The following is a 48263-nucleotide window of genomic DNA, read 5'->3' as shown; positions in this document are numbered from 1 at the left end:
ATCAACTCACGATGGGACAACTCGTCACAGGCCTTCGACAGGATGGCGATCTGCTCGCCCATCCCCGCCAACGCCTCCGACACCACCTCCACACATCGAACACTAGTTCGGACCACCGACACCTCCGACCGCCAGTGTGACCAGAGAAACCCAAGTGACAGAAGAAAATCCAGTGACTCACACCGGTGCGACAAACCAGCGTTCGAGCAGTCTTTCCAGCGCACGTACATCACCGGCATCGCCTGCCGCGGCGAGGTATCCGTCCGGCCGGACAAGCAGCCAGCCGCCGCCACGGTCAGCACGTGTCGACACCACGCCGTCCCACCGTCGCGCCACGTCGAGGGCGGCGCCGTCGTCGGTGAACAGTGTCAGCGCACTCAGGTCCAGTGCGTCATACAAACCGTCCACATCCGGCACACGATCACCCGCACCGAACTCGCCACCTCTATAGTCGGCCGACAACTGACCGAACATCGAGGCCGCCGTGTTCTGAATCCGATTCCTCCCGAGGGCCTTTGGCGCGATGCGAATCCGGATCGCGTGCACCAGAACGTTCGTCGAGTTGAAGATCCGCGTACCGATCTCGGTGAAGCGAATGAGCTTGCGGATCACCGGTAGACGTTCTGACGAATATGTATCTAGGAGTTCAGGTTTCGCCCGACCGTCGAGTACCATGGCCAGCTTCCAGGTGAGGTTGATCATGTCCTGGATACCGAGATTCATCCCCTGGCCACCCGCCGGACTGTGCACGTGGGCGGCATCGCCACCGAAGAACACCCGCCCCGATCGCAGCGTCTTCATGTGCCTGCTGTTGATCCGGAAGCGCGAACTCCAGTTCATCGAGTGCAAGCGCGCGGGGATATGCGCAACGCGGTCGTAGAGCAGCTGGATGTGCTCCACCGTTGGCTCGCCCATCTGCCCGGCGACCTCGTCCGGGTCGGTCGCCATCACCCGGAAGCGACCCTCACCCATCGGGAACAGCGCGATGAATCCGTTGCGCGCCAGGAAGATCGACACTTGATCCTGTGCGATGTCCCCGTCCACGTGCAGATCGGCGAGCACGTAGTTGTGGGGGAGCGTTCGGCCCGGGAATTGCAGGCCCAAACTCTTGCGCAACGTGCTGTGCGGACCGTCGGCGGCGATGACGTAGGCCGCGCGCACCGATTCCTCGGAGCCCCCGGAGCTGCGCAGCGTCACCTCCGCGTGATCCGCCAGCCCACGCACTGCGGTGACCTCGACGCCGCGTTCGACCTTCACGCCTTGGCACTCAATCCGCTCGGCGAGCAACCGTTCCGTCTCCGATTGCGCAAGCATCAGGATGTAGTTGAAGTCGCTTGCCATCCTGTGCAATTCGATGGGAGCAAGCTTTCGACCCCCGGCGTAGAGCGCGGCGGCGCCGGCTTTGTTGCCGAGCGGGAGCATCTCCGTGCCGACACCTCGCACGCGCAGGAGTTCCAGTGTGCGGGCCTGTACCGCGAGGGCGCGCGACTCGGGCGACGCGGCGGCTGCGCGGTCGACGATGCGCACCGGTACGCCGAGCCGGGACAACTCCAGCGCTGCGGTCAGGCCTGTCGGTCCGGCACCGACGACCAGGACGGGTATCTCAGCCGGCGCGTTCATAGCCGCTCCTCCACTAAGTCAACAATTGGTGACTCAAACGATAGACCGATGAGACCGGAAGTCAACAGTTGGTGACTTATGCAACGCCGAAGCGACGCGCGTCGACCCAGCGCTCGTCATCCGCTACTTCGGAAGCGAACAGCGGTTGTTCGCCACCGCAGCAGAGTTCACGCTGCACCTGCCGGACCTCCGCGGCATGGCGCCCGACGGCATGGCCACGCCGCGCTACGCGCTGGAAGTCCCCGCCGCCAGATCGCTCGGCCACGACGAACTCGCCCGGTGGGCACGGCCGCTCATTCGCAGGCTCCTCGTCGGACCACCCCAGGAGTGACACGAAAGTTGACGCGTGTTCTAGTCGAGGGGTGCTGGACTACACCCACGTCGACGGATTGAGTGCCGAGGACATCGAGCGGCTACGAGCCGTCTACGAACCGCTGACCGGTTCGGTGCGCGAGCTGATCGACGCGACGATCCGGACCGAGGTCGACGCCGACGTCGTCGCCACAGCCAAGGCCGAGATCGAATCCGCGACCGCTCGGCTCCGCGGCGTGCAGCGCGACGGCGCGTTCGGGATCCAGTTCGGCGCGGAGGGCGAGTCGATGCCGTGGGGCAACGCGGTGATCGGCGTGCGCAACCCCACCGCGCCGCCGCTGGTCATCCACAAAGAACCTGACGGATCCGCCTGGAGCGACTTCTATCTCGGCGCGGCCTTCGAGGGCCCGCCAGGACACGTGCACGGCGGGGTGTCGGCCAAGATTCTCGACCACGTGCTCGGCGACGCTGCGAGCAAACCGGGCGTGCATCGGCTCACCGGAACGATCACCGTCCGCTATCGCCGGCTAACCCCGCTGGGCCGGTTGCACTCCGAAGCACGCATCACCCACACGGACGGTTTCAAGACCTACGCGACGGGCCACATCGCCGACGACACCGGCATCACCGTGGAGGCTGAGGCTGTCTTCATCGAGCCGCGGTGGGCGAGGGGCTGACGGAGATCCCCGACAGACTGCGGGTGATCGCGGCGACCTCGGCGACGAGTACGCGGGTCGGACCGTCGTCGGAGCCGTGCCGCGGCATGGCCTCACGCAAGCGCTGCTCGGCGGCCCCCAATTCCGCCGCGTCGACGGTCCACGGCGACGCGGCTGTCGGTGGATCGCCACACAGCGCTTCGACGTATTCGTCGACGGTGAGCACGAACTCGCGCTCGGCCGTCGCCGGACGGGCCGGCAGGTGCGCCTCCAGCGTCGTGCACGAACTGGTGACCGCGTTCAGCGCGGTGCGGTAGGAGCGAAGCCAGTGGCGTAGGTCGCGGGACTCCAGCCGCATCGCACCGGTGGTCGCCTCGAACGCCGCCCTCGCCCGGTAGGCCCGCTGCCACGCCGAGGTCACCTCGTCGGCCGGACTGTCGAGTTCGTGCACGTAGCCCTTGATCACCGTTGCGGCATAATCGATTTCGGTCTTGAGCAGTTCACCGGCACGCTGGGCAAGCCGCGTCAGCTCGTCGTCGGGCAGCACGACGTGGGCGATCACGGCCAACCCGCCGCCCACGAGGGCGGCCAGCAGGGGATCGCTCATCGCCGGCGGCACATCGGCGCGGCCCGCGTCGAGGAGGAAAACCGCCGATGTGGTTACCGCCGCCGATACCGCGACGTAGCCGAACCCGGAAACGACATAGGTGATACCGATGACGACAACGGCGAGCACTGTCGATACCGCGACAGAGAAGTCGACGACGAACAACAGGGTAGAGGCGATGACGATCCCGGCGACGGCGCCGGCAAGCCGTCCGACACAACGGGTGTAGGTGTGCGCGGTCTCCGGACGCAGCACCATCAGCACCGTCAGCGCTATCCAGAAGCCGTACGGACCGCCGGCGTAACGGTCGATACCGCACGCGAGCGCCACCGCCACCGACAGCCGCACGGCGTGCCGAAGAACGGGCGAGTGCCACATCAGATGACTGCGCACACCGCGAATCGCCGAGCGGACCGAGGTCGGCAGCTCGGGGCGCCGCAACCGCACGGCGTCAGGTGTCGACGGCACGAAGTCACCGAGCCTCATCGCCACAACCTCGTGTAGGAGTGCCGAGAGCCGTTGCACCACACCCGATTCAGAACCCGTCGCATCCTTGGCGACACTGTCGAAACGACCGATGGCCACGTCGGTGCCGACACGCCCCGAGCGGCCGGTGTCGGCCACCGCCGTCATCGTGTCCGCAGCTTCCTGCAGCACGCGGGACAGCGCCTCCGACCGCGGGACGCCGGCCGCGTCGGTCAACGTTGCGGCGATGCGCTCCGGCAGCGCATACCAACCGCGGTACACCGCGGGACGCCGCCGGTTGGCGCCGTCGCCGGTCGTGAAGGCTTCGCGCAGCGCCACGAGCGGCTCGGGGTCTACCGTCCACCCGTCACCCGCGCTGCCCTCACCGAGCTTTCGGGCGTCGGCCGCCAGCGACCGGTATGCGGCCACGAGCGCGTCGCGCTGCGTACGCCAGCGCTGGGGCGGCCAGACCGCGATCACCAGCGCCTGGATCAACCCACCCGTGACCGCCAGGACTGTCGTGACAACTGTCGTCGCCGGCGTCGGCGCCACCGGTGGTGCCACCACCAGCAGTGCTGCTGACGCCGCGCCGATCAAGCCGGCGTTGGGTCCGTGCGCCCACAGCATCGCGGCACCGAAACACCACAGTGCGACCACGGCGACGAACAGCACGGAGTACGCGGCCGTCAACGCGCCGAGCAGCACCGCGATTCCTGACAGTGCCGACACCAGATAGACCAGGGGCACCCGTGAGCGCGGACTGTCCTGGAACGCCGTCGCGGCTGCGAACGCCGCCGTGCCCACGACCGCGGGCACCGACCCCGGCGGCCCCCACAGCACCGCGACCGCGGCGACGACTGCCACGCCTGCCAGACTGCGAGCGAGCGCAGCGAGGTCCGGCAGCAGCGGTCGTAGCGCCAGACCTGTGATCATGACTCCATTCTGACCCGGCTATGTTCGGCGAGTGGAGAAAGTCATCATCGCCCTGCGGGGCGCGCCCGGCGACGACGCCTGGTGCACCCGGCTGCGCACCGAGACTGCGGAAGCTCTGCTCGGCGCCGGTGTCCCCGGGTTGAGCGTGAACGTGCGCGATGCGGCCGTCACCGATTCCCTGATGACCCTGACGACCCTCGAACCCCCGGTGATCGCTTTGGTCAGCGTGTGGACCTCGCAGTACTACGGCGATCAGATCCGCACCGCGACAAGAGTGTTGAGCGACGCGTGCGAACAGGTGGCGGCATACCTGGTCACCGAGTCGGTGCCGCTGGCAGCACCGCCCACCGAGCCCGGGCAGCGCACCCCCGGTTTCGCAAATGTCGCCTTGCTGCGCAGGCCCGACGGGCTCGACGAGCGGACGTGGCTTCACCGCTGGCACCACGATCACACCCAGGTCGCGATCGACACCCAGTCGACCTTCGGCTACACACAGAACACCGTGGTGCGGGCGCTGACAGAGGACGCGCCCCGGGTGGATGCGATCGTGGAGGAATTGTTCCCGATCGAGGCGGTCTCCGATCTGCACGCGTTCTTCGGCGCCGCCGATGACGCAGATCTCAGCGACCGAATGACGAAGATGGTCGCCAGCACAACAGCATTCGGCGCCAACCAGAACGTCGACACCGTGCCCACGAGCCGCTACGTATTGCGTGACCCGTTCGCCGCGCAGGATACGCTGCGGCCGTGACTCTGCAGATCAGCGACGACAACCGGGTCCGCACCCTGGTCCTCAACCGTCCGGAGGCGCTCAACGCCTTCAATCAGGAGCTCTATCTGGCCACCGCGACGGCGATTCGCGAGGCCGCCGACGACCCCGAGGTCGCGGTCGTGCTCATCACCGGAGCGGGCCGGGCATTCAGCGCGGGCAACGACCTCAAGGAGATGCAGGCGGGCATCGCCGACGGATCACTGACCTCCGAAGGCAGCCACTTCACCACCATGATCGACGCGCTCACCGAGCTGCCGAAACCACTGATCTGCGCGGTCAACGGCGTCGGCCTCGGTATCGGCACCACGATCCTGGGTTACGCCGACCTGGTGTTCATGTCGACGGCAGCCCGGTTGAAGTGCCCGTTCACCAGCCTGGGCGTGGCGCCCGAAGCAGCCTCGTCCTATTTGTTGCCACAGCTGGTCGGCAGGCAGAACGCGGCATGGCTGCTGCTGTCGTCGGAGTGGGTTGACGCCGAGGAAGCGCAGCGCATGGGCATCGCGTGGAAGGTCTGCGAACCCGACGATCTGTTGCCGGAAGCCCGTAGGCACGCCGAAATCCTTGCGGCGCGCTCGATTCCGAGCCTCGTGGCGGTGAAGAAGACGATCGTCGCGCCGTATCGCGCCGAGATCGCCGCGGCTACCCAGCGGGAGAATGCACACTTCCAGGAACTGCTCGGCGGGGTCGCGAACGCGGCCGCGCTGGCCGAGTTCACCGGGAAGAGCTGACGGTCACCGACGGGGTGGTCAGCGCACGCTCTCGCGCTGTTGATCGACGACCTTGAAGTGGGCCTCGATCATCGCCCGCAGCGTGCGCCTGCAACGTCCGCAATCGCCGCCGGCGCCGCAGGCCTCGGCGATCTCGCGAGAGGTCCGCGCTCCTTTGGCCACGACCTCGTTGACCACGTGACTCGTGGTGCCGGTGCACAAGCAGACGAACACTGCTAATCACCCCCGCCGACGCTCATGAGGTGCGCGAACCGGCCGACGAAGCGCGTCGGGTAGGCACCCATCCCCGCATTGGTCATCCACTCCGCGGCAGCGTCCGGATGTTCGATCCACTGCCGCGCGCTGGTCTCGTCGGCGATCTCCTGCAGGATCAGCACCTCGTGACCGTCGTCGAGGGCACGGTAGACCCAGATCTTGCGCACGCCGCCGCGCTTGAATCGCTCGAGACCGTCGTGGACCTTCTCCATCAGCGTCGCGACGTCCTCGACAGACGACATCACCCCGACGACGACCCGCCCGACGTGACCCTCGGGGCTGTTGCCGTAGAGGTCGATCTTCTCGACGACCTCGCCGCCGAAAATCGGGGGGATATCGTCCGCGCCGGAAATATTGAACCATTCGAAAATCGCCGGCGAACGCAGGACATCCCGAATGGAGCGCGCCTGCCGAATACCGATTGTGACGAGTACACGCCGGGGTTCCCAAATCGATTCATACAGAACAACATGGTGGGCGCCGATCGAAGAAAGGCCGTCGCGATGCTTGTTCAGCCATTCCCACATGACATCGAGATCGTCGACGCGGAAATCGCAGGCAAGGATGAATGAGTGGAGGTCGTACTCACCCATTGGTTACCCTTACCTATAAATGCGGCCTAACGGTTAGCGCAGTCTAACCTTACTTAGCGTAGCCAGTCCAGAGTGGGGGCCTGATCTGGGCGTCACGGCCGGCAAACTTCCGCAAAACCCATGCTCGACAGGCCTGAGGACGAGCTCGGAACCCCGTTTATGGACTAGATTGAAAGTGCTTGTACGCAGCCCGTGCAGATAGCGCACGCCATCAGCCAACGATGTTCTTAGGAGCAAGTCATGCAAGGCGATCCCGAAGTTCTGAAATTGCTTAACGAGCAATTGACGAGCGAATTGACGGCGATCAACCAGTATTTTCTGCATTCCAAAATGCAGGACAATTGGGGCTTCACCGAATTGGCTGAACACACCCGCAAGGAATCATTCGAAGAAATGGTTCACGCGGAGAAGATCACGGATCGAATCCTTCTTCTCGACGGCCTCCCGAACTATCAGCGACTCTTCTCGCTGCGTGTGGGCCAGACCGTCCGCGAGCAGTTCGAGGCGGACCTGGCGATCGAGTACGAGGTGGTCGGGAGGTTGAAGCCCGGTGTCATCATGTGCCGCGAAAAGGGCGACGCCACGTCGGCGAACCTGTTCGAGGAGATCCTTGCCGACGAGGAACTGCACATCGACTACCTCGAAACGCAGCTGGAGTTGATGAACAAGCTCGGGGAGGAGCTCTACCTCGCCCAGTGCGTTTCCCGGCCCCCGCACTGACGCCGAGAGAGGTTCGGGTCCCGCACCCGCGGGAATCTCCTGCCTGAGTACCGTAACTTCCATAGGCCATCTAACGATGTTCTAGGGGAGTCACGGTTCACCAGGAAGGCAGGTATGACAGCGACGCCGGCAGCAGGTCCTGATACCAGCACACCCTCAGCCCGTTCCGAGCCCGCGCCCGTCAGCACCCACCGCAGAAACGTCATCTTCGTCGCGGTGGTGCTCGGCATGCTGCTGGCGGCGCTGGACCAGACCATCGTGGCGACGGCGCTGCCGACCGTCGTCGCCGATCTGGGCGGTGCCGGCCATCAGTCGTGGGTCGTGACGAGCTATCTACTCGCATCCACGATCGCGACCGCGATCGTGGGCAAGCTCGGTGACCTGTTCGGACGCAAGGTCATCTTCGCCGTCGCGGTGCTGTTCTTCCTCGTCGGCTCCGTTCTGTGCGGAATCGCGTCGTCGATGGAGATGCTGGTCGCCGCGCGCGCCCTGCAGGGCATCGGCGGCGGCGCTCTGATGGTCACGGCGACCGCGCTCATCGGCGAGGTCATCCCGTTGCGGGACCGCGGCCGCTACCAGGGCGCCCTCGGCGCCGTCTTCGGCGTCACCACGGTCATCGGGCCGCTGCTGGGCGGATACTTCACCGATCACCTGACCTGGCGATGGGCGTTCTGGATCAACGTCCCGATCGGCATCGTCGTGCTCATCGTGGCGCTGGCCACGATCCCGGCGCTGAGCCGGCGCGGCAAGCCCGTCATCGACTACGCAGGCATCGTGCTCATCGGCCTCGGCGCCTCGGGCCTGACACTGGCCACCAGTTGGGGCGGCAGCACCTATGCCTGGTCGTCGCCGATGATCATGGGACTGTTCGTCGGCTCGGCCGTCGCCCTGGCCGCCTTCGTGCGCGTCGAGTTGCGTGCCGAGGAGCCGGTGCTGCCGATCCGGTTGTTCGCCAGCCCCGTGTTCACCGTCTGCTGCGTGCTGTCGTTCATCGTCGGTTTCGCGATGCTCGGGGCGTTGACATTCCTGCCGACCTTTATGCAGTTCGTCGACGGCGTCTCGGCGACCGAATCGGGCTTGCGCACACTCCCCATGGTCGGAGGGCTGCTGCTCACCTCAATGGGCAGCGGTGTGCTGGTGAGCCGGACCGGCCGCTACAAGATCTTCCCGGTCGTCGGCACCGCGGTGATGACACTCGGCTTCGTGCTGCTGTCGCAGATGGATGCCACCACCCCGGTGCTGCAGCAGAGCCTGTACCTGTTCGTCCTCGGCACCGGAATCGGCATGTGCATGCAGGTTCTGGTCCTGATCGTGCAGAGCACCGCGAGCTTCTCCGACCTCGGTGTCGCGACTTCGGGCGTCACCTTCTTCCGCACCATCGGAAGTTCCTTCGGCGCAGCCATCTTCGGTTCCCTGTTCGCGAACTTCCTCGACAGCCGAATCGCGGGTGCGCTGGCCGCCGGTGGCGCGCCGCCGGAGGCGGCCCAGTCCCCGCAGGTGCTGCACCGGCTTCCCGACGCGGTAGCGGCACCCATCGTCGAGGCGTATTCCGACTCGCTGGGCCTGGTGTTCCTCTGCGCGGCGCCGGTCGCGGTGATCGGCTTCATCGTCGCGCTCACCCTCAAGCAGGTGCCGCTGCGGGACATCGAGACCACCGCCGCGCTGGACATGGGGGAGGGCTTCGGAATGCCCTCCTCGGATGACCCGGAGAAGCTTCTGGAGACGGCTGTCGGCCGCCTCGTCCGGCACTCACCGGAGATCAAGCTTCGCAGCATCGCAGGGACCCACGGCTGCGAATCCGACATCGCGCTGCTCTGGGCGCTGATCCAGACCTACCGTCAGAGCCAGGTCTTCGGCTCGGCTCGGCTGACCGAGATGGCTGAACGACTGCGGGTACCACCCGAAGTGCTTGCGCCGACATTCGACAGGCTCGTCGAGTGCGGCCACGCGCTGCGCGCAGGCGACCAGATCTGGTTGACGCAGTCGGGTGCCCAGCAGGTGGCGTGCGCGACCTCGGCTCTGGTGGGCAGGATCGTCGAGAAGCTGGAGACGTCGCCGACCTTCGAGGGGAGGCCCGACCGCAACGAGGTGGAAGCGGCACTGGAGCGCATTGCGCAGCGACTCCTGGTGCAGCGCGACTGGAACGACGACCGCGCGGAACTCGCCACGGCCGGAAAGTGAAACACGTTACAATTTTTGCCCATGAGCCGCATTGGAGATTTCGCCGACGACGACGTGACCGCATTCGCGGTGAAGTCACCTGAACTCGGCACGGCCATGGCCCAGTTCACGAACGCGGTGTACACGAAGAGTCGCCTTCCGATGCGGACCAGGGAAGCAGCGCGCATCGTCATCGCCTACGCCAACGAGTGTGTGGTGTGCCAGAACACCCGCGACTCCGAAGGCGAGGCCAATGGCATCAGCGAGGAGTTCTACGACTACGCCACCCAATGGCGGACATGGCCGGGCTACAGCGACGCGGAGCGCATCGCGATGGAGTTCGCCCACCGCTTTGCCACCGACCACACCGCGCTGCGCGAGGACGAGGACTTCTGGGAGCGCGCCGCCGTGCACTTCGACGACGAATTGCTGACCGACCTCGCGATCTCGTGTGCCATGTGGGTCGGCATGGGCCGAATGCTGCGCACCCTCGACATCGGGCAGACCTGCAAGATCACGCTGTAAGTCGAGTCGGTCGGCGGCACAATGGCTGACATGGCCGCCAAACCTCTCGCCGCTGCTGCCATCGCCCAACTCGAAGCAGACGGTGTCGCCACCCTGATCGGTACGGTGGTGAACCCCGCAGGGCTGACCCATGCCAAGACCGTTCCGCTGCGCCGGATGGGCTCGTTCGCCGATCCCGGACTCGGGGCCAGCCCGGTGTGGCACGTGTTCACCATCGACCAGACGGGCATCGTCTTCGGCGATTCGACCGGCGTGGTCGGCGACCAGCGCATCCGCATCGACCTCGGGGCCTTGCGCATCCTCGGCGATGGATTGGCCTGGGCGCCAGGATCTTTCCACGACCAGGCCGGAAACCCCGATCCGTACTGTAGCCGCGGCGCGCTGCGCAGGGTGGAGAACAGGCTGACCGAGGCCGGCATCAGCGCCGCCGTGGGCCATGAGATCGAGTTCGTCCTCGTCGGGCCAGACGGCGCCCGGCTGCCCGCGCATCTATGGGCGCAGTACGGCCTGGCCGGCGTGCTCGAACACGAGGGGTTCGTACGCGACGTCACCGCGGCGGCGACGGCATCCGCGGTCGCCATCGAGCAGTTCCATCCCGAGTACGGGATGAACCAGTTCGAGATCTCGCTCGCGCCGCAGCCGCCTGTGGCCGCCGCCGACCAGTTGACGTTGATGCGGATCATCATCGGCCGCGTCGCCAGAAAGTACGGTATGCGCGTCAGCCTGTCTCCCGTGCCCTTCGCCGGCAGCGTCGGTTCCGGTGCGCATCAACACTTTTCGCTTTCACGCGACGATGTGCCACTGTTCTCCGGCGGTGATGGCCCCGCCGGGATGATGTCAGAGGGCGCCGCCGCGGTCGCCGGCGTGCTGGCGGGCCTCGAAGATGCGCAGGGCGTGCTGAGCGGATCGATTCTGTCGGGGCTGCGCATGCAGCCCGGGAGTTGGGCGGGAGCCTATGCCTGCTGGGGCACCGAGAACCGGGAAGCCGCTGTGCGGTACCTGACCGGCGGCGAGGCCAACCCGTACGGCGCCAACGTCGAGGTGAAGATCATCGACCCGTCCGCCAACGTTTACCTCGCGTCGGCGGCAATCCTCGGACTGGCGCTCGACGGTATCGAGAGCGAGCTCACCCTGCCCGGCGAGGTCGCCGTCGATCCGTCGAAGCTGACCGACGCGGCGCGCGCCGAGGCGGGGATCACCGTGCTGGGCACAGACCAGTCGGCAATCCTCGACACCCTCGACGCATCGACCAGAATGCGCGGCATCCTCGGCGACGCCGTCGTCGACGCGGTGCTGGCGGTGCGCCGCTACGAGACCGAGACGTACGGCGAACTGCCGCCCGAAGAGCTCGCCGACAAGTTCCGGCTTGCCTGGAGTGTGTGAGTGACGGCGCTGCGCGACTACGTCGAGGCGGTTCCGCTGATCGACCATCACGTGCATGGCTGCTGGCTGAACCCGGTGGACCGCACGCGGTTCGAGAACGCGCTCAACGAGGCCAACACCGAAGCGCTGGCCGACTTCGATTCCGCATTCGACACCCAGCTGGGGTTCGCGGTACGGGCCCATTGTGCACCTGAGATCGGCCTCGCCCGGCATGCCGATCCCGACGCGTACTGGGGTGCGCGCAGCGCAATCCCGGAAGCAGACCTGGCGCGGCGACTACTCGGCGGTGCGCGCGTCTCGGACTGGCTGGTCGATACCGGATTCGCCACCGGCGTAGCAGATCCCGCCGAGCTGGCCGGCCTCGGCGTCGGCCGGGTGCACGAGGTGGTGCGGCTGGAGACGATCGCCGAAGAGGCCGCCCGGGCGCCGGGGGACTATGCCGCGGCATTCGACCAGATCCTGTGGCGGCGCGCCCGCACCGCCGTCGGCACCAAGTCGGTGCTCGCCTACCGGGGCGGATTCACCGGGGATCTCTCCGAGCCGTCTCCGGCAGAGGTCGTCGCCGCGGCGGCACGGTGGCGCGATGCCGGCGGCACGCGGCTGACCGACCGTGTGCTGCTTCGCTTCGGTCTACACCGCGCCCTGCGGCTGGGAAAGCCTCTGCAGTTCCACGTCGGCTTCGGCGACCGCGACTGCGACCTGGATGCGGCGAATCCGCTTCACCTGCTCGACTTCCTGCGTGTCAGCGGTGACACCCCGGTGATGCTGCTGCACTGCTATCCCTACGAGCGCGAAGCCGGCTATCTGGCACAGGCGTTCAACAACGTCTACCTCGACGGCGGGCTGTCGATCAACTACCTCGGCGCACGCTCGACGGCGTTCATCGGGCGACTGCTGGAGATGGCCCCGTTCCGCAAGATCCTGTATTCCTCCGACGGATTCGGACCCGCCGAGCTACACCATCTCGGAGCGCGCCTGTGGCGCAACGGGATCGGCACCGTACTGCAAGGTTTCGTCGACGCGGACGAATGGAGCGAAGCCGACGCGATACGGGTGGTCGATCTGATCGCCCATCAGAACGCCAGGCGTGTCTACGGAATCTGACCCGACGAACGAACTAGCGCACGCCGCGCAGCAGCCGGCCCGGCCGTGCACCGGTGTCGGCCCCGTGGCGCCGCGTCACCACACCACTGACCACGGTGGCGTCGTACCCGGAAGCGCCCTGGATCAGCCGGCGACCTCCCGCGGGCAGGTCGTAGACCATCCGGGGCACATCCAGGCGCAGGGCGTCCATGTCGATGACGTTGATGTCGGCCTTCTTGCCGACACCGATGACGCCCCGGTCCGACAACCCGAAAAGCGTTGCGGTGTCCAGGGTCTGCTTGCGCACCACAGACTCCAGCGAGAACTTCGGGCCGCGGTGGCGGTCGCGGGCCCAGTGCGTGAGCAGGAAGGTGGGGTAGGACGCGTCGCAGATCAGCCCGCAGTGGGCGCCGCCGTCGGACAAACCCGACACCGTGCCCGGATGCGACATCATCTCGTAGATGGCGTCGTGGTTGCCGTCGGCGTAGTTGAAGAACGGCAACATGAGCATCGCGGTCGCGTTGCCCTCGAGCATCAGGTCGTAGAGCGTCGCCAGCGGATCCTCGCCCCGGCGCGACGCGATCGCAGCGACGGTCATGTCGGGCGTCGGTTCGTAATCGGGCGGATTGCCCATCGGATAGATGCGGTCGAGAGCGTTCTGCACCAACGCGAACAGAGCGTCGAACATCGGCACCGGTTGCGGCGGCAGATCCGTCTCGCCCAGGATGGCCGCGCGCACCGCCGGTTCGGCGAGTTTCGCGGCGAGCTCCTCGGATCCGTACTTGGCCTTCAGCGCCCGATAGGTCGGACGGTGCGTGAAGGCGTGATATCCGGGAAAGCCGAACAACATCCCGAACGGGCGGGCAGCGAACTGCCCGTATACCGCGAGCCCGTTGTCGTGTGCCTTCCCGATCCGATCGAGTTGTTCGCGGTAGAGCGTCGGAGCCCCACCGGTTTGCAGGAGTGTGAACGACACCGGCCGGTCGATGTCCTCGGCGATACGGGTGAGCAGGTCCAGCTCGGTCAGCGACGCCGCATCGTTCTCTCCTGCGGTGCCGGCGGGCGAACACTCGAAAACCGCCTGTCCGCCGGCGGCCATCGCGCGGCCGAGACCGAGCAGTTCCGCCTCGACGGCATAGGTACCCGGCATCACGGTGCCGTCCAGGGCACGGTGCGCTTCGGTGCGCGACGTCGAAAAGCCCAGTGCCCCAGCCTCGATGCCTTCCCGGACCAGGCGCGCCATCGCATCGATGTCCTCGGCCGTGGCGTCCTCGTTGCGGGCGCCGCGGTCGCCCATCACGTAGCCGCGGACCGCGCTGTGAGCGATCTGCGTGCCGTAGTCGATCGCCAGTTCGCGCTTGCCGATCGCGTCGAGGTATTCGGGGAAGCTTTCCCATTCCCAGGTGATGCCTTCGGCGAGCGCGGAGCCGGGGATGTCCTCGACACCCTCCATCAGCTCGATCAGCCACTGCTCCTTGCCCGGCCGCACCGGGGCGAAGCCCACGCCGCAGTTTCCGCTGACCACCGTGGTGACCCCGTGCAGGCTCGAGGGTTCCAGCGTCGCATCCCAGCTGACCTGTCCGTCGTAATGGGTGTGGACGTCGACGAATCCGGGGGCGACGATGCGTCCCGTCGCGTCGATCTCCTGCGCTGCCTCGGTCTGGAGCGCGGATTCGCTGCCCTCTCGGCGCCGAATCTCGACGATGCGCCCGTCCTTGATGCCGATATCCGCCTGGAAACGGTCGGCGCCGGTGCCGTCCACGACGGTGCCACCGGTGATCTTCACGTCGAGCATGCGTCTCTCCTCAAACCAGTCCGGTCGCGTCGAACACCCACGACATGTCGGCGTTGGCAAAGTCGGCCAACCAGGTGGGCGGGGCGTGGTTGGCCAGTGCCCCCATGTCCCAGTAGTCCTTCCACAACGTGATCTTCCCGCCCTCGACACGGTGCACCGTGACGAACTGCAGGACGGCGGATTCACCTGTGGCCCAATGCCATTCCTCGTGGTGCTCGTACATGACGTCCACGCCGTTGCTGACCATCAGGCCGGTGAAGTTCTGGTAGGAGGTCAGCGGTTCGATACCGATCTTGAGCCGCTTCACGATGTCTTCAGGGCCGCGCGCCGCGGCCGTCGGCCCCACCGGCATGTCCAGGTAGATACACTCCGGCGCGAGGAAGGTCTTCAGCGAGTCCCAGTCGCGCGCCGACAGCGCCTCCCACATGCCGTATACCGCGGCTTCGACCTCGCCAGTACGTGCCATCTGGTCAACCGACATGTGCCAGCACCTCTTTCTGCGCCTGTGAGCGCGCGGCGAGCGCCGGGGCTCGGTGGGCGGCGCGAAGGAAGCGACCGGTGCGTTGCGTTCCCACGACCGGGGTGAGTCCACCGTCGAGGAACACCGCCTCGCCACCGACGAACACCGCGGTCACGGTGTCGTCGTTGCGGTTCACCATTCGCGACAGCCCGCCGTACTGGTCGACCCGTTCTTCGGCGTAACCGTCGAGCGACGCATCGAGCCGCTCCGGGTCGAGGATCACGATGTCGGCTCGGTCGCCCAGGCGAAGGTGGCCCGCATCGATCCGGTACCAATCGGCCAGCTCACCGGTCAACCGGTGGACAGCCTGCTCAATGGTCATGAATGGCTGGCCGGATCTCCCCGAATCCCGGACGTGGCGCAGCAGGCGCAGACCCATGTTGTAGAAGGCCATGTTGCGCAGGTGGGCACCGGCGTCGGAGAAGCCCATCTGGATGCCGGGGTCGCGGGCCAGCTTCTTCAAGACCTCGGGGCGATGGTTGGAAATGGTGGTGCGCCAGCGCAACCCCTTGCCGTGTTCGAGCACCAGATCGAGGAACGCGTCGACCGGGTGCACGCCGCCTCGATCGCGGCCGACCTCGCCGAAGGATTTCCCGACCACCGACGCGTCGGGGCAGGCGACGATCGTCGCGTCGAAGAAATCGCGATGCCAGACCCGCATGCCGAACTTCGCGTCGTAGTCCTTGCGGAAAGCGCGCCGGTAGTTCTCGTCGCGCAGAAGGTCGTTGCGCTCCACCTCGTTCTTGAGATGCAGTGCGGCCGCTCCCGACCCGAATTCCTCGAAGATCACGAGGTCGATCCCGTCGGCGTACACCTCGAACGGCACCGGCAGATGCTGCCAGCGGAAATCTCCGCCGAACCGGTTCGCGAGGCGCGCCAGGGGACCCATGAGCTTCACGGCGAACGGATTGGACTTGACGTCGGCCGCCGAAAGCAGGCTCGTCTTGAGCGGGTTACGGATGACGCCGAGAGACTGGAACACCTGCGAGGCGATGTTCAGCGGGTTCTCGATGTCGGGGCCGGACTGCAGGACGCGCCCGGACCGGCGTAGCAGAGACTTCAGCCGCCGCAGCTCGCGGGGTTTCGCATAGGTGGACGGCAGGGTTCTCGACCGGCAGACGTCACCGTCGAGCTTGTCGAAAAGTAACTGCTGCGAGGACATTCCGACAAAGCCGGCACGCAGCGCCTCGGTGAGCATCTGCTCCATCTGCGACTGTTCGGCCCTGGTGGGGCGCTCATCCTTGCGAGTGGCGCGATCGAGGCCCATCGTGGCCGCCCTCATGTCGGAGTGGCCGATGAACGCGGCCACATTGGGGCCGAGCGGGCGGGCCTCGAGGGCCTCGATGTACTCCTCTCCGTTGGACCACGTCTTGTGCTGATCGACCGCGGCGATGACGTGTTCACGAGGAATGGCCTCGACCCTGCCGAAGATGTCGCCGGCGTCGACACCGTCGATGTAGACCGTCGACAGCGAGCACGATCCGAGCAGCACGGTGGTGACACCGTGGCGTAGCGACTCCGACAGCGACGGCCCTCCGAGCACCTCGACGTCGTAGTGCGTATGGATGTCGAGCATGCCGGGCAGCACCCACTTGCCGTCGGCGTCGATCACCTGCGGGCATCCTGTCTCGTCGAGGTCGCCGTCGGCGATGGCGGCGACGTGGCCGTCACGGATGCCGAGAGTGCGCACCGCAGACGGGGCACCCGTGCCGTCGAACCAACGGCCGTTGCGGATGATCGTGTCGTACGTCACTTTTGTGCCCACAAGGCCCAATCGAACAGTCCGCGAAGTCACGTGTCAACGAAATCGGTGAACAGATTTTCGTGTCTGTCTACTCGCGGCCGCCGGTGGGGTGTTCGCGCGTACTTTCAAGACGTGACGCCGCTGCAGCGCTATATCGCAGAAGAGATCGCCACCGACCACGTCGACGGGCTCCTGTCCAGACGGGAAGCGCTCCGCCGACTCGCGCTGCTGGGCGTCGGGACCGCGGCCGCCACCGCGCTGATCGCCGCGTGCGGCCAGAACGAGGACCGGGCCGAGAACACGGCAGCCGAGTCGCCGTCCCCGCCTCCGTCGACAGCCGACGCCGCCGGTCCGCCGCCCGGAATGGACAAGGCGCTTCCGACCACGCCGATCACGTGGGCCGGGCCGAAGGGGGAGTTGCAGGGCGCGTGGGCCTCCGGGGCGAGCGGAGCGACGGGAGATGGTGCGACGCCGAATGCCAGGGGCGGGATCCTGGTGATCCACGAGAACAAAGGCCTCAACGACTGGGTGCGGTCCGTAGCGGGCCGTCTGGCGGGGGCGGGGTACTCCAGCCTGGCCATCGACCTGCTGTCGGAACAGGGCGGCACGGCGACCTTCGTCGATCCGGCCGAGGCGACAGCAGCGCTGGGCAACCGCGACCCCGAGGACATGGTCGCCGACCTCAGGTCGGGCATCGCCGAAGTCCAGAACCGCACACCCGGTCTGAAGGTGGCGGTAATCGGGTTCTGCATGGGCGGAGGTCTCGTATGGCGGCTCTTGGCCGCAGGCACCCCCGAGCTGGCCGCGGCTCTTCCCTATTACGGCCCGACACCGGACGACCCGGATTTCGCAGGGTCCGAGAACGTCGCGGTGTTGGGCTTCTACGGGGAGCTCGACCAGCGGGTCAACGCCACCGAACCGGTCGCCCGAGCCGCGCTCGAGGAAGCAGGGCTGGTGCACGAGCTCGTCACCGAACCCGGCGCCAACCACGCGTTCTTCAACGACACAAGCGACCGCTACGACCCCACCGCCGCCGCGGACGCGTGGACACGCACGCTGAATTGGTTGAGTACCCACGTGGGCTAGTGGTGGACCGGCCACCTGCTGTTCGACAACCCGCCGACTCGTCGTTGCGCTACGAACATCCCGGCACGTTGTGATGCAGCCATGCGGGTCGTTCAGGTGGCGAACTTCTACGGCCCGCGTTCCGGTGGACTGCGCACGGCGGTCGACCGACTCGGTGCCGAATATTGCGCCGCGGGCCATACCGTCTTCCTGATAGTGCCGGGTCGGCAACACGAACGGACCACACTGCCCTCGGGTGTCATCCGGGTCAGCCTGCCCGCGCGCCTCATCCCCTTCACAGGCGGCTATCGCGCGGTGCACCCGCGCCCCGTCACTGCTCTGCTGGAACAGCTCAAGCCCGATGCGCTGGAAGTCTCGGACCGGCTCACCCTCCGGTCGCTGGGCCCGTGGGGGCGTCGACATGGCGTATCCACCGTGATGATCTCCCACGAGCGATTGGATCGGCTTGCGGCGCAGATACTTCCGATGCCTGCCGCCCGCGCGGTAGCCGACGTGGCCAACCGCCGTACGGCGGCCAACTACGACGCCGTCGTGTGCACCACCGCGTTCGCGCGGGAGGAATTCGACCGGATAGGCGCGACCAATCTGATGACGGTGCCCCTCGGTGTCGACCTCGATCAGTACCACCCCCGATGGCGCTCGACCGCCGTGCGCGAGCAGTGGGCCGGACCGAACCAGCTGCTTTTGGTGCACTGCGGCCGGCTCTCGGTGGAGAAGCATCCCCATCGCAGCATCGATGCCCTTGCCGCACTTCGCGATTCGGGGGTCGACGCCAGGCTGGTCATCGTAGGCGAGGGACCGCTGAGGGCACGTCTGGAGCGGCAGGCAGTCCGACTGCCCGTCGATTTCACCGGCTACATCGGCTGCCGCGACACCGTCGCGGGCATCCTGGCCAGCGCCGACATCGCGCTGGCGCCCGGACCCCACGAAACCTTCGGCCTGGCGGCTCTGGAAGCACTGGCCTGCGGCACCCCCGCGGTGGTCTCACGGACCTCGGCGCTCGCCGAGATCCTCACCCACGACAGCGGCGCAACCGCCGACAACGACCCCCGCGCCATCGCGCACGCCGTCGCGACGGTGCTGACCCGCCCCGAAACCCAGCGGCGCCATTCCGCGCGGCAACGGGCAGAACAGTTCACCTGGCCGCGCTCGGCCGCCGGAATGCTCGACGCACTACAGGTCCGTTGAGCCAGGTCCGTTGGGCCGAAACGCAGGCGGCACTGCTCTACGATCCAGGGATGTTCCGTACGTTCGCCGTCCTGGCCGCCACCGCGTCCCTCCTCGGAACCGCGACGGCAGTCGCCGGCGCGCAACCGGAGCCGACGCCGCAGAACGTCGAGGGCTGCAATTACAACCTGTCCGCACCCAGCGTCGTGACCGTCTCCGGCACGACAATGGTCACCGCAGTCCTCACCGTCGGGGCGTGCAACGGTGCCACCACCTTCGAAACCGCGGCCTGCATCCAGATGCAGGGGAGCAGCGGGGCCGGTCAGTGCACGCAGGGCCGCGGCATCCTGCCCGCGCAGATCTTCTTCCAGCCCTACCGCCCGGGTGCCACTTATACCTCCACCGGCCGCGGATGCGCGTCGAAGGGAAACCCGCCCCGGAAGATCTGCCAGGAGAACGGACCGTTCACCGCCACCCTGTGACCACGACGGTTTAGGCCGATCAACCCTCGGGCATCCGAGCAATCAACGGGGTCGTCAACCGTGGCCGCCCCCGCGATCGAAGGAACCGGCATGGATACCAACACCATCGTATGGATCGTGGTCGCAATCGTCGCGATCCTACTCATCGGCGCCGTCGTGTTGGCGGGGCGCAAATCCAGGAACCGCCGCCGCGCGCAGGAGGCCGACCGCATTCGGGAAGAAGTCCACCACGACAGCCAGCGTGTGGAGCGCCAGGCCTCGATCGTGGAGGAGACCGAGGCCAAAGCCCGCGCCGCACAGGCGGAAGCAGAGGCCAAGGCAGCCGAAGCTGCCCGCCTCGCCGACACCGCGTCCAGCCGTCGCGATGCGTTGACGAGTTCGCAGGAGCATCTGAACGAACGCCGCCAGCACGCCGACAAGCTAGACCCGCGGGTGAAGCACAACGACCCGAACGGGCAAAACGACGCTCGACATGACGTCCGCGGGGGCGCCACCCACGGTGCCACCCTGGATGCCACCCATGACGCCCGCAACGACAACGTGCCGCAGGGCAACTACCCGAACTCGAACACCGAGGGGATGCGCCCGGACGTCGGCACCCGCTAGCGAGGCGGCGTCCAGGTCACCGGCAGCCGCTTGATGCCGTGGATGAACGCCGAGTGCAGCAGGTCAGGCTCGCCGGTTGCCTGGATGTCGGGCACCAGCCGGTGCAACTCCTCGAACGCCACGGTGATCTCGCGGCGCGCGAGGTTGGCCCCGAGGCAGAAATGAGCGCCGCCACCCCCGAAACCCACATGAGGGTTGGGGTGGCGGCCCACGTCGAACCGCCAGGGATCGGCGAACTTCGACTCGTCGCGGTTGGCTGAGCCATACCACAGCGAAACCTTGTCTCCGGCAGCGATTTTCACTCCGCCCAGTTCGATGTCCGCCGTGGCGGTGCGCCGCATGTACGCGACGGGGGAGGCCCACCGGACGATCTCTTCCACCGCCGTCGGAGCCAGGCCCGAGTAGTCGGACCACCACCGCTGCCGCTCCTCGGGATATCGACTCAGAGCCAGCACGCCATGGCTGATCGCGTTGCGCGTGGTCTCGTTGCCCGCGACCACCAGCAGGATGAAAAACGACGCCACTTCGGCAGACGTGAGCCGTTCACCGTCGAGTTCGGCCTCCACCAGCGCAGTCGTGAGATCGTCGCCCGGGTTGACTCGCCGGTCGTCGGCGAGTTCGGTCGCGTAGGCGCCGATTCCCATTGCCACGGAGACGAATTCGTCGAACTCGGTCGCGATGTCAGGATCTCCGAAGCCCAGGATCACGTTCGTCCAATGAAAGATCTTCTGGTGGTCCTGCTCGGGAATGCCCATCATGTCGCAGATGATCTGGAGTGGTAGCGGACCAGCCAATTCCGCGACCAGCTCTCCGTGGCCATCGGGATGGGCGGCGATCATGTCCTCGACCAGGCTGCGCGCCCGCAGCCGCACCGAATCCTCGATCAGGGCGAGAACCTTGGGCGTGAACGCGCTGCGGACGATGTTGCGCAACCGGGTGTGCCGGGGATCGTCCATCGCGATCATCGAACCGAAATACTCGGCAAGCTCCGGGGACTGATCACCTACCGTGATGCCGAGCGCCGAGCTGAACAGTTCGGGATGCCTGCTGGCGTAGAACACGTCGTCGTAGCGGGTCAGCGCCCAATGTCCTGCCACCTCAGACTCGGGATCGGCGACGTAAGACTGGTGAAAAGAGATCGGCGCCTCTCGGCGCAGCGTGGCGAACGCGCCCTCGCGCGCGTCGTCGTCCAAGCCCCAGAAGTCCCACGAGCCCAGATCGACATCCCTCAGCGGCACCTCCGGCGGGGCCACCCCGTTGACACGGGTGACATCGCCCAACTCCAAGCTCATCAGCCAAAGCGTAGGCCTCAGGGCCGGGCTTCATGCCCCTTTCTGCCGTGTGTTCGGCGGTCTTCTTTCATCCGCGCCTCGTGCAGATGACGGGCGCCCGCGACGAGCTCGTCGCGCACCCGGCGCTCGTGGTCACGAAACACCGACCAATAGGAATCATCGAACTCCTCGACGACCTGAAACGTCCACCTGCCTTGCAGCACATTGCGTCCGACGAGTTCTGTGCTCAACCGTTCGGCCACAGCGTCTTCGCCCGCCTCGCGCAACGCATCACACGCCTCGCCCAGCAACAGGTCGGCGTGCCCCATCAACTGATGAAACGAATACAGGTGACCTCTGGCCCGCTCCACGAACTCCAATGCTTCGGTCACCTTGCCGACGGCCTCCACCGTGGCGTCACTCGCGTCGCTCACCGAGGCGAAATACCCGCCCCGAAGGGGCGGCAATCACCCGGCTCCGCCCGCTCGATCTACGGTCGGGCTCCGCCCTCTCGATCTACGGTCGGGCTCCGCCCTCCACCGCCGCCCTTATGCGTTCCAGCGTCTTCCCCATATCCCTGAGATTTCGCCGCCTGCGCAACTGGCCGCCCAGCATCCCGTAGACCGCCATGAGGGGGCTCTGGTTCAGCCGGAAGGACTCGGTGACATCCGTGCTCGCACCAGCGGGTTCCAGCAGGTAATGCCAGTTGTTCACCGCCCGGTCGCCGAGGAGGACCTCGAACCCGAACTCGCGTCCGGGTTGGCACGCCCTGACCCGGCACGTCGTCCAGTAGACGGGCCCGATCTCGTTGCGACGCACGTGCCCGCGAAAACGCGCGCCCAGCGCCGGTCCGGTGGCCCCGTCGAGCCACTCGGCCTCGAAGGTCTCGGGAGAGAACTTCCCGATGTTGCGGACGTCGGCGATCAGATCCCAGATCTGCTCCGGGGCAGCCGCCATCGACACGGTCACCGAGCCGTGCATTCCCTGCATCTGTTGCGCTCCTCCGCTTTCAACCGTCGCGTACACGTTGCCGGGGTCTGCACCGTCGAGTGTCGGTGTCGACGAAGACGACGAGGGGTCGGCGTGCGGACACCGCCTGCTCGTCAGCGATCGAACTCCCCGTCGTCATCAGGGACCGCGAGGGACTGCTCGACGAGATCTGCTTCGTTGGCCTGCCAGTCCCGGTCCGGACCGACGCGCTGGATGTCACTCCAGGTTTCCTCGTCGACGTCGCCGACGGGGCGCTGCTGTTCGGCGAGATCGGCTTCCGAGGCGTCCGGCGCGTCGCCGAACGGGCGGCGGTCAGGAGTTGTCATCGGGAACCTCCTGGGTTCGGTCGGCACTCTCCACGATAGGCGCGCTCCTGTCCGGCAATACCTCCGGAAAGTCGGGCAACCTCTCCCATTAATCGTCTCCTGTCGTTGCTACGCCGTGTGAGCCGGGGATTCACCGGTTCACGTACCTCTCGGGTACGCTGCGTAAACTGCGCGACAGCGGGACTTCGGCCCTCCAAACCGGGTGGGGCCCCGTCCACCGACCAGTATCTTCGAATCTCAAAGGCCAGTACTTTGCCAGAAACTCCGAGCGGCCCCGCCGATCTGCAGCCTCATTTCGAGGACGTCCAGTCGCATTACGACCTGTCAGACGACTTTTACCGGCTGTTTCTCGACCCGACGCAGACCTACAGCTGCGCCTATTTCGAGCGTGACGACATGTCGCTCGAAGAAGCTCAGCGGGCGAAGATCGACCTGTCGCTGGGCAAGCTCGGACTCCAGCCCGGCATGACGCTCCTCGACATCGGTTGCGGCTGGGGTGCGACTTTGCTGCGCGCCATCGAGAAGTACGACGTCAACGTCATCGGCCTCACGCTGAGCCGCAACCAGCAGGCACACGTCCAGAAGGCACTCGACGCCAGCGACAGCACGCGCAGCAAGAAGGTGCTGCTGCAGGGCTGGGAGCAGTTCGACGAGCCCGTCGACCGGATCGTCTCGATCGGTGCATTCGAGCATTTCGGGCGTGACCGCTACGACGAGTTCTTCAAGCGGGCCTATCAGGTACTGCCTGATGACGGCGTGATGATGCTGCACACGATCATCAAGCCGAGCGACGAGGAGTTCGCCGAGCGCGGGCTGCCCGTGACGATGAAGCTCCTGCGGTTCTCGAAGTTCATCATGGACGAGATATTCCCCGGCGGTGATCTGCCGAAGCCCACCACCGTCGCCGAGCACGCCACCAAGGCCGGTTTCCGTCTCACCCGCGAGCAGCGGCTGCGTGAGCACTACGCCAAGACCCTCGACATCTGGGCCGACGCGCTGCAGAAGCGCAAGGACGAGGCCATTGAGATCCAGTCCGAAGAGGTCTACGACCGGTACATGAAGTACCTGACCGGTTGCGCGGACCTGTTCCGCGAGGGCTACACCGACATCTGCCAGTTCACTCTGGAGAAGTGACGCCCCCGTCCCGATAGGACTTGGCGGGCTGACCCGGTTCTGCGCCGGCGGCGTCACGGCGTCGCGCCGCCATCCCGGCGAGCGCCTCGAACGCCACCCGGTGCGCGGCGTTGACGGTCAGTTCGGCGTGGTCGTAGGCGGGTGCCACCTCGACGATGTCGACGCCGGCGACGTCGTGGTCGTAACAGAGCTGACGCACCATCCGCAGCAGGTCGGCGCTCGTGATTCCGCCCGGTTCCGGCGTGCCGGTACCGGGGGCGTGCGCGGGGTCGAGGACATCGATGTCGACCGAGACGTAGAGCTTGTCGGCCTTGGCCAGCGCCTCGCTCACCGCGTCGGCCATCACCGCCTTGAAACCGCGCTCCCAAATCTCCTGCATCGTGTGCCACGTCATCTTCTGTTCGAGCATCCACTCGAACGTGTCCTGCGGAGGCCAGTAACCGCGCAAACCAACCTGCACGAAATGCGAACCCGGGACGGCGCCCGATTCGATGAGCCTGCGCATCGGCGTTCCGTGGCTGGCGAGGTTGCCTTCTATCTCGTCGGCGGTGTCGGCGTGGGCGTCGAAATGGACGATGCCGACGTTGCCGTAACCGTGGTGATCGGCGACCGCGGTGGCTGCGGGCCAGGTGATCGAATGATCGCCGCCCAGGATGACCGGGACGATGCCGCGGGAGGCGATGGTATGGACGCGTTCGCGGATGTTGTTGTGCGACACCTCGGTCTGGCCGTGCGGACAGTAGGCGTCACCGAAATCGACGACCTCGAGCCAATCGAAGATCTCCAGCCCGAGGTCCATGTGATAGGTCCCGGGCTCGTACGTGGATGCGCGGATGGCGCGGGGCCCGAAGCGCGCCCCCGGACGGTTGGTGGTGGCGATGTCGAACGGCGCGCCCACGATCGCGACGTCGGGCTTCCACGTATCCAGCTGCTCGGCCTCGGTGAGGAACGGCCGATGTCCGAAGGAGGCCACGCCGGCGTAGGCCAGCTCCAGCTGTTCGAGCATCCCCGGCGGTAGATCCCTCTGGTGTCCGTGATCGCCGTGGTTGTGGCCGCCCATGGGCACGACCCTATTCGCTCACCGGCCTCCGGGACGCTCTAATGCGAGTCGCAGAGCGTCGGGAACCGGACGCTTCTGCCAATCGTCGGTCGACACCACCACGTACACGTTGTGGCCGCGGACGGCGACGTGCTCGCCCGTGCCCTCGCGTCGGGTCAGCACCTCGAAGCCGATCGTGAAGCTCGTCGTCCCGACCCGCGCGCATTCCGCGGTGACCCGCACCGTGTCCCGCCAGCGCACCGAGGCGACGAAGTCGATGTCGCTGTGCACGACTTGGAAGTCGTAGCCGCCGGCCATCAGATCCGGATAGGCGACCCCGAGCGCTTCGAGCAAACCGGTGCAGGCCTCGTCGAACCATGTCAGGTAGTGGCCGTTGAACACGACGCCCTGCTGGTCCACCTCGGCGTACCGGGGCACGATCGGTAGCGAGAAGGGGCTTGGGAAACCGCTCATCCGCAACACCCTAGACATCGACGCTCCTGGCGGGACGGACCAGGCGCCGCCATCTGGACCAGTTCGAGGCCCGCCAGGATGGTGCACCAGACTGAGGCCATGGAACTCGTGACGATCGACGATGTCCGGTCGGCGGCGGAACGGATACGCCCACACGTGCTGCGTACGCCGCTGCTGCCCGCCCGATGGGGTGACGCCGAGCGGCCGTTGTGGATCAAACCCGAGAATCTGCAGGCCATCGGCGCGTTCAAGGTGCGGGGTGCGTTCAACGCGATCGGCGCGGTGACAGAACGGACCAGCGGCCCGGTCGACGTGGTCGCCTACTCCAGCGGCAACCACGCCCAGGCGGTCGCCTACGCGGCGGCGACATTCGGGTTACGCGCCCACATCGTCATGCCCGAGGAGACGCCGAACGTCAAGGTGCAGGCCACCCGCGACCTCGGGGCGCGCGTGGTCCTGTGCGGCGCCGGCGAGCGGGAGAAGGTCGCCGACGAGATCCTCGCGGAGACCGCAGGAGTCATGATCCCGCCGTTCGACCATCCTGACGTCATCGCCGGGCAGGGCACGATCGGCCTGGAGATCGCCGAAGACCTGCCCTCCGTGCGCACAATCCTCATCCCCGTCAGCGGTGGCGGCCTGGCCTCGGGAATCGGCACCGCGATACGTGCGCTGTGCCCGCAGGCGACGATCCTCGGCGTCGAACCCGAACTCGCCGCTGACACCGCCGAGAGCCTGCGCGAAGGTCACCGGGTCGACTGGTCCATTCACGATCGCAACCGGACCGTCGCCGACGGCCTCCGCTCACAACCGTCAGCGCTGACGTTCGCCCACCTGCAGCGCGTGCTGGACGGCATCATCACCGTCACAGAAGACGAAATCCGGTCAGCGGTACGGGAACTCGTCTACCGCGGTCGACTGGTCGCCGAGCCGAGCGGGGCGGTGACGCTGGCCGCGTACCGAAACGCAGCGACGCCGCCGGGGGAGACGGTCGCGATCCTGTCGGGAGGCAACGTCGAACCCCGGATGCTTGAGCAGATCCTGGCGGATCCCCGCTGATTTGACAGGTGTGCAATTCCGGGCGGCCAGCGGGTAGGGTCACCCGGGATCTGAAGGAGTGTGTTCGTGGACGCTGTTCTCGGCTTGTCGGTGACGCCGTCCGCCGTCGGTGTGGTGCTGGTCGAAGGCCAGGACGACGACGGGGTCACCCTGGACGGCGAGAGTTTCGAGGTCCGCAGGCGCGGCGGTACCAGTGCGGTGGAGACGTCCGCGCAAGCGGCGGCTGCGGTGCTGCGCACCGAAGCGGTCGCAGCCGACCTCGGGCGAAGGGTGCATTCCATCGGCGTGACCTGGAGCGACGACGCGGACACCGAAGCCTCCCTGCTGCTCAAGTCGCTCAGCGACTCCGGGTTCGACAACATCGTGCCGGTGCGGTTGTCGGAGGCCACCGACGCCTTGGCCCGTCGTATCGCCCAGGTACTCGGTTTCCGGACTACCGCGGTGTGCGTCATCGAGCCCGAACAGCTGATCGCGCTCGTCGTCGATTCGGGCGACGACCCGGACGATGCCAGCGCGGTGCAGACGGCGGTCAACCACACCGTGGTCACCGAGGACGATCTCGTCGGATGGCTCAGTTCGGTCTTCGCCAGGGCGGATTGGGAACCGGAGGCACTGGCGCTCGTCGGCTCCGCCGACGACCTCGACGGGCTCCTGCCCGTTCTCGAGGAAGCCCTTGCCGTACCGGTGTTCTCACCCGACGAGGCCCGCCTCGCCCTCGCGCGCGGCGCGGCACTGGCCTGCGCGCAGCCCGGCGAGTTCGCAGCCTGGGATTCCCCCGAGGAAAGTCGCACAAAGCTGTTGTCGGAGAACCGTTTTGGCCGATTCCTGCCGGCTGCCCTGTTGACAGCGGGCACCGTGGCCTTCGTGGCGTCGGTGTCCGCCGTCGTCGCACTCCAGTTGACACCCGAACCGGTCGCGCCGCAATCCCGTCCTGCCGCCGAGGCTGTCCCTCAGGCACCCACTGCGGTTCCGCGGCCCGCGCGCATGTCGCCCGCCCCGGTGGCGCCTGCGCCCGAAGCTACCGCCCCGATCGTGGAGCAGGCTCCGGTGGAAGTGGCACCGGTTCCCGAGCAGGCGCCGATCGTCGAGGCCGCGTCACCCGAGTTCGCCCCGGCCGCACCCCCCGCGGACGCGGTGCTGCCCCCGCCGGCCGCACCGCCGGTGATCCCGCCCCCCGCCGCCGTTCCCCCGGTGCCCCAGGAACGCCCGGGCATCCTGCAACGCATCCGCGATCGACTCTCCGGGATCGGCAACGACGACGCGCCCCTGCCTGCGCCCGCACCGCCGCCGCCGGCGCCGCCCGCTCCGCTGCCGTAACGCACCTACGCTCAACGCCGCATATCCTCGTTGTGGTGAGTGTGCCTGCCGCCCGACCGATGCTCCTGCGAGCCGGCGTGCGGGTGGCCATCATCGCCTGCGTCGCGGCGGCTTTGCTTCTCGTGGAGCTGACGTCGAGCCGCGGGGTGGGCTGGCGACTGATCACCTTCACCTATCAGGCCAACCTGCTGGCGGCCGGCTACTACCTGTGGACGCTGGTGGCGCCTCGCGCCGACACCAGGATCGGCCTGCGCGGCGCGGTCGTGCTCTACGTCGTGATGGCAGGCGTGGTCTGGAACCTCCTTCTCACCGAGTACAGCATGGGTTACACGCCCGCCAACTTTCTTCTCCATGTCGTCGTACCCGCGCTGGCGCTGACAGACTGGCTTCTCGTCGGGCGGGGCGTCACCCAGGTGTCGTGGTGGCAGCCGATCGTGTGGTTGTCATACCCGGCGGCATACCTGGTGTTGGCACTGCTCGTGCTCAACAACGCGGGCAGGCGCGCGCCCTACTACTTCTTGGATCCCGGCAGTGTCGGAGCGCCTGCCGTGGCGCTCAACGTCAGCGTGATGGCCGCAGCCGTGCTTGCCCTCGGCTACGCGTTGCTGGCGGTGAACCGGAGCGCATCCGCTGTGCGCGCGGAGGTCCTGTGAAACGTTCAGACGCGACGCACCGATGACTGAACAGAGGCATTATCGAATTTGCCGCGGCGAGCATTCAGAGCCCCCGCGCAGTACGACGAGTGAGGATGACAGCATGTCCAGACTGCGTCTGCAGCAAACCCGTCCCGGTCGCGCCGCGTTGCGGCGCGTCGCTGCCGTCGCCGCGGGTGCAGTACTTGCAGCCGGAATGTCGCTGGCCGGACCGGTCCCCGCCGGCACCGCCGCGATCAGTTCTCCCGTGGCCGCCGTGTCCCCGGGGCCGGGGCAGACCGTCGGCGTTGCGGCACCGGTGACCGTCACATTCACCGACACGGTGCAGGACAGGTCCTCGGCAGAGCGCACCATCGCCATCCGGCCGGCGGGCGCAACTGCGCCGAGCGAGGGGACATTCACCTGGCTCGACGAACGCCGGGTCCAGTGGGAGCCCGCGGAGTTCTTTCCCGCTCACATGCCGATCACCGTGTCGGTGGGCGGCTTCGCGACAAGCTTCCAGACGGGCTCGTCGGTGGTCAGCGTCGCGGATCTGAGCTCGTACTCGTTCACGGTGAGCATCGACGGCGAAGTCGCCAGACAGATGCCCGCCTCGATGGGCAAATCGAAGTTCCCCACGCCGATCGGACAGTTCACCGCGCTGGAGAAGCAGCGCAACGTCACTTTCGACTCCCGCACTATCGGCATCCCGCTCGACGACCCCGAGGGGTATCTCATCAAGGGGGAGTACGGCGTACGAGTCACGTGGGGCGGCGTCTACGTCCACTCCGCACCCTGGTCGGTGGGTTCGCAGGGATACGCCAACGTCAGCCACGGCTGCATCAACCTCAGCCCGGACAACGCGGCCTGGTACTTCGACACCGTCCGGGTGGGTGACCCGATCATCGTGCAGGCCTAGGGGACTGCGCCCGCGATCGTCGCGGGCGACTCCGCCCGCCTGGACGCGTGAGCGCTCAGCAGCTCGCCTGGATGCGGAACTGCGCCGACACCGCGTCCCTCGGTTTGTCGTCGAAGGTGCCGTCTGCGGTGCCGGTGATGGTGAAATCACCGTTCGCGCTCGACACCTTGGCATCGCCGACGTTGTCGACCCAGAACGAACCGGTGAAGCCCCCGACGTTGCGGAAGTCCACGGACTTCGCGGAGACGTCGCTGCCGGTTTCGAGCACGGCGGTGAACCCGTTCTCCTTGTCCGGCGTCTCGATGTACCAGGCCCAGCCCGACTGGTGGCAGCGCACGGGGTGTTCGCCGCCGGTGTCGATGCCGTCGATCGACACGGACGCGGTGGTCCCGCCGAGCGCGGGCTCCGGGGTCGAGCAGCCTGCGACGGCGAGGACGGTGACGCTACCCACGACGGCCGCCATGAAGTGTCGGGTGTTCATGGCGCCCGACTCTATTCCGTCGGACGCTCCTGTCCGGCCGGAATGCCGGTGTGTTCCGAATTGCGTGACATCGATATCGCGACACGGGGTGAGGCCGCCCGGCCGTCGGCGCCCACAGGGACGGCAGACTGCCTGATGAAGGAGCCGCGGTGTGGTCGTCTCGGGAAGCGAACCGTGGTGTCTCTCAGCGCAATGCGGCCGCGGTGGCGTCGTCGGCAGGAAGGAACGCCTCGATGCTCAGCTCGGAGGCGGTCAGGTCCAGCGCCGTGCCGAAGGTCGTGACCATGCTCAGGAAGCGCAACCGGCGCCCGTCGGTCGTCTCCAGTTCCAGTGGCACCGCGACTCCGCCCAGGTCGGGCGACGCCTCGAAACCGCCTGGGTAGGAGTCGATCTCGGCAAGAAGCTGACGCAGCTCGGCATGGTCGCCGGACGCGATCTCGCGCCGCAGCCGCTCGAGCAGATGGGTGCGCCACTGGGCCAGGTTGCCAATGCGGGGGGCGAGCCCTTCGGGGTGCAGCGCGATGCGCAGCGCGTTGGGACGCTCCAGCAGGTGCTGGGCGACGCCGTCGAGCAGAACGGCGGCGCCCTGATTGGCCGTCAGGATCCACCAACCGCGGTCGACCACCACGCAGGGGAACGGATCGTAGGCGTCGAGCACCTTCGCCACACCCGATCGCACGGCCGCCATGTCGGGCGAGTCGAGCGGTCGTTCCGCATACACCGGCGCGAGGCCGGCCGCGATGAGCATCCGGTTCTGTTCCCGCTGCGGCACGTCGAGCACCGAGGCCAGCCGCAGCACCATGGATCGGCTCGGCGTCGATCGCCCGGTCTCGATGAAACTGACGTGCCGGGCCGACACGTCGGCCTCCAGCGCGAGATCGAGCTGGCTCAGACGCCGCCGCTGTCGCCAGGTCCTCATCATCGCCCCGAACGTCTGCTGGTCCACCGTCGTCATGCGGGTCAGTCTCGCGCGTGAGGCGGTTGAGGGCCACTACCCCGGAGGTAATTGCGGCGCTTACCCGCGAGACGGACAGTGAGGGCATGGCATACGACACGGGCCCGGTCCCGCCGATTCCCGGGTGGCTGCGCTTCGTCCTGAAGAGCGACAGGGCGGGGTCGTCCTGGTACATCGGCACCGGCTTCTTCTTCGCGCCGGTTCTGGCGCTGCTGTCTCCGTGGCCGGTGCTCACCACGGCGCTGTGGGTGTTCATCGCCGCGGCCGGGTTGTGGCTCGGCCTGCTCGGCCTGGCGATGGCCGCCGGCCTGGCTGTCGTGCTGCGCTCGAATATCGAGATCCCAGAAGACTATTGGCGCTCGATCCTGGACTATCCGGACGCCGGGGTCAGGTCCTGAGCAGCTGCTCGCGAAGCGTGGTGGCCAGCCAGCGCTGAAACCGCGTGGCCGACCACCCCCGGTCGCCGACCAGGCGCCGGTACATCATCGGTTCGCTGAACAAACAGGCCAGGTCGACAGCCTCGGCGCGGGGCATTCTTTCGCGCAACCCGTCGAGGGCATCGAGCGCATCGACGACCACTTGTGCACCTTCTCGGCGCTGCGACTGCAGACGCGCGAAGAGTGCGTGCGCTGTCGGGTCGACACCCGCGGCGGCTTCCACCGCGGCATGCAGGTCGGCCACCCTGGCGTCGATGTCGGCGAGCACCGCGGCCCAGGCGTCGAGCAGTCGCCCCGGATGGTCGAGTCGCAGCAACGCGACCAAGTCGGGACGCTCTGCGAAGGGAACCGGTTCGTCATCGCCCGCGATGGCCCAATCGAGCGCCAGCGCAAGGATTTCGGCCTTGCCGCCGACGGCGTTGAAAACGGTCTTGCGACTGACTCCGGCACGCTCGGCGATGGCATCGACAGACGTGGCGCCGTACCCCGCCGCGATGAACAGCTCAGACGCCGAGGCGATGATCCTGCGCCGGGTTTCACGCGCCCGAGCCGTCCGGATGTCCGACCGGTAGCTGCGCTTGACAATGTCAGACATTTCGGGTGACCCTCAATGTAATCATTACACTCGACGTTACCTGAAAAGAGGCGTGATGCCCACAGTCGTCGTCGGTGCGGGGCCCGCGGGTCTGTTCACCGCCATCGCGCTGGCTCGCCGGGGCCGGCGGATCGTCGTCGTCGACCGCGACCCCGGACCCTCTCCCAGCGGCGAATGGCGGCGCCGGGGAGTGATGCAGTTCGAGCACGCGCATACGTTCCGGGGCCCGGCAGTCGAGGCGATGCAGGACGAGATGCCCGATGCGCTCGACGCGCTGCGACGCGCAGGGGCGAGGGTTGTCACCGCCGAAGACGGCACCCCTGTCGTTCTGCACAGTCGCCGCACGCTGTTCGAGCGCGTTCTTCGGGAGATCGCCTGCCGCGAGCCGACATTGACCATACGCACCGGTCACGCCGACGGGGTGCGATGCGAGGCCGGTCGTGCCGTCGGAGTGCACGTCGGAGGTGACGTCATTCCCGCCGATGTCGTCGTCGACGCCTCCGGACGCGCAAGCCGCGCGATGCGCGACCCCACGCACCACAAGCCCGAGGGCGGCCCGTGTGGGGCGGCCTACGTCACCAGGCAGTACCGGCTCGCCGATGCGGCCGACCCCGGCCCCGTCAACTCGCCGGTCGGCCTGTCGCTGAGCCTCGGGGGGTATTTCGCGGTCGCGTTCCTCCATGACGGCGGACATTTCTCCGTGACGATCACCCACGACGGCACCGATCCCCGGATGCACGCACTGCGCCACCGGGAGGTCTTCGAGGCGGCCGTCCGCGCCGTCCCGATGCTCGACGAGTGGATCGACCCCCGCCGCGCCGGACCGCTCACGCCCGTACTGCCCGGCGGTCGGCTCTACAACAGCTACCGCGGCCAGCTCGACGACACCGGCCGGCCGGTCCTGCCCGGGCTGATCCGCATCGGCGACTCCGTCTGCACGACAACACCTCTGGCGGGGCGGGGGGTCTCACTGGCCTTCCGTCAGGCGCAGGCGCTTGTCACGCTCCTTGCTCGCGACTCGGATACGGACGCCGCGACGGTGGACTTCGACGCCTGGTGTCGCACCCACATCCGGCCGTGGTTTCTCGACCACGTGCACTGCGACGGCGACCGACTGCGCCGGTGGGCAGGCGGCGGCGTCGACCTCGACAGGCCGCTGCCCTCGGACATGGTGGTCGCCGCCGCCGCTGCGGATCCCGGCCTGCGCCCACTGGTCGCCCCGTACGACCGGATGGCAGCCCTGCCCGAAAGCCTCGACGCTCATCAGGGCCGCGCCAAGGCCGTGTATGCCACCGGATGGCGACCCCCGGTGGCCTCCGGGCCCGACCGTGAGGAGCTCGCGGCGCTGTGCCTCCAACTCAGCGAGCGCCTCGAGTCGGCACTCGCCCGGGTCTAGTGCGCGACGGGGCAGCTCTGCCCGCTGTAGTCGACCTGCCAGTGCTTGATCCCGTTGAGCCAACCGGACCGCAGCCGGTCTGGGGTACCGACCGAGGTCAGGTCGGGCATGTGGTCGGCGATCGCGTTGAACATGAGCTCGATCGTCATCCGTGCGAGGTTGGCACCGATGCAGTAGTGCGCACCCGTGCCACCGAAGCCGACATGAGGATTGGGGTCGCGAAGAATGTTGAAGGTGAACGGGTCGTCGAACACTTCCTCGTCGAAGTTCGCCGACCGGTAGGACATCACGACCCGCTGGCCCTTCTTGATCGGCACGCCGGAGAGTTCGTAATCCTGGACGGCGGTGCGCTGGAAGGAGGTCACCGGCGTCGCCCACCGGACGATCTCGTCGACCGCGGTGACGGGACGCTCGCGCTTGAACAGCTCCCACTGATCTGGGTGCTCGGTGAACGCGATCATCCCGTGGGTGATGGAGTTGCGCGTCGTCTCGTTCCCCGCCACCGCCAGCAGCACCATGAAGAATCCGAACTCGTCGTCGGAGAGCTTGTGCCCGTCGACGTCGGCCGCGATCAGCTTCGTGACGATGTCCTCGCCGGGGTTCTCGGCTCGGATCGCCGCGAGCTGCATCGCGTACATGATGAGTTCGGTTGCCGCGTTGCGGTTGTCGTAATGCGCATACTCCGGGTCGTCGTCGCTGACCATCTGATTGGACCAGTCGAACAACTTCTTGCGGTCCTCGATCGGCACGCCGAGCAGCCCGGCGATGGCCTGCAGCGGCAACTCGCACGACACCTGCTCGACGAAGTCGCCCGCGCCCGCCGACGCCGCCCCCTTGGCGATGTTCTGCGCGCGCTGGCTGAGGTCCTCGCGCAGCCGTTCCACCGCCCTGGGCGTGAAGCCGCGCGAGATGATCTTGCGCAGATGCGTGTGCCGCGGCGCGTCCATGTTGAGCAGCACCAGACTGCCCGTCTCGATCTGTTCGCCGGTCGACCCTTCGGGGTAGCGGGGGAGGGCCGTCTTCTCCTGGCTGGAGAACACGTCGCTGCGCTTCGAGATCTCCTTGACGTCCTTGTGCTTGGTCACCACCCAGAAGCCGCCGTCACCGAAAGGTCCCGCCCCGCCCTCGGTCTGTTCGTTCCACCAGATCGGTTCGCTGCGACGCAACTCCGACAGTTCCTCGATCGGCAGGCGCGCGCAGTTCAGGTCGGGGTCTGTGAAGTCGAATCCCGGTGGGAGGGTGGGAGTCGCCATACGTTCGCTCCTCAGCGTCAAGTGGGCGTAACGCATTGCTACACCACACGGCGTGCCCGGCGAGAGGAGTTAGAGAAACTGCGTCGGCGTCAGACTGCCGTTGTAACGAATTCAGTCCGGGAACTGATGCATCCTGTGACAAGACAGGGACCGGGAGGGTGCATCGTGAAGTTCGGTTTCCGCACATGGACGAAGTCCGTCATCGGCTCAGGGACTGCGTCCCTCATCGGCGTAGCGGCGTTCGCCGCACTGGTTGCCACCGCGCCGTCGGCTCTGGCCGATCCGGCGGCACCCCCGCTTCCCGAGCCGGCGCCCGCGCCGGTGGTGGCTCCGCTGCTTCCGCCGGCCGCCTCGGCCGACGGCCTCGCCCCCTTGGCGACCGGCCCTCTCGCCCCTGCAGCACCCGTCGCTCCCGCGGCAGGCGACCCGGCCGCGGTACCGCTGGGAGCCCCCGTCGAGACCCCCCACCTTGCGAGCCCGGAGAACCTTCCCCCCGGCACCAGCGCGACCCCGACACAGCAGAGCCGTCTCGGCTACTTCCGCGACCTGTGGCACGCCATGCGCACGCAGGAGGTCAGTGGCAGCGACGCACTCCTGCTCCTGACGCAGCGGCCCATGAGCTCGGGCCCGGCGACACAGTCGTACTCGGCACCTCAGCCGGCACCCGCGCCCGCGCCGCCGGCGCCTGTCGGCCCGGCGCCTGTCGGCCCCGCGCCGGTGGCCCCGCCGGTCGCCCCCTAGGTCGCCGTGCCGACCATGGCGTCGGCCTTCTCGATCCGGGCAGGCACGTGTTTGTGCCACGGAGTCCCGGCGTAGGCGTCTCGCCAGGAACTCGACGTCAGCGCGTTGGGCGCGACCCCGGGTATTTCGGCACCACCATTCCCGTCGGCGAAATCGACGCCGAAGCCGTTGGGTAGCGACGCGTGCCCCGGCAACATCGCATCGCTGATCTCGACCGTCGCTTCGGCGCTGCCCGCGGCGGTCGTGATCCGGGCCCGTCCCCCGTCGACGAGGCCCAGCGCCTCGGCGTCGGCGGGACTGACGCGTAACGCCCCGTCGGCGTCGCGCTTGCGCCACGAGGGGTCACGGATGATGTCGTTGGCGGTGTAGGCACGCCGCTCGCCCGCGGACAACACGATCGGGAAGTCGTGCGTCGTCAGGCCCACAGGAGCGTCGGCCAGGGCCCGCACATCGGCGAGCATCTCCGGCATCTCCAGGGCGATCTTGCGATCCGGATGCGAGATCAATGCGAAGTCGTCCTCGTACTCGTGGACGGTGAACGTCACCCCCGAACGGCCGTCGAGAATGGCCTCGAAGAGCGCGTTTCCGTCGCGGTGTCCAGCACGGCGCACCGCCTCGGGATAGGTCATGGCGGCCTTCTGCGCCAGACCCCACAACGCGGCGGCGCCGGAGAGGCCTTCTGGCAGGGTCGGGCCCAGCGTCTCGTAGAGGACGAACGGCAGTACCTTGCCCAGGCCGGGATTGGCGCCGACGGCGGTCAGAAACGCGTCGGTGAACGCAGGCAGCCCTTGTTCGGCCGCCCGACGCAACGGGATCAACTCGACGTCGTCGACCACTTCGAGCGCGCGCATCAGGCGCGCCCAGATCTCGGGTTCGGGCAGCGTGCCTTTCAACGGTTCCATCAGCCGATGTCGCAGATGGAAGGTGTTGTGCGGAAACTCGAGATTGAAGAACGTCGCCTCGGCCTTCTCGAACTGGCTCGCGGCGGGCAACACGTAGTGGGCAAGCCTGGCGGTCTCGGTCATCGCCACGTCGATGACGACCGAGAACTCGAGCGCGGCAAAGGCCCGGCGGACAGCGTCGGAGTCGGCGACCGAATGCGCTGGGTTGCTGCTCTCGACGATCATCGCGCGGAACCGGTCAGGGTGATCGGTGAGGATCTCCTCGGGCACCACGTTGCTGGGCATCAGCCCGCCGATGATCGGCGCGCCGGTGACCGGGGTACGGCCGACGCCGCCCGGCCGGAACAGCGGCGCGAACGACGAATGCAGATGCTGGCCACCGCGTTTGGCGAAGTTGCCGGTCAGGATCCACAGCATCTTGTTGAGGTAGGAGCACAGTGTGCTGTTGGGAGACTGCTGGACGCCGAGATCCTCGAAGACGGCGACGCTCTCCGCGGCGGCGATCCGGCGGGCGGCGGCCCGGATCAGCCCCTCGTCGACCCCGCAACGCCGGGCGTACTGGGCGATGGGAACTTCGGCGAGCACCTCGCGCACCGCGTCGACGCCGGTCACATGGTCGGCGAGAAACGTTTCGTCACACAGCTTTTCCTGGACCAGTACCCCGGCCAACGCGGCGAGGCACCACGCGTCGGCGCCCGGTCGGACCCTTAGGTGAAAGTCCGCCATCTTCGCGGTGTCGGTGATGACCGGGTCGATGACGATCATCGAGCGCGCCGGATCCTTGGCGATCTCGTTGAGCACCACGCGGGCGCGCGGAAAACTCTGAGACATCCACGGGTTCTTGCCGACGAAGACCGACACCTCGGCGTGCTCGAACTCCCCGCGGGTGTGGTTGCCGTAGAAGTGGGCGTCGACCCAGTGCTCCCCGGTCTTTTCCTGGGCGAGCGCATTGGACCGGTGATAGGAACCGAGCGCTTTGAGGAACGCACCGCTGTACGCGCCGCCGAGGTGATTGCCCTGCCCGCCTCCGCCGTAGTACATGATCTTGTCCCCGCCGTAGGTGTCGGCGATGGCCCGGAACCCGGCGGCGACCTCAACGATCGCCGTCTCCCAGTCGATCTCCTCGTACGTTCCGTCCTGGCGGCGGCGCATGGGGGACGTCAGCCGATTGCGGTTGTTCTGGTAGTGGTCCAACCGCAACGCCTTGTTGCAGGTGTATCCGCGCGACGCAGGATGGTTCTTGTCACCGCGGATGCGCACCAGGGTGCGGTCCTCGACCTGAACCACGATGCCGCAGTTGCATTCACAGAGGATGCATGCGCTTGCCTGCCATTGCGCGGCGGTTTCGGTCATCGGGATGCTCCTTTTCCCACCGGGTCCTGCCTGCCGACCAGCGAATGCAATTGAGCCTGAACGAGATCGAGTGTTTCGAGATTGCGGGAGGCTCGGGCGATGACGATGGCCCCTTCGAACGAGGAGAGCACCAGGGTCGCCAGAGCCGACGCCGCATCGTCTGCCATGCCGTCGGCCACGAGCCGCTGCGCGATCACCTCCCGCCAGCGCGAGAATGCTGCGGCGGCTCGATCCATCAACGCGGCGGACTGGTCGGGCTTGGCGGGATCGCCCGCTTCGACGGCCACCGCGACGACGGGGCAACCGGCTCGGAAATCACTGCGCTGCAGCTGTTTCCGGTAGTAGTCGAACAGGTCGTCGAGGGCCTCCGGGCCACTGGCGGCCCGCGCAAGGCGCTCCGCCATGAATTCGGCCGCGTAGTCGACGGCTTCGCAGAGTAGCTGCGTGCGCCCGCCGGGGAAGTAGTGATACGCCGATCCGCGGGGCGCCCCGCTGTGCTCGAGCACGTCGGCGATCGCAGTCGGGTGCGCGCCGCGTTCCCTGATCAGCAACGCAGCCGAGATCACCATTCGTTCGCGTGGTGTCGTCACTCTGGAGGCCCCTTCCGCTATGTATGTCAGATTACATAATCGGCAGGCGCAGGTCACCCCCAAAAAGATTCCGGCGTGCCCAGTGGCGCCAGCGCCACTGGGCACGCCGAGACACCACTGCTAGACGCTGGCGGCCTCGTTGAGGTCGTTGAGCCGGCCTGTCGCCTCCAGGTACTCCTGGACCCATCGCTCGATGACCACCGAGGTCTTCTCGACCTTGTTGAACTGGCCGACGACCTGGCCGACAGGATTGAACGCGACGTCGACGGACTCGTTGGGATACTTGTGCGTGGCTGCGACGGCCATACCGGACACCATGTACTGCAACGGCATTCCGAGCGGCTTGGGATTCTCTTCCTTCTCCCACGCCTCGGTCCAGTCGTTCTTCAGCATGCGGGCCGGCTTGCCGGTGAACGACCGGCTGCGCACGGTGTCGCGGCTGGTCGCCTTCGCGTACGCGGCGTGCTGTACCGGGGTGTGCTCGGACTCCTCGACCATGACCCACTGGGATCCCGTCCAGGCACCCTGGGCGCCGAGCGCGAGCGCCGCGGCGATCTGCTGGCCGCTGCCGATCCCGCCCGCGGCGAGCACCGGGACGGGTGCGACCTCCTTGACGACCTGCGGCCAGAGCACGATCGAGCCGACGTCGCCGCAGTGCCCACCGGCCTCGCCGCCCTGGGCGATGATGATGTCCACGCCCGCGTCGGCGTGCTTGCGGGCCTGGTACGGCGAGCCGCACAGCGCCGCGACCACGCGACCTTCCTCGTGGATGTGCTTGATCATGTCTGCCGGCGGGGTCCCGAGCGCATTGGCGATCATCGTCACCTTCGGGTGCCGCAGCGCGACCTCGACCTGGGGAGTGGCTGTCGCCTCAGTCCAGCCCAGCAGCTGCAGCGCGTCGTCGTCGCTGTGGTCGACGGGAACACCGTGGTCGGACAGGATCTTCTTGGCAAACGCGATGTGCTCGTCGGGAACCAGATCGTTGAGCGTTTTCTTGAGCACCTCGGGATCCATGTCGACCGAGTCCATGCCTTCGTATTTGTTCGGGATCACGATGTCGACGCCGTACGGGTGGTCGCCGATGTTCTCGTCGATCCAGTTCAGCTCGATCTCGAGCTGCTCCGGGGTGAAGCCGACCGCACCCAGCACACCGAAGCCGCCCGCCTTGCTGACTGCGACGACGACATCACGGCAGTGCGTGAAGGCGAAAATGGGAAATTCGATGCCGAGTTGGTCGCACAGGGGAGTGTGCATAGTCCGCTCCTGGTGGGCTCATAGGCGGTAAACGTTCAACCACGCTTCAAAACTGAAACGTGTTCTACTTTAGTACACCGCGCAGGCCGCCATGGTTGCCCTTGCCCAAAGTGGCGACCCTCAACACCGGCCAGCCCTGCGCCGCGGCCATGGCCGCGAGGTCTCGCCGGGGGTTGACGGGGACCGGATGGCCGACCAGCGACATCAGGGCGATGTCCTCGTTTCCGTCGGCATAGAAATAGCCGTCTGCCAGCTCGATGTCGCGGTCGGCGCAGAACTGCGCCACCGCGTCGGCCTTGCGTTTTCCCCAGATGACGGGACGGGCGATCTTGCCGGTCAGCCTGCCGTCGTCGTCGACTTCGAAGTGGTTGCACAGGACATGGTCGATCTCCAGGTACCGGGCGACCGGCTCGGCGTGGATGGTCAGCGCAGACGAACTCATGACGACGGTGTGCCCGCGCCGTTGGTGGGCCAGGACCACTTCGTGCATGGCCGGGAACATCCTCGACTGAACCCGCTCCTGAAACAGCCGCTCGCCGACCTCGTCCAACGCGGTAAGCGACTCTCCCCGCAGATAGCCCGCCGCACGTTCCAGCAGTTTCGCGAAGTTGACCCGGCCGAGCCGGTAGCGCATCGCGGCTTCGATGACGCCGGTGACCTCACCGATACGGGCCTGGCGGCGCCGGATGCGGTCGCCCGCGTGGGCCGTGGCGGTGAAACCGTCGACGAGAGTGCCGTCCAGATCGAAGAAGGCCCCGATTGCCGGCCCGGGCGGGCCGGCCTCGACCTGCGCAACCAGATCCGCCGGGGTCACGGGGACCGTGGTCACATTCCGCTCCTCATATCACGGGGCAGCTAAAAGGCCCTGACACGCCATGCTACGGGCGTCATCACGGGTGCTGGTTTACTCTGTGGCCTGGTCGCCGCAGACAGCTGGGCCGGTTTGGGTAGTTTGGTCTTGCCGGGTTCAGGATGCAGCCTGCGCGAGTAGCACTGAAACGGTGCTTTCGCAGTATGCGATGAGCGGCCTGACATGGAAGGTGAACCTTGGACGAGCAAGCAACCGAAGGCACTAACGCTGGGGGGGCGGCGTCCTCTTCGACGTGTGTCGTCACGGAACGATGGGTCGACAGAACGGCCGTCGTCGCGGTGGCCGGCGTCGTCGACATGCTCACCTCACCCGAGTTGGAGACCGCGATCGACACCGCGTTGCAGCAGAAACCCGGCGCTGTGGTCATCGACTTCACCGATGTGGAGTTCCTCGCCTCGGCGGGCATGGGCGTCCTGGTGGCCGCCCATGACAAGGCCGGCTCTGAGGTCGAGATCAGCGTCGTAGCCGACGGCCCCGCAACGAGCCGTCCGCTGAAGCTGGTCGGCATCGCCGACATCGTGAAGCTCTACCCGAGTCTCGATGAAGCCCTTGCGGCGAACGACACATAGAAACTTCGCTTAAGAACGTGCGCCGTGGGGTAGCCACCGACTGCCATGATCGATGCCATGCCTCCCACTGAGGTAGCCAACGCCCAACGTTTCGAACGATTCGGCCTCGACGCCGACGCCGGGGCGGTTGCGCGTGTGCGTCAGCACTTCACCGACTGGCTCCGGCAGTTCTTCGCGCTCGACGACGTTCGGCGCAGCGACGTGGTGCTCGCCATCAACGAGGCGCTGGCCAATGCCGCGGAATTCGCCTATCTCCAGGTCGACCGGCCGGGCACGATCGACATCCAGGCCATCTACGACGAGAAGTCCGAAACGCTGTCGGTGTGTATCGAAGACCGCGGCACGTGGCGGGCCCGCCAGACCGAGCCGGCCCCGCGGACGCGGGGCCGCGGTATCCCGCTGATGGAGACGCTCTCCGACGACGCGGTCATTGAGCCGTCGACGAGCGGCACGACGGTCAAGCTCGAGTGGCGCGGAGTAACCCGCCTCTGATCACGCGGGCCGGTAGGTGCCCTTGCCGGTCCCCAGCGGTAGATCCAGCGTCGTCCGGATACCGGGAGCGGCCTCCATCACGTCGGGGATGGCATTCACGATGCGGCCTGCGGCCGCGAGGATCGCTGCGTAGTTGTGGTCGCCGTTGCGGCTGGTCGGGCAGATGTCCATGACGTAGGACGGCTCGCCCGTGATCTCGACACGGTAGGACCCGCCCTCCTGGGCAGGCTGGGCCCAGTCCGGCCGCAGATCCCCGCGCAGCCGCGTGATGTGTTCCACGACGATGACGGGTTCGCCACCGACGAGGCCCTCGATCAGGAACCGGACGGCGGCCACCGTGCCCTTCCGGATGGTGCCGACGGCGACGTCGAAGTCCTCCGGTGCGGGCTCCTGTTCCACGGAGTCGCGGATCTCGTCGACGGCGACCCCGAGCCCGGCGGCGAGCTGGCGAATCCCGACGCCCCACGCTGCGCTGAGCATGCCCGGCTGGTAAAGGAACGGCAGATCCCCGATCTCGTTACCGAAGCCCATCACGTCGAACATCACGGTCGCGCCGTCGTAGGTCGCGTAGTCGGCGATCTCCATGGTGCGGATCTGGCTGATGCTCTGGCAGGTGCTGGCCAGCGCCAGGGGGAGGAGGTCGGTGACGAACCCTGGATCCACGCCTGTGATGAACAGGCTCGTATTTCCTTGGCGCGCAGCGTGTTCCACCTTTTCGATGGTGTGGTCACCGATGACACCCCAGGGGTAGGACAGAAACCCGGGGGAGGACCCGACGACGTTGATGCCCGCCTCCAGCAGCCCGCGCACGTCGGCCAGCGCCTCCCGGGGGCGGATGTCACCCATCGCGCAGTACACCGCGCAGTCCGGCTTGGCCGCGATGATCGCGTCGAGGTCATTGGTGGCCGCCACGCCCGTCACCACGTCGAGGCGCGCCAGCTCGCCGGCGTCCTTGCCGATCTTGGCCTCGGTGGACACCCACACGTTCGTGAGGTCGAACCGGTCGTCCTCGATGAGCTGACGCAACGCCAGACTGCCGCAGTTACCGGTCCCGATGAGCGCCACACGAATAGCCATGGCCAGCAGTATGCGTGCTCACAGCACGAATTGGAACAGGTTCTAATTTGCGTCTGGTAGGTGCGGTAACCTGACGCCCCATGGGACGCGTGGACGGAAAAGTGGCACTCATCAGTGGCGGCGCGCAGGGCATGGGCGCCGAAGATGCGCGGGCGCTGATCGCCGAGGGCGCCAAGGTCGTCATCGGTGACATTCTCGACGAGAAGGGCCAGGCGCTGGCCGACGAGATCAACGCCACGACACCGGACTCCATCCGTTACGTGCACCTCGACGTGACACAGGCCGATCAGTGGGAAGCGGCGGTCGCGACGGCTGTCGATGCGTTCGGCAAGCTCAACGTGCTGGTCAACAATGCGGGCACGGTGGCGCTCGGCATGATCGGCCAGTTCGACATGGCCAAGTGGCAGAGGGTGATCGACGTCAACCTCACCGGGACGTTCCTCGGGATGCAGGCATCGGTCGAGGCGATGAAGTCCGACGGTGGCGGTTCGATTATCAACATCTCGTCCATCGAGGGTCTGCGCGGCGCGGTCATGGTGCATCCGTACGTCGCCTCGAAGTGGGCGGTGCGCGGATTGACGAAGTCCGCGGCTCTGGAGCTCGGCCAGTACAACATCAGGGTCAACTCGGTGCACCCCGGATTCATCCGCACCCCGATGACCAAGCACTTCCCCGACAACATGTTGCGCATCCCGCTGGGCCGGCCCGGCCAGCCCGAGGAAGTCGCGACATTCGTGGTTTTCCTCGCCAGCGACGAGTCGCGCTACTCCACGGGCGCCGAGTTCGTCATGGACGGCGGCCTCGTCAACGACGTTCCGCACAAATAGGCACGTTCCACACAAGTAGCCGCCGCGGCGCGGGCCCGACAACCGGTGCGTAGGCTCGTGTCTCGTGAGCGCACGGGCCGGAATCGTGGTGACGGGGACCGAGGTCCTCACCGGACGCGTCCAGGACCGCAACGGTCCCTGGCTGGCTGACCGTCTGCTCGAGCTCGGCGTCGAACTGGGGCACATCACACTGTGCGGGGACCGTCCCACCGACATCGAAGCCCAGCTGCGATTCCTGGCAGACCAGGGCGTCGACCTCATCATCACCAGCGGAGGCCTCGGACCCACCGCTGACGACATGACGGTCGAGGTCGTGTCGCGGTTCTGCGGCCGCGAGCTGGTCCTCGACGCGGGCCTGGAAGCCACGATCGCCGACATCGTGACGCGGCTGATGGCGCGGTTCCCCGGCGTCGACCCCGGTGCGGTGATCGCCGCCAACCGCAAGCAGGCACTCGTCCCGGCCGGCGCCGTGATTCTCGACCCGGTCGGCACCGCTCCCGGCGTGGTGGTGCCGGGCAGTCCGACGGTCGTCGTTCTGCCGGGCCCGCCGCGCGAGCTGCAGCCGATGTGGGAGGCGGCCGCGGCGACCGACGAGCTGCAGGCCGCCATCGCAGGCCGGGTGCGCTACCAGCAGGAGACGATCCGGATGTTCGGCGTGCCCGAATCGGGACTCGCCGACACCCTGCGCGACGCCGAGAAGCTCGTCGCCGGATTCGACCGACTTGAGATCACGACCTGCCTGCGCCGCGGGGAGTTGGAGATCGTCACCCGCTACGAACCGCAGGACGCGCAGGCCTACGCGGGGCTGATGGACGTCCTGCGGGACCGGCACACCCACGAGCTGTTCTCCACCGACGGCGCCTTCGTCGACGACCAGGTCGCCGACCTCCTGACAGGCCGCAGCATCGCGACGGCCGAGTCGTGTACCGCCGGGCTGCTGGCCGCCCGGCTCACCGAGCGCGCCGGGTCGTCGGCCTATGTCGCGGGAGGTGTCGTCGCCTACTCGAACAAGGGGAAAACCGAGCTGCTGGGAGTCGATGCCGCGCTGATCGCCCGGCACGGCGCGGTATCGGAGCCGGTCGCCGAGGCGATGGCCGCCGGTGCGCTGCGCCGGTTCGGCGCCGACACCGCCGTCGCCATTACCGGCATTGCCGGCCCCGGCGGTGGCTCGACGGACAAACCCGTTGGCACGGTGTGCTTTTCGGTCGCACTGGCAGATGGCACCGGGATCACCCGGACCACCACGCTGCCCGGCGACCGGTCCGATGTCCGTGAACGCTCCACGACGGTCGCCATGCATCTGCTCCGCAGGGCGCTGACGGGTCAAGGTTAGGGTGTAGCCATGGTTGACACCGACGGGCGACAGGCCGTCTCGGCGCTTGCCGAGCAGACCGGATGGAATCACCGCGTCGCCGACCGCAGCGACTACTTCAACAAGGGCGTCGTGCGCATCCACGTCGTCTGGCAGGGCGACACCGCGATCAGCGGCGGCACGCTGTACCACGACGACCTGATGCAGACCTACACCAAGGACCTGCCGACCATCCAGGGCTGGCTCAAGCGGTAGATGGTCAGTGCTGGTTGCTGGTCTCCCACAGCTCGCTCATCGCCGCCATGATCGCCTCCGCCTCGCCGAGACCTCCGAGGTGACTCTCCCCGGGTAGCGGGTAGAACTCGGCGTCGGGCAGCAGCGCCACAACGTGCTTACCGTGCTCGAACGGGACGATGTGGTCGCAGTCGCCGTGCCACCAGCGGACCGGCACCTTGACCTCGTCGAGACGAAAGCCCCAGTCCCTGGCGAAGACGACGACGTCGGCGAACGGGGCGGCGAGCTGTTTGCGACTGCCGTTGAGCAGATCGTCGAGGAACATCGCCTTGAACTCCGGTCGCACCAGCAGCCTGCGGTCCCCCTCGGGGGAGATGCTTGCGTAGAGGTACAGGGCCGGCTCGGCGACCGGCTTGATCAGGCGGATCAACCCCGAGGCCACGAGGGACAGCGGCGTACCCACCCGTTCGAGAAGGGGGGCGACCGGCAGGCCGACCTTGCCCATCACGCCACCTCCGATACCGTCGGTGCCGCGCGTCGGGGCCACACCGCCGAGGATGCCGACCGCGACCACCCGGTCGGGCATCGCCGCGGCGCAACCGAGGGTGTACGGGCCACCACCGGAGAGCCCGATGATCTCCATCTTGTCGATGCCGAGCGTGTCGGCAATGGTGCGCAGATCGTCGGCGAAGTCGATGACCTTGCGGTACTCGTACGGCGTCGACGAGCCGATGCCGGGGCGGTCGACGCCGATCAACCTGATGCCGTTCTTCTCCGCGAACAGGCGGGCCTCGACCGGGATCTGGCGTCGGGCCCCCGGGGTGCCGTGTAACCAGAAGATCGCCCTGCCCTGAGGATCACCGAACTCGGCAAAACCGAGCCGGCGGTCGGATCCGACCAGGACGTTGCCTTCGAGCTTGGGACGGTCGATGTCCAGTGCCATGGGCGAAAGTGTCCCATGCGTATTTGTGGGAGTTACTTCGCTTCCGCGAAGACGTAAGACCCGACGGTGGTCAGCCGGTCGTCGGCGCCTTCGTCGTGCATCGTGACCCGGACGGCGACGATCCCGTCTGCCCCCGGCACGGCCTCGGTGTCGACCCGGAAGGGTCCCGCCTTGCCCCGGGCGACGAACATGACGTGCGACGAAACCCCGTGCAGGCGGGTCGTTCCCGCGAACTCGACGGCGCGGTGCCGTGCCGCGGTCTCCAGCACCACGAACTGCGGCCCGATGTGCAGTGCCGCGTCGGGGGAGGCGACGTCGACGGACAACTCGGGCAGGCCCCAGCGACCGTCGGTACGCAACCGCGCGCCGAAAACCTCCCACAACGGCGGCAGATCGGGGGAGTCCTCGATGGTGAGCGGGTTGGCTTCCATGCGTTCCAGGCCCTGCGGCGGCACCCCGATGCTCACGCCCTGACCTTCGATCAGTGCCAGCACCCTGGCCGGGTGGTCGGCGTCGACGATCGTGGCCCGGCTGTACCCCATCTGCCTGCCGCGGCGTAGCTCCTCGGAGATGATCTCGATACGGCCGACACCGACTCCGGGGTCGACGATCTGACAGGAATGCACAACGGGATTGGGGACTGCCTCCAAGTCCGACATGTGACCGCTCTCGGGCGCCGCAATGCCGAACACCGCGAGGAGCACGCCGCCTGCGTCGTCGCGCATGTCGCGACGCAGCGCGACGGTGTTGTCTTCGGGGCCCAGGTCCATCTGCGCATAGCTGCGGCCGATGTAGCGGTAGCTGAGCAGGCCGCCCCATCGGCGGCGCAGCTCTTCGGCGTATTCCTGCGGTGAATCGGCGAGTTCCCGAATGTCTCGCAGCATGCACGCCCCTCGTGGTCAGCCGCTCACCCAGCCCGGTGGTCGGCGGTCGGCCCACGGTAACGCCGTTTCCAGCTGCGCGGCCAGCTTCAGCAGGATCGCCTCGTCGGGTGCCATCAGCTGGACTCCGATCGGCAGCCCGTCGGACGTGACGCCCAACGGCAGTGAGATCGCAGCCCACCCGGTCACGTTGGCCAGCGACGTCCAGCCCGTCGTCGCGAATTCCACGTCGAAGAAGGCGCGGGTGGAGCCCCTCGGCTGGTCGAGCAGGCCGAAAGGCGGGGGTGTGCTGAGCAGGGTGGGGACCAGCAGCACGTCGGAGCTCGTCATCCCGGCGGCGAACCGGCGGGTCTGGGAATGCACCGTGGCTATGGCGGCGGCGTACTCCGTGCCGGTGGTCGTCAGCCCTTCTCGCACCATCTCCCAGGTGCTCGGTTCGAACTCGTCTTCGTCCGGTTCGCGCCCGAGAACCTGGCAGGCGAGTTCGAAGAGCTGGGCATTGCTGACGGTGTGCAGGACCGCGATCGCTTCGGCGACGGCGTCCGCGTCGATCATCGGGACCCCCGGCTCCACGGCGTGCCCCAGCTCCTGCAGGACCGCACCGGTGCGCTCCACCGCGGCTGCCACGGCGGTATCGGTGGCAGGCCCGGGGAACGGAGACGATGTGGCGATCATGATGCGTTGCGCTGCAGGGGTTTCCGCGATTCCCTGCAAGAACGGCTGTGCCGGCAGGGGCGCAGAGTAGGGGTCTCCGACCCCCACGCCCGTGACCGCATCGAGCAAAGCAGCGCTGTCGCGCACCGTGCGAGTGAGGGCGTGCTCGTTGACCAGGCCCTCGAGTCCGTGTCCGGCGCTCGGACCGAACGACGTGCGGGCGCGGCGCGGTTTGAGACCGACGAGGCCGCAGCACGCGGCAGGGACGCGGATGGATCCGGTGCCGTCGCCGCCGGAGGCCGCCGGGACGATTCCGGCGGCGACCGCGGCCGCCGAACCGCCGCTGGATCCGCCGGGGGTGATCTCCGGTGACCACGGATTGACGGTCGGCCCGAACAGCGAGGGCTCGGTGGTGCAGTGGTTTCCCCACTCGGGGGTGTTGGTCTTTCCGAAGATCACCAGGCCCGCCTCGAGATAGCGCTCGACGATCCACGCCGTCTCCGACGCCACGTGCCGCCGCAGCGCACGCGAGCCCATCGCTTCGGGCGCCCCGGCAAGGGAGGCGCCAAGATCCTTGAGCAGGAGTGGAACTCCGGCCAGCGGCCCGGCACGACCGGTGCGCAGCACGCCGGTGTCGTCGAGTGCGGCGGCCTGCGCGCGCCCTCTGTCGAACAGGTCGGCGACCACCGCGTTGAGCACACGTCCGGCTTCCAGCCGCACGATGGCGGCCTCGAGGAGTTCGGCGGCGCTCACCTCTCCTGCGGCCGCCAGAGCCGCCTGCCCGACCGCGTCGATGTCTGACAGGCCGAACGCCGTCGATGTGTCCATGACGCGGATCATCCTGCCCGCCGAGGACACCGGCAACTCGTCGGCCGGTCAGCCGACCGCCGAGGAGTAGCCGACGATCCCGACCAGTACCGTCGCCGCACACAGGGCGAAGGCGCCAACAGCGAAGGGCCATGCGGTTTTTCGTCGAATTAGCGCGACGATGGTGACGACGATCCCGACCACTGCGATGCCCGCGGCGGCCAACAGCGACGTGAAGACGGCGTTCACCGCGCCGTCGACGCTGCACG

At 67.3% G+C, this 48263-nt stretch carries 52 protein-coding genes (1 of these 52 running past the window's edge); 26 read left to right on the top strand and 26 right to left on the bottom strand.

Annotated features, from left to right (window positions below):
* Positions 1–177 precede the first annotated feature (177 nt).
* On the bottom strand, positions 178–1620 hold the full coding sequence (locus tag ACAG24_RS26120) for an FAD-dependent oxidoreductase (RefSeq protein WP_370475309.1): 1443 nt from the start codon (positions 1618–1620) through the stop codon (positions 178–180).
* Positions 1621–1765: 145 nt separating this feature from the next.
* Here ACAG24_RS26120 and ACAG24_RS26115 point away from each other — a divergent pair, with 145 nt between their 5' ends.
* Positions 1766–1951, top strand: coding sequence for a hypothetical protein (locus tag ACAG24_RS26115; protein ID WP_370475308.1), 186 nt, complete (start codon positions 1766–1768; stop codon positions 1949–1951).
* Between the two features lie 31 nt (positions 1952–1982).
* A complete protein-coding gene (locus ACAG24_RS26110) occupies positions 1983–2609 on the top strand; it encodes a PaaI family thioesterase (RefSeq protein WP_370475307.1) in 627 nt (208 codons plus the stop codon).
* Here the strand turns inward: ACAG24_RS26110 and ACAG24_RS26105 are convergent.
* Positions 2581–4593 (bottom strand): FUSC family protein, encoded by a 2013-nt coding sequence (locus tag ACAG24_RS26105; RefSeq protein WP_370475306.1) that lies wholly within the window; start codon positions 4591–4593, stop codon positions 2581–2583. The two genes, ACAG24_RS26110 and ACAG24_RS26105, sit on opposite strands and share 29 nt — an antisense overlap.
* Positions 4594–4624: 31 nt before the next feature.
* Between ACAG24_RS26105 and ACAG24_RS26100 the strand changes: the two genes are divergently transcribed.
* Both ACAG24_RS26100 and ACAG24_RS26095 read left to right on the top strand, forming a co-directional pair.
* Positions 4625–5344 carry an EthD domain-containing protein gene (locus ACAG24_RS26100; RefSeq protein ID WP_370475305.1) on the top strand — a complete coding sequence of 240 codons (720 nt, stop codon included), beginning with the start codon at positions 4625–4627 and terminating at the stop codon, positions 5342–5344.
* Positions 5341–6093 (top strand): enoyl-CoA hydratase/isomerase family protein, encoded by a 753-nt coding sequence (locus tag ACAG24_RS26095; protein ID WP_370475304.1) that lies wholly within the window; start codon positions 5341–5343, stop codon positions 6091–6093. Before ACAG24_RS26100 ends, ACAG24_RS26095 begins: the two co-directional genes overlap by 4 nt.
* 18 nt (positions 6094–6111) lie before the next feature.
* Here the strand turns inward: ACAG24_RS26095 and ACAG24_RS26090 are convergent, their stop codons facing one another.
* The gene (locus ACAG24_RS26090) at positions 6112–6306 is read right to left on the bottom strand and encodes a (2Fe-2S)-binding protein (RefSeq protein WP_370475303.1); all 195 of its coding nucleotides are present in this window, start codon (positions 6304–6306) and stop codon (positions 6112–6114) included.
* A gap of 2 nt (positions 6307–6308) precedes the next feature.
* Complete coding sequence (locus tag ACAG24_RS26085; protein WP_370475302.1) at positions 6309–6941, bottom strand: fatty-acid--CoA ligase; 633 nt, start codon at positions 6939–6941, stop codon at positions 6309–6311.
* A 240-nt stretch (positions 6942–7181) separates the two neighbouring features.
* Between ACAG24_RS26085 and bfr the strand changes: the two genes are divergently transcribed.
* The 5 genes from bfr to ACAG24_RS26060 all read left to right on the top strand — a co-directional run bounded on the left by bfr (position 7182) and on the right by ACAG24_RS26060 (position 12833).
* On the top strand, positions 7182–7661 hold the full coding sequence (gene bfr / locus ACAG24_RS26080) for a bacterioferritin (RefSeq protein WP_370475301.1): 480 nt from the start codon (positions 7182–7184) through the stop codon (positions 7659–7661).
* Positions 7662–7775: 114 nt separating this feature from the next.
* On the top strand, positions 7776–9842 hold the full coding sequence (locus tag ACAG24_RS26075; protein ID WP_370475300.1) for an MDR family MFS transporter: 2067 nt from the start codon (positions 7776–7778) through the stop codon (positions 9840–9842).
* A gap of 21 nt (positions 9843–9863) precedes the next feature.
* Positions 9864–10346, top strand: coding sequence for a carboxymuconolactone decarboxylase family protein (locus tag ACAG24_RS26070; protein ID WP_370475299.1), 483 nt, complete (start codon positions 9864–9866; stop codon positions 10344–10346).
* 21 nt (positions 10347–10367) lie between these two features.
* Positions 10368–11729 carry a type I glutamate--ammonia ligase gene (locus tag ACAG24_RS26065; protein WP_370475298.1) on the top strand — a complete coding sequence of 454 codons (1362 nt, stop codon included), beginning with the start codon at positions 10368–10370 and terminating at the stop codon, positions 11727–11729.
* On the top strand, positions 11730–12833 hold the full coding sequence (locus ACAG24_RS26060; RefSeq protein WP_370475297.1) for an amidohydrolase family protein: 1104 nt from the start codon (positions 11730–11732) through the stop codon (positions 12831–12833).
* Between the two features lie 13 nt (positions 12834–12846).
* Here ACAG24_RS26060 and ACAG24_RS26055 read toward each other — a convergent pair whose 3' ends face one another.
* From ACAG24_RS26055 to ACAG24_RS26045, 3 genes are read right to left on the bottom strand one after another with little or no spacing between them, the layout of a single operon-like run.
* Positions 12847–14607 carry an N-acyl-D-amino-acid deacylase family protein gene (locus ACAG24_RS26055; protein ID WP_370475296.1) on the bottom strand — a complete coding sequence of 587 codons (1761 nt, stop codon included), beginning with the start codon at positions 14605–14607 and terminating at the stop codon, positions 12847–12849.
* 10 nt (positions 14608–14617) lie between these two features.
* Positions 14618–15088, bottom strand: a complete 471-nt coding sequence (locus tag ACAG24_RS26050; protein ID WP_370475295.1) for a nuclear transport factor 2 family protein — start codon at positions 15086–15088, stop codon at positions 14618–14620.
* On the bottom strand, positions 15078–16880 hold the full coding sequence (locus ACAG24_RS26045) for an N-acyl-D-amino-acid deacylase family protein (protein ID WP_370475294.1): 1803 nt from the start codon (positions 16878–16880) through the stop codon (positions 15078–15080). The genes ACAG24_RS26050 and ACAG24_RS26045 overlap by 11 nt, the downstream gene beginning before the upstream one ends.
* Positions 16881–17003: 123 nt before the next feature.
* Between ACAG24_RS26045 and ACAG24_RS26040 the strand changes: the two genes are divergently transcribed.
* The 4 genes from ACAG24_RS26040 (at position 17004) to ACAG24_RS26025 (ending at position 20212) form a co-directional block, all read left to right on the top strand.
* Positions 17004–17957 (top strand): dienelactone hydrolase family protein, encoded by a 954-nt coding sequence (locus tag ACAG24_RS26040; protein ID WP_370475293.1) that lies wholly within the window; start codon positions 17004–17006, stop codon positions 17955–17957.
* 81 nt (positions 17958–18038) lie between these two features.
* Positions 18039–19145, top strand: coding sequence for a glycosyltransferase (locus ACAG24_RS26035; protein WP_370475292.1), 1107 nt, complete (start codon positions 18039–18041; stop codon positions 19143–19145).
* A gap of 50 nt (positions 19146–19195) precedes the next feature.
* The gene (locus ACAG24_RS26030; protein ID WP_370475291.1) at positions 19196–19606 is read left to right on the top strand and encodes a hypothetical protein; all 411 of its coding nucleotides are present in this window, start codon (positions 19196–19198) and stop codon (positions 19604–19606) included.
* Positions 19607–19666: 60 nt separating this feature from the next.
* The gene (locus tag ACAG24_RS26025; protein ID WP_370475290.1) at positions 19667–20212 is read left to right on the top strand and encodes a hypothetical protein; all 546 of its coding nucleotides are present in this window, start codon (positions 19667–19669) and stop codon (positions 20210–20212) included.
* Here the strand turns inward: ACAG24_RS26025 and ACAG24_RS26020 are convergent.
* The 4 genes from ACAG24_RS26020 to ACAG24_RS26005 all read right to left on the bottom strand — a co-directional run bounded on the left by ACAG24_RS26020 (position 20209) and on the right by ACAG24_RS26005 (position 22799).
* Complete coding sequence (locus tag ACAG24_RS26020) at positions 20209–21504, bottom strand: cytochrome P450 (RefSeq protein ID WP_370475289.1); 1296 nt, start codon at positions 21502–21504, stop codon at positions 20209–20211. The genes ACAG24_RS26025 and ACAG24_RS26020 overlap by 4 nt on opposite strands.
* A 17-nt stretch (positions 21505–21521) precedes the next feature.
* Positions 21522–21917: a hypothetical protein gene (locus tag ACAG24_RS26015; RefSeq protein WP_370475288.1), complete on the bottom strand. Its 396-nt coding sequence runs from the start codon at positions 21915–21917 to the stop codon at positions 21522–21524.
* Positions 21918–21999: 82 nt separating this feature from the next.
* Entirely contained in the window at positions 22000–22464 is a 465-nt protein-coding gene (locus ACAG24_RS26010) for an SRPBCC family protein (RefSeq protein ID WP_370475316.1), read from the bottom strand.
* Positions 22465–22586: 122 nt separating this feature from the next.
* Positions 22587–22799: an Rv3202a family protein gene (locus tag ACAG24_RS26005; RefSeq protein WP_370475287.1), complete on the bottom strand. Its 213-nt coding sequence runs from the start codon at positions 22797–22799 to the stop codon at positions 22587–22589.
* A gap of 252 nt (positions 22800–23051) precedes the next feature.
* On the opposite strand from ACAG24_RS26005, the gene ACAG24_RS26000 reads away from it, so the two are divergent.
* Positions 23052–23933 (top strand): cyclopropane mycolic acid synthase family methyltransferase, encoded by an 882-nt coding sequence (locus ACAG24_RS26000; protein ID WP_370475285.1) that lies wholly within the window; start codon positions 23052–23054, stop codon positions 23931–23933.
* On the opposite strand, the gene speB is transcribed toward ACAG24_RS26000, so the two are convergent.
* Positions 23917–24939, bottom strand: a complete 1023-nt coding sequence (gene speB, locus ACAG24_RS25995; protein WP_370475315.1) for an agmatinase — start codon at positions 24937–24939, stop codon at positions 23917–23919. The genes ACAG24_RS26000 and speB overlap by 17 nt on opposite strands.
* 72 nt (positions 24940–25011) lie before the next feature.
* Entirely contained in the window at positions 25012–25446 is a 435-nt protein-coding gene (locus ACAG24_RS25990) for an acyl-CoA thioesterase (RefSeq protein ID WP_370475284.1), read from the bottom strand.
* Between the two features lie 99 nt (positions 25447–25545).
* On the opposite strand from ACAG24_RS25990, the gene ACAG24_RS25985 reads away from it, so the two are divergent.
* The 4 genes from ACAG24_RS25985 to ACAG24_RS25970 all read left to right on the top strand — a co-directional run bounded on the left by ACAG24_RS25985 (position 25546) and on the right by ACAG24_RS25970 (position 29370).
* Complete coding sequence (locus ACAG24_RS25985; RefSeq protein WP_370475283.1) at positions 25546–26502, top strand: threonine ammonia-lyase; 957 nt, start codon at positions 25546–25548, stop codon at positions 26500–26502.
* Positions 26503–26568: 66 nt separating this feature from the next.
* Complete coding sequence (locus ACAG24_RS25980; protein ID WP_370475282.1) at positions 26569–27819, top strand: DUF7159 family protein; 1251 nt, start codon at positions 26569–26571, stop codon at positions 27817–27819.
* 59 nt (positions 27820–27878) lie between these two features.
* Positions 27879–28472 (top strand): Pr6Pr family membrane protein, encoded by a 594-nt coding sequence (locus tag ACAG24_RS25975; protein WP_370475314.1) that lies wholly within the window; start codon positions 27879–27881, stop codon positions 28470–28472.
* Between the two features lie 103 nt (positions 28473–28575).
* The gene (locus tag ACAG24_RS25970; RefSeq protein WP_370475281.1) at positions 28576–29370 is read left to right on the top strand and encodes a L,D-transpeptidase; all 795 of its coding nucleotides are present in this window, start codon (positions 28576–28578) and stop codon (positions 29368–29370) included.
* A gap of 55 nt (positions 29371–29425) precedes the next feature.
* Here the strand turns inward: ACAG24_RS25970 and ACAG24_RS25965 are convergent, their stop codons facing one another.
* Both ACAG24_RS25965 and ACAG24_RS25960 read right to left on the bottom strand, forming a co-directional pair.
* On the bottom strand, positions 29426–29851 hold the full coding sequence (locus ACAG24_RS25965; RefSeq protein WP_370475280.1) for a lipoprotein LpqH: 426 nt from the start codon (positions 29849–29851) through the stop codon (positions 29426–29428).
* 184 nt (positions 29852–30035) lie between these two features.
* Positions 30036–30806 carry a helix-turn-helix domain-containing protein gene (locus ACAG24_RS25960; protein ID WP_370475279.1) on the bottom strand — a complete coding sequence of 257 codons (771 nt, stop codon included), beginning with the start codon at positions 30804–30806 and terminating at the stop codon, positions 30036–30038.
* A gap of 86 nt (positions 30807–30892) precedes the next feature.
* Here ACAG24_RS25960 and ACAG24_RS25955 point away from each other — a divergent pair, with 86 nt between their 5' ends.
* Entirely contained in the window at positions 30893–31204 is a 312-nt protein-coding gene (locus ACAG24_RS25955) for a hypothetical protein (protein ID WP_370475278.1), read from the top strand.
* On the opposite strand, the gene ACAG24_RS25950 is transcribed toward ACAG24_RS25955, so the two are convergent.
* A complete protein-coding gene (locus tag ACAG24_RS25950; protein WP_370475277.1) occupies positions 31194–31838 on the bottom strand; it encodes a TetR/AcrR family transcriptional regulator in 645 nt (214 codons plus the stop codon). The genes ACAG24_RS25955 and ACAG24_RS25950 overlap by 11 nt on opposite strands.
* A 55-nt stretch (positions 31839–31893) precedes the next feature.
* Here ACAG24_RS25950 and ACAG24_RS25945 point away from each other — a divergent pair, with 55 nt between their 5' ends.
* A complete protein-coding gene (locus tag ACAG24_RS25945) occupies positions 31894–33234 on the top strand; it encodes an FAD-dependent oxidoreductase (protein WP_370475276.1) in 1341 nt (446 codons plus the stop codon).
* On the opposite strand, the gene ACAG24_RS25940 is transcribed toward ACAG24_RS25945, so the two are convergent.
* On the bottom strand, positions 33231–34487 hold the full coding sequence (locus ACAG24_RS25940) for a cytochrome P450 (RefSeq protein WP_370475275.1): 1257 nt from the start codon (positions 34485–34487) through the stop codon (positions 33231–33233). The genes ACAG24_RS25945 and ACAG24_RS25940 overlap by 4 nt on opposite strands.
* A 165-nt stretch (positions 34488–34652) precedes the next feature.
* Between ACAG24_RS25940 and ACAG24_RS25935 the strand changes: the two genes are divergently transcribed.
* Positions 34653–35228 carry a hypothetical protein gene (locus ACAG24_RS25935; RefSeq protein ID WP_370475274.1) on the top strand — a complete coding sequence of 192 codons (576 nt, stop codon included), beginning with the start codon at positions 34653–34655 and terminating at the stop codon, positions 35226–35228.
* On the opposite strand, the gene ACAG24_RS25930 is transcribed toward ACAG24_RS25935, so the two are convergent.
* From ACAG24_RS25930 to ACAG24_RS25915, 4 genes are all read right to left on the bottom strand, one after another.
* Positions 35225–37483: a molybdopterin-dependent oxidoreductase gene (locus tag ACAG24_RS25930; RefSeq protein ID WP_370475273.1), complete on the bottom strand. Its 2259-nt coding sequence runs from the start codon at positions 37481–37483 to the stop codon at positions 35225–35227. The genes ACAG24_RS25935 and ACAG24_RS25930 overlap by 4 nt on opposite strands.
* Positions 37480–38073 carry a TetR/AcrR family transcriptional regulator gene (locus ACAG24_RS25925; protein WP_370475272.1) on the bottom strand — a complete coding sequence of 198 codons (594 nt, stop codon included), beginning with the start codon at positions 38071–38073 and terminating at the stop codon, positions 37480–37482. Before ACAG24_RS25925 ends, ACAG24_RS25930 begins: the two co-directional genes overlap by 4 nt.
* Positions 38074–38193: 120 nt before the next feature.
* Positions 38194–39327 (bottom strand): nitronate monooxygenase, encoded by a 1134-nt coding sequence (locus ACAG24_RS25920; RefSeq protein WP_370475271.1) that lies wholly within the window; start codon positions 39325–39327, stop codon positions 38194–38196.
* A gap of 64 nt (positions 39328–39391) precedes the next feature.
* Positions 39392–40156, bottom strand: a complete 765-nt coding sequence (locus tag ACAG24_RS25915; protein ID WP_370475270.1) for an HAD family hydrolase — start codon at positions 40154–40156, stop codon at positions 39392–39394.
* A gap of 218 nt (positions 40157–40374) precedes the next feature.
* Here ACAG24_RS25915 and ACAG24_RS25910 point away from each other — a divergent pair, with 218 nt between their 5' ends.
* Both ACAG24_RS25910 and ACAG24_RS25905 read left to right on the top strand, forming a co-directional pair.
* Complete coding sequence (locus ACAG24_RS25910) at positions 40375–40767, top strand: STAS domain-containing protein (RefSeq protein ID WP_370475269.1); 393 nt, start codon at positions 40375–40377, stop codon at positions 40765–40767.
* Between the two features lie 45 nt (positions 40768–40812).
* Positions 40813–41259 carry an ATP-binding protein gene (locus ACAG24_RS25905; protein ID WP_370475268.1) on the top strand — a complete coding sequence of 149 codons (447 nt, stop codon included), beginning with the start codon at positions 40813–40815 and terminating at the stop codon, positions 41257–41259.
* Here the strand turns inward: ACAG24_RS25905 and ACAG24_RS25900 are convergent, their stop codons facing one another.
* Positions 41260–42336 (bottom strand): NAD(P)H-dependent amine dehydrogenase family protein, encoded by a 1077-nt coding sequence (locus ACAG24_RS25900; RefSeq protein WP_370475267.1) that lies wholly within the window; start codon positions 42334–42336, stop codon positions 41260–41262. It lies immediately after the preceding gene.
* A gap of 80 nt (positions 42337–42416) precedes the next feature.
* On the opposite strand from ACAG24_RS25900, the gene ACAG24_RS25895 reads away from it, so the two are divergent.
* From ACAG24_RS25895 to ACAG24_RS25885, 3 genes are all read left to right on the top strand, one after another.
* Positions 42417–43163 carry a glucose 1-dehydrogenase gene (locus ACAG24_RS25895; RefSeq protein WP_370475266.1) on the top strand — a complete coding sequence of 249 codons (747 nt, stop codon included), beginning with the start codon at positions 42417–42419 and terminating at the stop codon, positions 43161–43163.
* A gap of 64 nt (positions 43164–43227) precedes the next feature.
* Positions 43228–44496: a competence/damage-inducible protein A gene (locus tag ACAG24_RS25890; protein ID WP_370475265.1), complete on the top strand. Its 1269-nt coding sequence runs from the start codon at positions 43228–43230 to the stop codon at positions 44494–44496.
* Between the two features lie 9 nt (positions 44497–44505).
* The gene (locus ACAG24_RS25885) at positions 44506–44730 is read left to right on the top strand and encodes a hypothetical protein (RefSeq protein WP_370475264.1); all 225 of its coding nucleotides are present in this window, start codon (positions 44506–44508) and stop codon (positions 44728–44730) included.
* Positions 44731–44734: 4 nt separating this feature from the next.
* Here the strand turns inward: ACAG24_RS25885 and ACAG24_RS25880 are convergent, their stop codons facing one another.
* The 4 genes in view from ACAG24_RS25880 to ACAG24_RS25865 are tightly spaced (at most 48 nt apart) and all read right to left on the bottom strand, a layout consistent with a single transcriptional unit that may run on beyond the window.
* Complete coding sequence (locus ACAG24_RS25880; protein WP_370475263.1) at positions 44735–45652, bottom strand: alpha/beta fold hydrolase; 918 nt, start codon at positions 45650–45652, stop codon at positions 44735–44737.
* Between the two features lie 32 nt (positions 45653–45684).
* The gene (locus ACAG24_RS25875) at positions 45685–46536 is read right to left on the bottom strand and encodes a hypothetical protein (RefSeq protein ID WP_370475262.1); all 852 of its coding nucleotides are present in this window, start codon (positions 46534–46536) and stop codon (positions 45685–45687) included.
* A gap of 15 nt (positions 46537–46551) precedes the next feature.
* Positions 46552–48015: an amidase gene (locus tag ACAG24_RS25870; protein WP_370475261.1), complete on the bottom strand. Its 1464-nt coding sequence runs from the start codon at positions 48013–48015 to the stop codon at positions 46552–46554.
* A gap of 48 nt (positions 48016–48063) precedes the next feature.
* A protein-coding gene (locus tag ACAG24_RS25865) for a hypothetical protein (protein WP_370475260.1) crosses the window boundary here: on the bottom strand, positions 48064–48263 show its 3' portion. 178 nt of this gene lie beyond the right edge of the window; only the last 200 of its 378 coding nucleotides appear in the window; its start codon lies beyond the right edge, outside the window; its stop codon occupies positions 48064–48066.

It is taken from the genome of Mycobacterium bulgaricum (genome assembly GCF_041287165.2).
GTDB lineage: Bacteria > Actinomycetota > Actinomycetes > Mycobacteriales > Mycobacteriaceae > Mycobacterium > Mycobacterium bulgaricum.
Note: the sequence above shows the minus strand (reverse complement) of the source record. Positions and strands in the feature narration are given on the sequence as shown.

Bases quoted from the DNA above. Each gene is read 5' to 3' on its own strand.
- ACAG24_RS26005 (WP_370475287.1), bottom strand. From the start codon at position 22,799: ATGACAACTCCTGACCGCCGCCCGTTCGGCGACGCGCCGGACGCCTCG.
- ACAG24_RS25955 (WP_370475278.1), top strand. From the start codon at position 30,893: ATGGCATACGACACGGGCCCGGTCCCGCCGATTCCCGGGTGGCTGCGC.
- ACAG24_RS26070 (WP_370475299.1), top strand. From the start codon at position 9,864: ATGAGCCGCATTGGAGATTTCGCCGACGACGACGTGACCGCATTCGCG.
- ACAG24_RS26120 (WP_370475309.1), bottom strand. From the start codon at position 1,620: ATGAACGCGCCGGCTGAGATACCCGTCCTGGTCGTCGGTGCCGGACCG.
- ACAG24_RS25905 (WP_370475268.1), top strand. From the start codon at position 40,813: ATGATCGATGCCATGCCTCCCACTGAGGTAGCCAACGCCCAACGTTTC.
- ACAG24_RS25930 (WP_370475273.1), bottom strand. From the start codon at position 37,483: ATGACCGAAACCGCCGCGCAATGGCAGGCAAGCGCATGCATCCTCTGT.
- ACAG24_RS26010 (WP_370475316.1), bottom strand. From the start codon at position 22,464: ATGCACGGCTCGGTGACCGTGTCGATGGCGGCTGCCCCGGAGCAGATC.
- ACAG24_RS25985 (WP_370475283.1), top strand. From the start codon at position 25,546: ATGGAACTCGTGACGATCGACGATGTCCGGTCGGCGGCGGAACGGATA.
- ACAG24_RS25990 (WP_370475284.1), bottom strand. From the start codon at position 25,446: ATGAGCGGTTTCCCAAGCCCCTTCTCGCTACCGATCGTGCCCCGGTAC.
- ACAG24_RS25875 (WP_370475262.1), bottom strand. From the start codon at position 46,536: ATGCTGCGAGACATTCGGGAACTCGCCGATTCACCGCAGGAATACGCC.
- ACAG24_RS25950 (WP_370475277.1), bottom strand. From the start codon at position 31,838: ATGTCTGACATTGTCAAGCGCAGCTACCGGTCGGACATCCGGACGGCT.
- ACAG24_RS25945 (WP_370475276.1), top strand. From the start codon at position 31,894: ATGCCCACAGTCGTCGTCGGTGCGGGGCCCGCGGGTCTGTTCACCGCC.
- ACAG24_RS26085 (WP_370475302.1), bottom strand. From the start codon at position 6,941: ATGGGTGAGTACGACCTCCACTCATTCATCCTTGCCTGCGATTTCCGC.
- ACAG24_RS26105 (WP_370475306.1), bottom strand. From the start codon at position 4,593: ATGATCACAGGTCTGGCGCTACGACCGCTGCTGCCGGACCTCGCTGCG.
- ACAG24_RS25970 (WP_370475281.1), top strand. From the start codon at position 28,576: ATGTCCAGACTGCGTCTGCAGCAAACCCGTCCCGGTCGCGCCGCGTTG.
- ACAG24_RS25920 (WP_370475271.1), bottom strand. From the start codon at position 39,327: ATGCACACTCCCCTGTGCGACCAACTCGGCATCGAATTTCCCATTTTC.
- ACAG24_RS25940 (WP_370475275.1), bottom strand. From the start codon at position 34,487: ATGGCGACTCCCACCCTCCCACCGGGATTCGACTTCACAGACCCCGAC.
- ACAG24_RS26035 (WP_370475292.1), top strand. From the start codon at position 18,039: ATGCGGGTCGTTCAGGTGGCGAACTTCTACGGCCCGCGTTCCGGTGGA.
- ACAG24_RS25870 (WP_370475261.1), bottom strand. From the start codon at position 48,015: ATGGACACATCGACGGCGTTCGGCCTGTCAGACATCGACGCGGTCGGG.
- bfr (WP_370475301.1), top strand. From the start codon at position 7,182: ATGCAAGGCGATCCCGAAGTTCTGAAATTGCTTAACGAGCAATTGACG.
- ACAG24_RS26075 (WP_370475300.1), top strand. From the start codon at position 7,776: ATGACAGCGACGCCGGCAGCAGGTCCTGATACCAGCACACCCTCAGCC.
- ACAG24_RS26030 (WP_370475291.1), top strand. From the start codon at position 19,196: ATGTTCCGTACGTTCGCCGTCCTGGCCGCCACCGCGTCCCTCCTCGGA.
- ACAG24_RS25895 (WP_370475266.1), top strand. From the start codon at position 42,417: ATGGGACGCGTGGACGGAAAAGTGGCACTCATCAGTGGCGGCGCGCAG.
- ACAG24_RS26055 (WP_370475296.1), bottom strand. From the start codon at position 14,607: ATGCTCGACGTGAAGATCACCGGTGGCACCGTCGTGGACGGCACCGGC.
- ACAG24_RS25885 (WP_370475264.1), top strand. From the start codon at position 44,506: ATGGTTGACACCGACGGGCGACAGGCCGTCTCGGCGCTTGCCGAGCAG.
- ACAG24_RS26020 (WP_370475289.1), bottom strand. From the start codon at position 21,504: ATGAGCTTGGAGTTGGGCGATGTCACCCGTGTCAACGGGGTGGCCCCG.
- ACAG24_RS25960 (WP_370475279.1), bottom strand. From the start codon at position 30,806: ATGACGACGGTGGACCAGCAGACGTTCGGGGCGATGATGAGGACCTGG.
- ACAG24_RS26065 (WP_370475298.1), top strand. From the start codon at position 10,368: ATGGCTGACATGGCCGCCAAACCTCTCGCCGCTGCTGCCATCGCCCAA.
- ACAG24_RS25975 (WP_370475314.1), top strand. From the start codon at position 27,879: ATGCTCCTGCGAGCCGGCGTGCGGGTGGCCATCATCGCCTGCGTCGCG.
- ACAG24_RS25880 (WP_370475263.1), bottom strand. From the start codon at position 45,652: ATGGCACTGGACATCGACCGTCCCAAGCTCGAAGGCAACGTCCTGGTC.
- ACAG24_RS25965 (WP_370475280.1), bottom strand. From the start codon at position 29,851: ATGAACACCCGACACTTCATGGCGGCCGTCGTGGGTAGCGTCACCGTC.
- ACAG24_RS25900 (WP_370475267.1), bottom strand. From the start codon at position 42,336: ATGGCTATTCGTGTGGCGCTCATCGGGACCGGTAACTGCGGCAGTCTG.
- speB (WP_370475315.1), bottom strand. From the start codon at position 24,939: ATGCTCGAACAGCTGGAGCTGGCCTACGCCGGCGTGGCCTCCTTCGGA.
- ACAG24_RS26050 (WP_370475295.1), bottom strand. From the start codon at position 15,088: ATGTCGGTTGACCAGATGGCACGTACTGGCGAGGTCGAAGCCGCGGTA.